This is a genomic window from Duganella sp. BJB1802 (genome assembly GCF_013369445.1).
Taxonomy (GTDB): domain Bacteria; phylum Pseudomonadota; class Gammaproteobacteria; order Burkholderiales; family Burkholderiaceae_D; genus Rugamonas; species Rugamonas vulcania_A.
In genome coordinates, this window is sequence record NZ_JABWEF010000024.1 from 1 (window position 1) to 56,285 (window position 56,285).

The window sequence follows — 56,285 nt, forward strand, 5'->3', positions numbered from 1 at the left end:
GAGGCCGGTCAGTATGGCGCCGGCGCGCGCGCGCCAGGCGTGGCCGTCGGCGCGCGCTTCCGGCCCGGTGATCCACTGGCTGACACCGTTGTGCAGCGCCGTCATGCCGTCCAGGCTGGCGGCGGTCTTCATACGCACCCATGGCAGGCCACGCGTCATGCGCGAGAAGAAGCCAATGTTCAGCTCGTATGCCTGTTCGGCCAGCAGGCCGACGCTGGTCTCGATGCCGGCTGCGGCCAGCTTGGCCATGCCCTGCCCGGCCACCAGCGGATTCGGGTCTTCCATCGCCGCCACCACGCGGCCCAGGCCGGCACGCACCAGCGCATCCGAGCATGGCGGCGTGCGGCCGTGGTGGTTGCACGGTTCCAGCGTGACGTAGGCGGTGGCGCCGCGCACGTCGTGGCCGCGTGCCTGCGCATCCTTGAGCGCCTGGATTTCCGCGTGGTCGCTGCCGGCCTGCTGGGTGACGCCGGCGCCGATCACCTGCCCGTCGCGCACGATCACGCAGCCGATGTGCGGGTTCGGCGAGGTGGTGTACAGCCCTTTCGCGGCCCATTCCAGCGCCAGCGTCATGCCTTCGAGATCGTTGTTGATGTCCACGTTGTCCTTAATCCTTGGCGCTGGCGCAGCTGGCGTCGCCCGCCGCCGGGTCGCACACGCGTGCCCGGCCCAGCATATTGATCTTGATGTTGCGCACGTCGTCGCCCCGCGCCAGCGACAGCGTGCCCCAGCGCGCGGCCAGGCTGTTGCTCGCGTTGCAGGCGCGCCCAGCAGCATTATAAGCAAGATATTGCGGCGTTGCGGCCGACGAGAATGCCGCTGTGATGGCGATGCCCTCGGCGACCGGCCCGTGCCGGGTCAGCAGCAGCTCGCCGGGGTCGTGGCGGCGGTTGCCATTCTCATCGACGAACACCACCCAGCCTTCGCGCCAGGATGTGCCGGCCGGGTCCAGCGGCGCCATCAGGACCTGCCCGCCGCGCGCGATGGCTTGCGAGCGCGTCAGGTTGATCGCGGCCAGCAGATCGTTGACGGCCACCCGCAATTGCTGTTGCTTCAGCCCGGTATGAAAGCTCGGCACGGCGACGCCGAGCAAGGTCGTGATCAGCGCCATGACGATCAGCAGTTCGATCAGCGTGTGTCCGCGCGGGGGATGTGGGCGCATCGCGCTGTCCTCATGGCCAGCAGCGGGTGGACGGGCCGGTCGCCAGGCGCAAGCCGCTGCTGGTGAGCTTGAGCTGCCGGCAATCGTCGTCGCGAAAAGCGCTGTCGACCATCGCGGTGCCGGGCGTGGCGATCAGCTGCACGCATTGCGAGATCGGCTCGCCATCGCAAGCCTTGCCTTCGATTTCGTACGCGCTGGTGGGCGCGCCGTTGCTGCTCCACCACTTGAACTGGCGGGCTTCCAAATCCGTGGTGCTTGATGAAAAAGCGATGTAAGTGCTGGCCTGCGTGTAAAACCGCTCCTCCTGCTGCATCAGCTGGAGCATCGCGGCCTGCGCCTCGGAGCGGCGGGCACGGATCACGTGCTGTGTAAAACTCGGCATCGCCTGCGCGGCCAGCACGGCAAGAATGACCAGCACCACCAGCAGCTCGATCATGCTGAAGGCGCGCTCGTGAAGGGGCCTCATTTGATGGCCTCATGCAGCTCGCGCCAGTTGGCGACTTCGCGCCAGCTGAGCCGGCCGGACCGCAAGCGCACCTTGACCGCGCCCGCCACCGCAACCTCCCCTGCCGACACGTTGGCCACCGCGTAGTTCTTCGTCACCACGACCTGCCCGGTGGGATCGGGCGCGCTGCGTGTGGACGATTGCGGCACCAGTGCCAGCAACGTTGGGTAGGCCGGTTGCAGCAGGCCGACTATCGGCGCGGCCGGGTCGATGCTGGCGGTGCTGCGGCCCTCCGGCAGGCCGCTGAGCGCATTCAGCACGTAGGTTCGGCTGCGTGAAGCATCGCATTTGTCCGCGCCGGGCAACAGCGTGTTGAACACCACCGCGCCGCCCGCCAGCACGCCGCTGCCGATGCTGCGCTCGCCCGTGCGCGACGATCGCAGGAAATCGACATACCAGCCCTTGCTGTCCGGTGCGATAGCCGCGCCGCTGAGGTTGAACAGGTCTGCGGACGAGGCATCCAGCACACGCTCGGTCAACTGCCGCCGTCCGGCCACGACATCCATCGGCACGGACAAGCTGTCATGGATGCCATAGAACGACTGGGTAACGAAGCCGCCGGCCGACAAGTCGTTCCGGTCGAACAACATGCCGGTACCGAATAGCACCATGTAACCGCCGCCGCCGGCGTAAGCCAGCACGGGCCGCTGTGCAATCGGCTGGCGGCGGCCATCGGCATCGCGGGCGGCAAACAGCGCTTGCACCACGACGCCCGGCCAGCCGGCGAAATCGAAGCGCCACAGATTGCCTTGCAGGTCGCCGGCGTAGGCGTAGCTCAGCGCGCCGTCGCGGTCGAAGGTCAATGCCGGGGCGCTCAGGACGTTCGCCATCGATGAATCGGAGATCGGCGTGGTCCATCGGTAGTAGTTCGCGTTGAGCTTCCATGGCGCATCGCGCGGCTTGTCGAGTGCCAGCAGGAATAAGGCGCTCTTGCCCGCTCGGCTGGAGTGGCCGTCGCTGGCGTAGTTGTTCAACCCGCTGGAGGCGACGGCGAAATAGCGATAGCTGGCCGCCTCATCGCCGTGGCTGGTGAGCACTTTGGCGATCTGCGGCAGCGTGGTGAGATTGCCCATCATGGGGTCGTCGCGGTCGGTGAATTCCCACAGCGCGGCCGCTTCGTTCAGCGTTTCGGGATCGGTGACGTCCAGCGCGAACAGGCCTTGCGCGCCGCCGCCCATCGCGGAAACCAGCACCGTGCGCCAGCTCCCGCCGATGAGAACATCGCCGCTGCTTGCGGGACCGTCGACATAGGCATGGTGCACATAGCCGGGGCTCGGCAAGCGGTTCAATATCGGCATCAATGCGTCGGGCAGATAAGCGTAGCGTTCGATGCCGCTGGCGGCGTCGAAGCCATGCAGCATGCCGTCGTTGGCGCCGAGGTAGATCATGGGGCGGCGGGCTTTGTTCCGTTCGCGAAAGGCCGTGTAGCCCGCGTCCAGCGCTGCGCCCGACGGCGGGCCGACCAACACAGGCGTGCTGTTGATCGAGTCGCCCAGCACGCTGCTGCGCCGGCGGAACAACGCGCCCTCTTCGCTGCGGTCGCCGCGCAGATAGGCGACGCGCCGTTCGCCCAGTCCGTCGCTGATCGAGTGCGGCGGCGGCGCCTGATCCAGCATCGCCTGCTGCGCGGCCGACAAGGCGGGCCAACTAAATGGAATCCCGCTCAACCTGCCGTCGGCCTGGACGATGGCCGTGTAAAGATTGCGCGCGTCGGATGCCGGCAAGGGAGGCCGTCCCGGCGCACCGGTCAAGATCGCGCCGGCATCCCACAGCACGGCTCCCGGCACGGCCACGCCTGCAGGCGGCAAGCTGCTGCGCTCGAAGTGACCGCCGCTGTCGCCCGCGTCCAGCGTCGCGCTGAATAAGTCGCCAACAAGCGCCGAGGCCGGCGGTGGGCCAGACGACGCAGCAACGCCGACGCTCGCGGTCACCAATAACGACGCGCCAGCCATCCGCGCGCCCGCAGCGGGCGTGGCCGCGCGGCAGGCCGCAGTCAAGGGCTCGCTGCCGATATTGATCAGCGGGGGCGCGGCGTGCACGCCAGCGGCCAGCATCGGCAGCAGCATCAACAGCAAGGCGACCAAGACCCACGACCACATGCGTCCACGCCCAGACATCGCTATTTGCATATCCCCTCCTCACTCCGGCTTGCTGTACACACTCTGCAAAACCACTTCCGTCCCCGGCCGCGCCCCGAAGCCGATCACCGTCACGCGGTAGCAATAGCTGACAGCCGACGCATCCTCCCCGGGTTGATGGCAAGCCATGCGTTCGACCAGATAGCGCGGCTTCCTGAACGGCAGCGCGCCTTCCGCCGTCAGCATCTCCGCCCCAGTGTGCTCGCCAAAGCCCGCTGTGCAGGCGCCGCCGTCCTCCACCCCGGAAAGATCCACCCGCTGCCACGCAGGCGCCGCATCGCAGGCGCTGACCGCCGCCGTGCCGGATTGAATATCGCGCTCCGCATCTGCCAAGGCATCCTCCGCCGCTTGCAACGCCACTTCCCGATCACGCTCGCCGCGCGCCGCCTTCTCGCCCTGCAAGCTCATTTGCGCCGCCGACACGCCCAGCAACATCACCAGGATCAGCATCATCAGGCACATCAACACCGCCACGCCACGCTGCCTTCGCCGCTCCATGACTAGCCGCTCCGGTTGCGCAACGCCACCGTCATGCCGACCACCCTGCGCGCCCGCGCACGCTGCGACGCCGGCAGGCTCCCCTCCACGATGCGCACACCCTCGTCGTCGCCATGCGCGTCGGAATACGCGGGCCCGAACAGGTCGTATTGCGCCGCCCCGGCATCGGCGCGCGTGTTGACCTCGCCATGCAGCAGCAAGGCCACCCGGACGCTGCACACGCGCTTCCAGAAAGTCTTGCGGCGGAAGTCGCGCAAGCGTTCGTCCGCCGTTGCGCCAGCCAGCGCCAACGCGGCGTCCATCGCATCGATGCCGCTGGCGTTGAGATAGGTATTGGGCACGCCGTCGGCCGGCACATCGGTGTCCAGCCCATACAGCACCTGGAAGGAATCGACGCCGCGCACGATGGCGTCCGCGCCCCAGCCGGAGGCGCCCCGGTACTTGCAGCGCAGCTCGGTCTCGCCGGTGCCATCGTCGGCGACGTAGAAGATGCTCCAGCCGCGCGCATCGGGCGCATCGGGCGCGGCCACGCCAAAGCCCGCGCAATTGAGACTGGAGCCGTCGCCATTGCCGCCCACGCCGGTACCGGAGAAGCGCAATGCCAGCACATCGCTGCCGTGCGCCACCGCCGGCAACAGTCCCGAGATGTCCGCGCTGCCCCGGCTGATACTGCGCGCATCCAGCCCGGCAACGGACGCCGGCGCGGCATCATCCAGTTCTATCGGCGCCGTCTTGCCCTCCCAGTTGACGTAGGCGCCCAACCGTATCGAGCGCGCCAGGATGTCGAGCGCATGGCGGCCGCCGTCGTTCAGCCCGACGTACTCGTCGTGATTGCGGTAACTGCTGCCGGCCGACAGCAGCAACCCGCTGGCCAGCAAGGTCACGATCAAACCCAGCGTCACCGCGATGGCGAACTCAACGACAGTCCAGCCGCGGACAAGATGCGTACTCATCGCGTCGCTCCAACAACCAAGGCCAGCGCCGGCGCGAAATCGCCGCTCGCATCCTTGTGCGGCGTGCCATCAGGATTTTTTTCGCGCCAGCCGATCTTGACCACCACCGGCGCGCCCGCCCCGCCGCCGCACGCCCAGACCGTCTTGCCGCCACTGTCGCGACACACGCGCAACCGCCCCGCCGGCAGATACTGGCTCACCTGCATTTTCGCCTCGTACAGATCGAACATCGCCAACTGCGCGCTGTCGCACGCGCCGCCATAGCACAACGCCGACGGCGCCGGCGGATGAGGTTCCGCCAGCGCATCGTAATCAAGCAGCAAATAGGGATTGGCGCCATCGGCCAGATGCATCTGCGCGGCATTGGCGCGCATGCGTTCGGCCAGGCCGGCCGCGACGTAGCCCGCCTGCGACAACAACGCCGCCTGATGCCGCGCACGCAGCGCCGACAACTGCATCGCCACGCCGCCGACAATACCAAACGCCAGCAACAGCACGGCGATGAGGATTTCCAGCAGCGTAAAGCCCGGCATATAAGCGCGTGTGCACATTGCACACCTCCGCAAGTCGACGAGGACAGTGCTAGAAGTTAGCAGTGACTGCTGCTGAGAGTATGAGGTGTATCAAAGGTGCGCCAGCCATGGACCGGCGCATAACGCGCGGGAAACTAAGCCTTGCGCGGCTTACGCTCCTGCCCGACTTCGGCAATGGCGTCCTGGAACTCGGCCAGGTCTTCGAAGTTTTTGTAGACCGATGCAAAACGGATGTACGCGATCTTGTCGAGACGCTTCAACTCCTGCATCACCAGCTCGCCGATGTAGCCGGTATCGACCTCGCGCTGTCCGCTGGTCAGCAGCTTTTCCTCGATCGACAATATCGCCGCATCGACGGCGGGGGCCGCCACGGGACGCTTGCGCAGGGCCAGCGTGAGGCTGCCGCGCAGCTTGGCCGACGAATACTCGGTACGGCTGCCGTTCTTCTTGACCACATAGGGCATCACCAGCTCGATGCGCTCATAGGTGGTAAATCGTTTATCACATTTTCCGCAGCGCCGGCGCCGGCGTATGGCGTCCCCTTCCTCGGATACACGCGTATCGAGAACCTGGGTGTCTTCATGCTGGCAAAACGGACATTTCATATTGGCGCTATTCGATGACGCGACACCGGCACAGGCCGGCGTCGCGGTGCTACAGATTACTTGGCGTACACAGGGAACTTGTCAGCCAGAACCTTCACGGCCGCTTTCACGCGGTCGATGGTCGCTGCGTCGTGCGGGTTGTCCAGCACGTCGGCGATCAGGTTGCCGACTTGTTCCGCTTCCGCTTCCTTGAAACCACGGGTGGTGAAGGCAGGCGAGCCCAGGCGAATACCCGAAGTCACGAATGGCTTCTGCGGATCGTTGGGGATGCCGTTCTTGTTGCAGGTCATGTGCGCCGCGCCCAGGATCGCTTCCGCTTCCTTGCCGGTCAGGTTCTTCGGACGCAGGTCCACCAACATCACGTGCGACTCGGTGCCGCCGGAGACGATGCGCAGGCCACGCTTGATCAGGGTCTTGGCCAGCACGTCGGCGTTGATGACGACTTGTTGCTGGTAAGCCTTGAACTCAGGCGTCAGCGCTTCCTTGAACGCCACGGCCTTGCCGGCGATCACGTGCATCAGCGGGCCGCCCTGGATGCCTGGGAAGATGGCCGAGTTGATGATCTTCTCGTGCTCGGCCTTCATCAGGATGATGCCGCCGCGCGGGCCGCGCAGCGATTTGTGCGTGGTCGAGGTGACGAAATCGGCGTGCGGCACAGGGTTCGGATACAGGCCGGCTGCGATCAGGCCGGCGTAGTGCGCCATGTCGACCATGAAGTAGGCGCCAACGGCCTTGGCGACGGCGGCGAAGCGCTCGAAGTCGATCTTTTTCGAGAACGCCGAGGCGCCGGCGATGATCAGCTTAGGCTTGTGTTCCTTGGCCAGCGCTTCCATGGCGACGTAGTCGATGTCCTCTTCCGGGGTCAGGCCGTAGGAAACGACGTTGAACCACTTGCCGGACATGTTCAGCGGCATGCCGTGGGTCAGGTGGCCGCCTTCGGCCAGCGACATGCCCATGATGGTGTCGCCTGGTTTCAGCACGGCGAAGAACACGCCCTGGTTGGCTTGCGAGCCCGAGTTCGGCTGCACGTTGGCCGCTTCCGCGCCGAACAGCTGCTTGACGCGGTCGATCGCCAGTTGCTCGACGACGTCGACGTATTCGCAACCGCCGTAGTAGCGCTTGCCTGGGTAGCCTTCGGCGTATTTATTGGTCAGCTGGGAACCCTGCGCTTCCATGACGGCTGGCGAGGTGTAGTTCTCCGAAGCGATCAGTTCGATGTGATCGTGCTGACGGGTGTTTTCTTTCTGGATGGCGCCGAACAATTCCGGGTCAACGTTGGCGAGGGTGTGATCTTTTGCGAACATGTAAAAACTCCAATCGAATTGAGTAACTTGTTACTGGCAGGTTGGATCGAATGAGGGAAGCCGATAGCGGATAGGCAGCCTCTTCGTGCAATTCCATCGATGGCTGCCCAGGCGAACGGCTGTTGAAATCTCACGTTTCCCGGTGGATGCCCACCTTTCGCCGACCGGCCGCCACGCACCAAAATGGTGATGACCGGAGCTTTTCGCCAGTTACGTGAGACGTAATGGAAGCCCGATTGTAATTTATGCGCCAGATTTGAGCAAGGAAATGATTGTTTAAAAGGCAATCTTATGCCGATTTTGATAGACGGGGCTAGTCATACTGCCATTTCGGCTACACTTGACCATCGTTTCCACTCTCGCATAAGGATAGAACATGATCGTCTTCATCACGGGCGCCACCGCCGGCTTCGGTGCCGCCATGGCCCGCACCTTCGTCCAGAACGGCCATAAAGTGCTGATCAGCGGCCGCCGCGCCGACCGCCTGCAGGCGCTGGCCGCCGAGCTGGGCGCCGCCGCCCGTCCCGTCGTGCTGGACGTCACCGACAAGGCCTCGATCAAGGGCGCGCTGGAGGGCCTGCCGGCCGAGTGGGCGCAGATCGACGTGTTGATCAACAACGCCGGCCTGGCGCTGGGCGTCACGCCGGCGCACGAATCGTCGCTGGAGGACTGGGATACGATGATCGCCACCAACTGCAGCGGCCTGGTCGCCATGACCCGCGCCATCCTGCCGGCGATGGTGGCGCGCGGCAGCGGCACGGTGATCAACCTGGGCTCGGTGGCCGGCGACACGCCCTACCCTGGCGGCAACGTGTACGGCGCCACCAAGGCCTTCGTCGAGCAGTTCACACTCAATCTGCGCGCCGACCTGGTGGGCACCGGCGTGCGCGCCACCAACCTGGCGCCCGGCCTGTGCGGCGGAACCGAGTTCTCCAACGTCCGCCTGAAGGGCAACGACGAAGCCGCGGCCAAGGTCTACGAAGGCACCGAGCCGCTGACGGCCGAGGACATCGCCAACACCGCCTATTGGATCGCCACCCTGCCGGCCCACATCAACATCAACCGCATCGAAATGATGCCGACCTGCCAGGGCTACGGCCCGCTGGCGATCAAGCGCAACCTGTAAACCGTTTGCACCGACGAATCGTTTCATCCCTGAAGCGATTCGTAAGCGGTTGTTACAAACCTTGGCAAGTTGCTGGGAAAACGCTTTACTATCGCAAATGCAATTTTTGGCGTCTTCTTGCAAAATCGGCAGAAATGACGCGGTAGCAGCTTCAACGACAACAATAAAATCGCGTAGAATGTTGCTCAATCTTACCAGTAGTCAAAATAACATGCCTGCAGAGTTTATCTGGAACGTACGGGTCTATTACGAAGACACCGACGCCGGCGGTATCGTCTATTACGCAAACTACCTCAAATTCTTCGAGCGCGCCCGCACCGAGTGGTTGCGCGCCATCCACGTCGAACAGCACGCCTTGCTCCACGAACATGATGTCTTGTTCGTCGTCAAAAGCGTCAGCGCGGAGTATCATGCGCCTGCCAGGTTGGACGATGAACTAAAATTAACACTTAGCATCGAAAAGCTAGGCCGCGCCTCGATTCTGTTCGTGCAGCAAGCCTGGTGCGGCGAACAATTGCTCAACACCGCCCGCGTCAAGGTCGGCTGCGTGGGTTCCGACCTGTCGCCGCGCGCCGTGCCGGCGGCGGTTGCCGAAAAAATGCGTAGTACCATCAAAACAGACTGAACCTATACATGAACGTCACCCAAGACCTCTCCTTCCTGTCCCTCATCACCAACGCGCACGTGATCGTGCAAGTGATCATGGCGCTGCTGTTCGGCATCTCGCTGACCAGCTGGACCTACATCTTCAGCAAGATGTTCGCGGTGCGCTCGGCGCGCCGCCTGACCATCGAATTCGAGAAGACCTTCTGGGCCGGCGGCAACCTGCACGCGCTGCACCAGAACGCCGGCAAGGACCGCGCCAACAGCGGCCCGCTGGCGCGCATCTTCGAAGCTGGCATGGGTGAGTTCATCAAGAGCAAGGCCGCCTACACCGCCGCCCGCGAAAGCATGGACGCCGGCGCGGTGTTGGACGGCGCCCGCCGCGCCATGCGCGCCGCCTTCCAGCGCGAGATGGACGTGCTCGAATCGCACCTGGCCTTCCTGGCCTCGGTCGGCTCGGTGTCGCCGTACATTGGCCTGCTCGGCACCGTGTGGGGCATCATGAACGCCTTCCGCGGCCTGGCCAACGTGCAGCAGGCCACGCTGGCGGCGGTCGCCCCCGGCATCGCCGAAGCGCTGATCGCCACCGCCATCGGCCTGTTCGCGGCGATCCCGGCCGTGGTCGCGTACAACCGTTTTTCGCACGACATCGACCGTTTGGCGATCCGCTTCGAGAGTTTTGTCGAAGAGTTCTCCAACATCCTGCAACGTCAGTCGCGTTAAGAAGGCAGGGCAATCATGGCTTCCTCTTTCTCCAGCAGCATGCGCGGCGGCCGCGGCCGCAAGTTCAAGTCCGAGATCAACGTCGTGCCCTACATCGACGTGATGCTGGTGTTGCTGATTATTTTCATGGTCATGCCGTCGGCCAATGACCCGAGCGTGGTCGACCTGCCGAGCGCCGAGCGCTCCACCAAGCCGCCCAGCGATTACGTGCAGGTGGTGATCAAGCCGAACGGCGCGCTGTCGATCGGTGTCAAAGGCAAGGGTGAAGAGGCGCCGGAAACCGCGCCCAACCGCGACGCGCTGGTCAAGAAGCTGCGCGCCATCCACAACGACCATCCCGACTATCCGGTGCTGATCGCCGGCGACAAGGAAAGCAAGTACGACGACGTGATCCAGCTGATCTCGGAAGCGAAGAAGATGGGCATCAACCGGGTCGGTTTGTCGACCAAGTAAATCACAGTGCATACGATGAAACCCGCAACGGCAGGCGGCCCCTACAAAGTGCCGCGACAAAACGAAGGCTGGCGCTCGATGGCGCTGGCCGCGGCCATGCACGCCGTGCTGCTGCTGTTCCTGTGGGTGGGCGTGAGCTGGCAGAACAACGAGCCGACCACCGTGCAGGCCGAGATCTGGGACATGAAGGTGCAGGAAGCGGCGCCGACGCCGCCCCAGGTCAAGCCCGAGCCTGAACCCGAACCGGAACCGACGCCGGTGGTCAAGGCCGCCCCGCCGAAACCGGTGGAGGCGCCGCCGACGCCGAAGGAACCTGATATCGCCCTGGAACGCCTGAAGCTGAAGAAGAAACTCGAACAGGAAAAACTCGAGGCGGCCAAGGAAGCCAAGCTGAAGAAGGAAGCCGAAGAGAAGCAGGCCAAGGCGGAAGCCAAGAAGCTGGCCGACAAGAAGGAAGCCGAGCAAAAGCTGAAGGACGAGAAGGAACAGGCCGAGAAGGACAAGAAGAAAGCCGCGCTGGCCGAGAAAGCCGCCAAGGAAAAAGCCGAGAAGGCCGACAAGGCCGCGCGCGACAAGGCCTTCGCCGCCGAGATGAGCCGCATCACCGGCAACGCCGCCAAGGGCAGCACCGGCACCGCCGCCACTTCGACCGGCGGGCGCGTCGACGGCGGCTATCGCGCGGCGGTCATCAGCAAGATCAAAGGCAACCTGGTGTACGGCGCGATCGACGATACATTGAGCGCCACCTATTCGATAACCCAATTGCCCACCGGTGAGATCATTGGCATTCGCAAGGTGAAGAGCAGCGGCTCAGCCGCCTACGACAATGCAATTGAAAATGCGATCGCCAAATCGTCACCACTACCCAAGAAAAAAGATGGTACGGTAGAGCGCGAAATTACCGCCGATTTCAATATGAAGGATATGCACTGATGCACACCATGAAAAAACTGAACCAAGCGATCCTTACCGCCGCGCTGGCACTGGCCGCCAGCGGCGTCCACGCACAGATGCGGATCGAAATTTCCGGCGTCGGCAGCAACCAGATTCCGGTCGCCGTGGCCGGCTTCGCGGACGAGAACATCGCCCCGCAACAGATTTCCGCCATCATCAAGGCCGACCTGGAGCGCAGCGGCGCCTTCAAGCTGATCGACGCCGGCGTGATCACCAGCATGAACAACATCGACTACGGCACCTGGAAGGCCAAGGGCGCCGACGCGCTGGTGGTCGGCACCGTCGCCAAGTCGGCGGCCGGCGACTATGAAGTGCGCTACAAGCTGTTCGACACCGTCAAGCAAAGCGAGCTGTCGCAGCTGAACGTGGCACGCGCGCCGCAGTTCACCCGCCTGACCGCGCACAACATCGCCGACGACGTCTACCTGAAGCTGACCGGCATCCGCGGCGCCTTCTCCACCCGCATCGCCTACGTCAAGGAGTACGACAAGCGCCACTACGAACTGCTGGTGGCCGACGCCGACGGCGAAGGCGAACAGATGGCGCTGCGCTCGAACGAACCCATCATCTCGCCGTCCTGGTCGCCGGACGGCACCAAGGTCGCCTACGTCTCGTTCGAACAGAAGAAGCCGGTGGTCTACGTGCAGAACCTGGTCAACCGCGCGCGCACCGTGGTCGCCAACGAAAAAGGCAGCAACTCGTCGCCGGTGTGGGCGCAGAGCGGCAACAAGCTGGCCGTATCGCTGTCCAAGGACGGCCACACGCAGATCTACACGGTCAACGCCGACGGCGGCAACCTCAAGCGCGTCTCCAACAGCGCCGGCATCGATTCCGAGGCCAACTTCGCGCCCGACGGCAGCATCTACTTCATGAGCGACCGCAGCGGCGGCCCGCAGATCTACCGCATGAACGCCGACGGCGGCGAGGCCAAGCGCATCACCTTCACCGGCAACTACAACATCAGCCCGCGCGTGTCGGCCGACGGCAAGACCCTGGCCTACATCTCCCGCCGCGACGGCAACTACCAGCTGTACGTGATGGACCTGGCCAGCGGCCAGGAACAGCGCCTGTCCGACAGCACCGACGACCAGTATCCAAGCTTTGCCCCCAACGGCAAATACATCATGTACGCCACTCAAGCCGGCGGCCGCAAATCGCTGGCTGTGGTCTCGGTGGATGGACGTGTAAAGCAACGCCTGACCACACAGGCGGGCAACATCAAGGAGCCCACCTGGGGTCCATTCATGCAGTAACTTTTACCTTTCATCTCTAGGAGAATCAAATGCGTAAACTCAGCAGCCTCGCTTTCATCGTCACCACCGCCGCCATCCTGTCCGCCTGCTCGTCGACCCCGGTCAAGATCGCCGAGCCGGCCAAGGTGGAAGAGCGTCAAGTCGACACCAAACCGCAGCCGCAGGCTGACACCCGCACCGTGGCCCCGGTCGAAACCAAATCGCTGGATCCGCTGGACGATCCAAAAGGCGTGCTGGCCAACCGCAGCGTGTACTTCGACTTCGACAGCTACGTCGTGCGCGACGACGGCAAGCCAGTGGTGGAAAACCACTCGGCCTACCTGGCCAAGAACAAGGCCCGCTCGATCCTGATCCAAGGCAACACCGACGAACGCGGCGGCGCCGAGTACAACCTGGCCCTGGGCCAGAAGCGCGCCGAAGCCGTGCGCAAGGCCATGACCACGCTGGGCGTGTCGGAATCGCAGGTCGAAGCCGTTTCGCTGGGCAAGGAAAAGCCTAAGGCCTCCGGCTCGAACGAAGAAGCATGGGCGCAAAACCGTCGTGCAGACATCGTCTACAAGTAATCGAAAGCACTACCCTTTTGCCGGGTGACAGGCATAATACGGGGCGGCACGCGGAAAACACCGCGTCCCGCCCCGTTTCCTATTAGATTTGTGTGAAAGCGTCCGACATGAAGAAACTCTCCAAATCCGGCCTGAGCGCCGTCCTGCTGGCCGCACTGACCTGGCTGCCGCTGCAAGCCCATGCCGGGCTGTTCGACGACGACGAAGCCCGCAAGGCCCTGCTCGACCTGCGCGCCAAGGTCGAAGCCATGCGCGCCGAGCTGAACGCCCGCATCGACACCAAGTCCGACAAGTCCAGCACGCTGGACCTGGTCTCGCAAAACGAAATGACGCTGCAGGAAGTGGCCAAGCTGCGCGGCCAGATCGAAGTGCTGAGCAACGAGCTGGCCAACGCGCAAAAGCGCCAGAAAGATTTCTATGTCGACCTCGACGCCCGCCTGCGCAAGCTGGAGCCGCGCGAAGTGACCATCGACGGCAAGACCGCGCAAGTGGACCCGAGCGAACAGCGCACCTACGAGGCGGCGTGGCAGACCTTCAAGTCGGGCGACTACAAGGCGGCGGGCACCGCGTTCACCGAATTCGTGCAGCGCTATCCGGGCTCCAGCTACGCGCCGGCCGCGCAGTACTACCTGGGCAGCTCCTACTTCGCGCAGCGCGACTGCAAGAGCGCCATCGCGGCCCAGCAGCAGGTGCTGAAGAACTACGCCGACAGCCCGAAGGCGCCGGAAGCCATGCTGATCATCGCCAGCTGCCAGACCGAGCTGAAAGACAAGGCTGCCAAGAAAACGCTGCAGGACCTGATCAAGACCTATCCTGACTCGTCGGCAGCGGCGACGGCCAAGGAACGCCTCGGCGGCAAATAATTACTTGGGGGTATTTGACAGCCGGACTCATTACCCCCTATAATCTCGCTTCTTCGGGGGTCGTTAGCTCAGCTGGTAGAGCAGCGGACTTTTAATCCGTTGGTCGCAGGTTCGAATCCCGCACGGCCTACCATTCGAAGAAAACCAAGGTATCGCACCTTTGGGTCGTTAGCTCAGCTGGTAGAGCAGCGGACTTTTAATCCGTTGGTCGCAGGTTCGAATCCCGCACGGCCTACCACGAATACAGTAGTAGTTAAATCAAGGAGTTACGAGTGATCGTAACTCCTTTTTTTACGTCCGCTTCGGCCCCGGCTTTCGGGGCTTGCGACAGATTTGTGCCGCGCAGGAGTTCGCCCACCACCGGTCCTTACCGGGTCCGCATCGCCATCAAATATGGCGTGCATCAAGGAATGCCGAGCCACTCCTTGAGCACGACGCCCATGCGCGTCTGCCAGCCATCGCCGGTGGCCTTCAACCAGTAACATCGCCACATCAAACCGGATCGTCCTGTTTTGCCCGGACCTCGTCCCTGGCACGCAGCCGAACGATTCCGGCACAATTCGCTTGTGTGAAACAGTCGTTACATGTAACATCCGTTTCATGAGCAGACGAGATGAACTTCGCGACAAAGCGCTTGATTATTTTCTGGACCATGGTCTGGCTGAATTATCGCTGCGGCCACTGGCCGAACAAATCGGAACCAGTGCCCGTTTATTGATCTATCACTTCGAGTCCAAGGAAAGACTGATTACGGTCGTGATGGATCAAGTGCGCTCCCGCATGCAGCAATCGTTGATGGAGATGATGCTGGCAGCCCGAGGCGAAGCGGGCATGGAGTCGTTTTGGTGCTGGGTGACCGCCAAGGACAATATTCGCTATGTCCGCTTGCTGTTTGAAGTCCAGGTACTGGCACTGCAAAACCCGGCAAGCTATGGCCAATTCCTATCCGATACCAGCTCCAGCTGGCTGGAAGTGCTGGAACACTGCATCCCTGAATCAGCTGATCGCCGCACCATCGCAACTTTATGCGGTGCCGTGATCGACGGACTGGTGCTGGACTATATGAGCACTGGCGACTTCGATCGCACTACCGCCGCATTGAAATTTTTCGTTTCGCTGTTAAGTCGATACAGCGAATAAATCAGTCACAAATCGTAAGAAAGTAGCCTGATATGAACAATCTCGATGACGCCTCAACAACTGTGATGAACAAAACAGAAAATCCAAAAAACTTATTGGCCTCGCCCAGACATACATTGACTCTATTTGGCATCCTGGCGATGTTGATGGCGGCCGGCGTGCTGAACTCTTCAAAAAAAATTTCTGCTAGCCATGTGCCGGATGCGACGCAAATGATCATGAACGACCTGATCATGATCGGCCTGCTGTGGTTATGGGTAGTTTTTATTTACAGAGGCATGAAGGAGCGTAGCCGTTCAATCTTGGAGTTTTTCGAATTAAAGTCATTCACGCCGACCAAACTCCTCAGTGACTTTGCCTATGCTGCACTTGCCTTCGCACTGATTTATGCGTGTTCAATCGGGCTGCATTATTTCTTGCCGGACCACACTTCGCAATCGAACAATCCGCTTCTTTCTTCCCAACCGGACGGGTTATTGGGAGTAGCTGTCTGGTTATGCATATCAATCAGTGCCGGCATCAGTGAAGAGATCGTGTTTCGAGGTTATCTTCAACGCCAACTCGCTTCGATGACTGGACGGGTCGGCATCGCTATCTTGGCTCAGGGTGTCGCATTCGGAATCGGACACGCATATGAAGGACTTAATTCAGTCTTGGCAATCATGCTGCATGGCCTGTTCCTGGGCATTCTCGCCCATTGGCGCGGCAATATTCGTGCGGGAATTATTGAGCATGCGGCGTGGGATATTCTCGCCGGATTCGGATTGCTTAGTGCGAATTGGTAAAATACGGTCACGGCATGAGCTGTGACGGATTTGTGACGAGCTTATTGAGCATCGGCGTTTGATGCCCTTGGCCACATTTGAGAACGACACGCGGCAAGCCTTGTAAGCGACTGATTTTTAGGGGCGGAAGCGTCGCGGCCGGTGCTCTCACGGGATTGGCGTGCAGACCTGGCACGCCGGTATGTGTGAGAATAGCTGCGTTTGTCGGAGGTGCTCTCGCGGCCTTCGGCGTTGGTTTTATATGGTAGAGCAATCTCGTGAGATTACTTTCGACATCGGAATTCGCGACAAGGCTGGCGACGCCTTACACGGATGCGGCGTTGGTAACTTCCGAGCTACTGCCGGACGCCAAGCCCACCGGGCCGATCGTGACGGGAGCCGTGCTGGACGCGGCTGTGGAATGGCGTGGCTATCGCATTGCCTTCCTCACCGACCGAAAACTCGAATTCTTCAGGCGCCTCCGAATTGAAGGCAAGCCACAGCCGGAAAGCGCGAGCGGGATTTCAGCGCAGTCCGAGACGACAGCGCGGACGCAGGCTTTAACCCCACTACCACGCCGGGACAGCTTCTCATGTATAACAACCTGACTTCCGTGACGAAGCGAGCTAGAACGCAAACATCTAACGAGGTGCCGCACACCGGTGCCTTGGCCATTCGATCCTGCCTGTGGCTCAGGCACCAAATCCTGAAAGCCACGGTGCTGTTTGCGCTGCCGCTGGCGCTGGCCAATGCCAGCACGTGCTACGGCACGCCGGCGAACGGCCGCCTGCAAGACGGAGTGCAGCTTCCCGCGCAGGGCAAGAACTTTGTTCCCTACAGCAGCGTCGGCGTCGCGCTGGGCCGGACCTATGTGCATCAGAGCATCCGCGATATCGTGGTCGCCGCTTACGACGCCGTGTACCAGGCCGCGCCAGACAAGCGCTTCATGTACGGCGAAACAGGGCTGGTCAACGGCGGGCAAATCAAGCCGCATCACACTCATCAGGCTGGGCTATCGGTCGATTTCATGGTCCCGGTCCTCGACAGCAACAACCAGCCGACGCTGCTGCCGTCGAATGCGCTGAACAAGTTTGGCTATGGTCTTGAATTTGACTCGAACGGCGTGCTGGGTGACCTGCATATCGACTTTGATGCCATCGCGGAGCATCTGCACCAGTTGGCCGACGCGGCAGAAAAACGCCATGTGAAAATCGAACGGGTGATCTTCCAAAAAGAACTCGCGGCGCGGCTGTTCCAGACATCGCGCGGACGCGATCTGCGCACCACCCTGCCCTTCATGAAAACCACGCCGTGGGTCAGGCACGATGAACACTATCATGTGGACTTCTCGCTGCCGTGCCGTCCACTTGGCGCCTACCGCGGGCCATAGGGCAAACTCGTGAGGTTACTTTCCCCCCTCGGGTTTGAGACATCACAATCCACTGCGCTCCGGTAGCTCCGACAATCAATTTTCCCCTTTGTCAGGAGCCTATAATGAACTTCATTTATCCCAAAGCCGCATCGCTGGAAGGCGCGACCAAGGTAGGAACAAAAGACTGCGTCGCCTTGGTTCAACACTACGCCCACGCTCCAAATCATCTGGCATGGCGACCGGGAGAAAAGGTCTTGGACAATAAGAGCATTCGACCTGGGACCGCTATAGCGACTTTTGAAAATGGCCGCTATCCTGGTCGCCCCAAAGGTAATCATGCTGCGCTCTACTTGCGCCCAGGCCCACCAGGAGATGGCTTTGGGGTGATCGATCAATGGAAAGACGACACAACAAAGAAAACAATTTCCGCTCGCTATATTCCTTCCCTTCATCAGCCTCAAAGCAAGAACGGCACCTGGTATAGAGCAAGCGACAATGCGGATGCTTTTTACGTTATCGAAACGAGGTAGACGAAGCAATGCGAATATCCAGCTACAAACTACTGCTCGCAACTATTCCCGTGCTTGCAGCGACGCCGGCCCTCGCGGCAGAGCACAACATTGAGTGTCCTGCTCAACTCCCCCAAGATGCGCTTCAAGTCGTCCATCCGTCAAGCGGCTGGACGGCGTTTGTGCCTACCGCATTGCGGCTATCCTCGGTGGCGATGATGAACGGCCCACCTTCCAAAATGGCGATACTCAAGCCAGACGAAATCAAACAGCAAAAGAATAAGAAACAGGTCAGCTGGCAAGACTTGAACGACGGACCGGCGCCAGGCGGAAAATGGATAGCCTGTAACTACGGCGCCGGAAATAACGACGTCATCCTGTCCAGAAAAATCGATGACAAGACCAGCCAATGCACCGTGACCTATACCGGCACTCAGCCAGGCGAGCGCGACATCGCCATCGTTTGCAGTTGGTGATTCGGCGAGCCGTATAGCGGTCCAGCCACCTGCTCACCGTTTGCAGAAACATACAAAATCTTGTATAACCATATTATGGCGAATGCGACGAAATTTGCTTCCAAGCCTGTGGAGTTTCGTGGCAGTTCCCTGGATGATTTACGCGCCTTCCCGACCTTAGCCCGGCGTGAAGCAGGCCACCAGATTGACCTCGTGCAGAACGGGAAGGAGCCGGATGACTGGAAGCCGATGGCAACCGCTATCGGACCGGGTGCCAAGGAAATACGCATTCGAGATGAAACTGGGGCATTCAGGGTGATTTATGTAGCAAAGTTCGACGATGCCATCTATGTGCTGCACTGTTTTCAGAAGAAAACCGAGCAAACCAGTAAGCCCGATATTGATCTGGCCGGGAAACGCTACCGTGATTTGAAGAGGGAGTTGGGAAAATGACCGCCAATCGTTTTACAAGCGTCTGGGACGCAATTGAAGATGCGCCCGAAGAAGCCGAGAACATGAAGGTCCGTTCTCAGCTGATGATGCAGCTGAAAAGCTACATCACCAAATCCGGATTGAGCCAAAGCGAGGCTGCCAGGATCTTTGGCATCACTCAGCCTCGCGTGTCCGATCTAATGCGCGGCAAGATCAATCTGTTCGGAATCGATGCGCTGGTGAATATGGCCGCTAAAGCAGGCCTGCACGTCGAAATCCGGCTACGGGAAACAGCGTAGCCGCCTGACCTGCTACCACCCGTTTGTCACATGCGGTGCCATGCGATCCAGCTCAGCCACCGCGTCATCAGGCAGCACAAACAAACCAGCCGCGATATTCTCGCGCAAATGCGCCAGCGACGACGTCCCCGGAATCAACAGGATATTCGGCGAGCGGCGCAGCAGCCACGCCAGCGCCACCTGATTGGGCTGCGCCTGCAAGCGCGCGGCGACGGCCGACAGCGTCGCCGACTGCAACGGCGAAAATCCACCCAGCGGAAAGAACGGCACGTAGGCGATGCCATCCTTCGCCAGCGCATCGATCATCGCGTCGTCCTGACGATGCACCAGGTTGTAGTGATTCTGCACGCAGACGATCTCGCACATCCCCCGCCCTTGCGCCACCTGCGCCGCCGTGACGTTGCTCAAGCCGATCTCGCGCACCAGGCCTTGGCGCCGCAGCTCGGCCAGCGCGCTCAGCGGCTCCTCGATCGAGCCCTCGGCCGGCTGCATCGGATCGATCATCACGCGCAGGTTCACCACGTCCAGCACATCCAGCCCCAGGTTGCGCAAGTTGTCGTGTACCGCCTGCCTCAATTCACCAGCCGAGCTGGCCGGCAGCCAGGAGGCATCCGCGCCGCGCCGCGCGCCGATCTTGGTGGTGATGACCAGGTCGTCGCGATAAGGATGGAGCGCTTCGCGTATCAACTGATTGGTGACGTGGGGGCCATAGAAGTCGCTGGTGTCGATATGATTTATACCGTTTTCGACAGCCGCCCGCAGCACGGCCAACGCGCCGGCGCGGTCGGCCGGCGGGCCGAAGACGTGCGGCCCGGCGAGCTGCATGGCGCCGTAGCCCACCCGCTTGACCGTGCGGCTGCCGAGTTTGAAAGTGGTGAAAGACTGGTGCATTTGAGTTCCTCCTGTTTGAACAGAGGCCAGTGTAGACGCGCAGCCGGCGTTCGATAAGTAGGTATAATCAGGACAACCCGTACGAAATTCCGCACAATGAAAATCGACCTCGCCGACCTCACCGCGTTTCTCGCCGTCGCCAATGCCAAAGGCTTCCGCGAAGGCGCCCGTGCCAGCGGGCTCAGCGCATCGGGACTGAGCGAGGCGGTGCGCCGGCTGGAAGCGCAAGTGGGCGTGCGGCTGCTCCACCGCACCACCCGCAGCGTCGCCACCACCGAGGCGGGCGAGCGCTTGCGGACCCGCCTCGGCGCCGCGCTGACGGAGGTGGAAGCCGCGCTCGATGCCGTCAACGATTACCGTGGCCGCCCTTCAGGCACGCTCAAGCTCAACGTCCCCATCAGCGGGGCGCGCCTGATCCTGCCGGCCATCGTCTCGCGCTTCCTGGCCGCCTATCCCGAGATCCGGCTCGACATCACCGCCGACGATAATTTCGTCAACGTGCTGGAGGCCGGCTGCGACGCCGGCATCCGCTATGACGAGCGCCTGGAACAGGACATGATCGCAGTGCCCATCGGCCCACGCATCCAGCGCTTTGCCGCGGCCGCCGCGCCCTCCTACCTCGACCGGCGCGGACGCCCCGGCCACCCGCGCGACCTGCTGCAGCACGACTGCCTGCGCCTGCGCTTCGCCGGACGGGCCATGCCGCCATGGGAATTCACCCGCGACGACGAGACCGTGCAGATCGACGCCGAAGGCCCTCTGCATGTGCAAGGCGGCGCGATCGCCGACCTGTTGGTGGAGGCGGCCATCGGCGGCAGCGGCATCGTGTATCTGTTCGAGGACTGGCTGCGCCCCCACCTCGACAGCGGTGCGCTGGTGCCGGTGCTGGAACCGTGGTGGCTGGCGTTCTCCGGGCCCTTCCTTTACTACCCGGGGCGCCGGCTGGTCCCGGAACCACTTCGCGCCTTCATCGACTTCATCCGGGAAGCGGATCAGGGGCGGCAATAAGCGCGCAAAAAAAAAACGCCAGCAGGAAGCTGGCGTTTGATTTGGCGCGCTGCGCTTATTTGGCGCGGCGGCGGCGTGCGATGAAGCCGATCAGGCCCAGGCCGGCCAGCAGCATGCCGTAGGTTTCCGGCTCGGGGACGGGAGTGGTGGCGTAGCTCCGTTGGCCGGTGTAGAAACCGACGTTCGAGAAGCCGGGAATGCTGTTCGAGTTCCCTGCGTTGTTGAGCCAGTTGATGGCCCAGCTGCCGGTCAGCTTCTGGCCGGCCAGGATGGCCTGGTCGTTAAACAGGAAGCTGCCGACATTATTGCCAGCGTGGAAGGACAAGGCCAGGTCCAGCGTGGTGTTCTTGGTCGCGCTGGTGTTGGTGATCGTCCAGGTACCGCTGGTGTGGCTGGCCGCCTCCGTGAAGGAGAAGGTCAGGCCGTCGGTCGGTGCAATGTCAGTGAATACCAGCTTGCCGGTCTTATCGTTGAATTCGACCGTCTCGGCCAGGCTCCAGCCCTTGGCAGAGGTACCGGAAGCGTTCACGAAGGCGCTGTCGAAACCCTGGGTCGACTGGATGGGGTTGATGTTGCGGCCCTGGACCAGGACATATTTATCCGCATTGTCCCCGGCCAGCTTGACGTCCTTCGCGCTGGACGTGCCAGGCCCCGGATTGCCAGCCTGCGCGACAGCGGCGACGAGGGTGGTGCTCAATAAGGCAATTTTAAAGATGGTTTTCATTGTATGTTCTGATAAGGTTGATAAGAAATTTCTATTTTGAAATTTAAATTTCCTAAATGCATGGCCGAAAGATATCATCCTCGCCAAATAAGTACAAGAAATATATTTGCAATTTCCACAAGGAAATAAATCAACCCGGGCGCCCTGCCAGGGAATTCCGCCGCCTGATGCGCTTTGACAACAGTCAATTGTTAAAGGGCAAAGCGCCGTGTATTGTGGAGCATCTGCTGTTGCTCGACTTTCAATATGAAACAGTTCCCCTCCCCGCGCGCTGCGCGCATGTGCATGGCAGACTTCCGGTCCGCCGGGCTGATCGCCTTGGCTTTGTCGTCCTGGCACCCCTGGTCGCTGGCTGCGGCCCAGCCGGAGGATGAGGACCTGGCCCTGTACGGCATGGACCGCTCCGCCATCAGCCTGGCGACCGGCTCGGTCCAGACGCTGCGCCGCGCGCCGGCGGTCGCCTCGGTGGTGACGGCCGAGGATATCGCCGCCATGGGGGCGACCGACCTGGACCATGTGCTGGAAGCGGTGGCAGGCATCCATGTCACGCGCGTGGCGACCATGTATGCGCCCAACTACATCATTCGCGGCATCGGCGCGGGCGGCGTCACCAATCCCCAGGTGCTGGTCCTGCTCAACGGCCTGCGCATGAACACCGACTACAACGGCGACAAGGGCAATATGTGGGCCAGCATGCCGCTGACGAATGTGGCGCGCATCGAGATCATCCGCGGCCCCGGCTCGGCGCTGTATGGCGCCGACGCCTTCGCCGGCGTCATCAACATCATCACCAAGACGGCGGAGCAAATGCCGGGCCTGCGCGTGGGCGCGCGGGCCGGCTCGTTCAACGCGCGCGACGCCTGGCTGGAATACGGCCGCAAGCAAGAGCAGCTGTCCATCGCGGCCTACCTGCAAGTGGGCCGCACCGACGGCGCCGACACGCTGATCGAGGCCGATGCGCAGACCCTCAACGACCGCCGCTTCGGCACCCACGTGAGCAAAGCGCCGGGCCCGATGAACACCGGCTACAACGCCTACGACGGCAGCCTCGACCTGTCCTGGCAGCGCTGGCGCTGGCGCACCAACCTGAAGTGGCGCGATCATGTCGGCACCGGCCTGGGCGTCAATTCCGCCCTCGATCCCGACCACCGCGCGCGCAGCGGCTACGCGGCCAGCGAGCTGTCGTGGACCGCGCCCGACTTCGCCAACGACTGGAGCGTGGGCGCATCGCTGAGCTATATGTTTTTCACCGAGCAGTCGCCGGACGGCCTGGGGCTGTTTCCGGCGGGCGCGCGCATCGGTCCCAACCTTTTCCCGAACGGCATGATCGGCGGCCCCGGCCGCTGGGAGCGCAATCTGCGCGGCTCGGCCTTCGCCACCTACAGCGGCGTGAGCGGGCACGCGCTGCGCCTGGGCGCGGGCCACGACGACCTCTACCTGTACGGGGTCGAGACCATGAAGAACTTCCTGATCAGCCCGGCCGGCATCCCGATCCCGACCGGCGCCGTGATCGACTACGGCCCGATCCAGCCGCACATCCGGCCCCAGCGCCGCAAGATCAACTATGTCTACGCGCAGGACGAGTGGCAGTTCGCGCGCGACTGGGCGCTGACGGCCGGCATGCGGCACGACGACTATTCCGACTTCGGCGGCACCACCAACCCGCGCCTGGCGCTGGTGTGGGACGCCGACCTCGACATCACGGTCAAGCTGCTGCACGGCCGCGCCTTCCGCTCGCCCAGCTTCAACGAACAGACCGGCATCAACCCGGTCAACATGGGCAACCCGCAAGTGCGGCCGGAGACCATCCGCACCACGGAGGCCGCGCTGGCCTGGCAGGCGCGCGCCGACCTGAACATCAATCTCAGCCTGTTCCGTTACACGCTCAAGGACCTGATCCGTTCGGTGCCGAACCCGGCACCCGCGCCGGGCGCCACCTACCAGAACAGCGGTGGCATGGATGGCAACGGCGGCGAAATCGAGCTGGCATGGGACCTGAGCCCGTCCCTGCGCTGGCAGGCCAACTACGCGCGCCAGAACGCGCACGACACGATCACCCACAGCGATCCGGGCTACGCGCCGCGCCATCAAGCCAACACCCGCCTGGACTGGACGCCCGGCCCCGGCTGGCAGTTCAGTCCGCAACTGAACTGGGTGGCGGGCCGGCGCCGCGCAACCGGCGACGCGCGCGCCCCGGTCGCCGACTACCGGACGGTGGACGCCGCCCTCACCCGGCAGTTGCCGCATGGCTGGACCGTGACGGCCACCGTGCGCAACCTGTTCGACGCCGACGCGCGCGAGCCGAGCCTGGCGCCAGGACTGGCGCTGCCGTTCGATATCCCGGTATCGCCGCGCACCCTGGCGCTGCAGTTCAGCGTCAAGCTCTGACCGGCGCCGGCGGCCTGCTTACGGCACCGCCGACCGGCAATGGTGTTTCGCACGACCAGCCGGCCGCGCCCACCCGGAAACGCGGGACGGCACCGTGGCGGTCACGACAGCACCGAGGGCGACGACAGGCCGGGGCGCGGGCGGCGCGGTGCGGCGGCGAGGCGGACAGCGCGTCCCAGCGGCGTCTCCACCCAGCGGAAAAATACGGCGCCGGCAAGCAGGCTGGCGCCCCACGCGAGCAGCATGCCCGCGCCCTGCCACAGCGGCCCTTCCGGCACAAAGCGGCTGAACGCCGCGTTGACCAGCAGGCAGACAGGGAAATGAATCAGGAACACCGAGTACGATATCCGCCCCAGGCCGTTGACGACGGCCCAGGCGCGTCCGGTCGACACCGTTCTCGCCCGGCCGAACAGGTACAACAGGCAGGCGACCACCAGCGCCAGCGCGACGCGGCTGCGGAAATCCAGAAACAGCGCCGCCGTCGCCGGCACCACGGCCATCGCCAGCAGCAAGGCCACGGCGCCGGGCGCACGGCGGCGGTCGCTGGCCCACCACGCCATCATGCCCAGGCCATAGCTGCCGAAGAAATACGGCGCCCAGTTGTCCCAGTCGGCATCGAGGTTGAAATGCAGCAGCGATACCGTGATGCCCAGCGCGGTGATGGCCGGCATCAGCCAGGGCATGGCGCGCCCGCCGGTCACGCGGCCCGCCAGCCACAGCGCCAGGGCCGCGACGGCATACAGCTGGAAATCGATGGCGACGTACCAAGCGCCGGCCGACAGCGATGGATAGCCCAGCACGCCATGCAGCAGCAGCGCGTGCGCGCTCAGCTGGCTCAGGGTGGCCGGCGCGGAGACCGAACTGTGGGTCATCCAGTCGCCGGCCCAGGAGGAGGCGACGGCGGCCAGCAACGTGGCAGCCATGAACGGCGGCGCCAGCTTGGCGTAACGCCGCCGGATCGCGCCCAGCGGATCGGCCAGCCCGGGCGCGCCGGCCGGCGACAGCGATTTGGCCACCAGGAAGCCGCTGACGACGAGGAATACCTGCACGGCAATGCGCGCAGGTCCCCCCAGCCAGGCTATCAGCGCCGGCAACAGCGGCCGCACCTGGTCGGACATGGGTCCGTAAAAGGCCAGGTGGTGCAGCACAATCAACTGCGCCGCGCCGGCCTTCAGCAGACTGATCAACCCAAATTGTGGCGGGGGCGGGGCGGGCCCTCCCACTTTGCTCATTCATTCCGTCCCTAAACATCCAGCTTGCATAACCGGCCGCCATGATAGCCGAGCTTGGCATCCGGTTGGCGCGCGTTTAGGGTAAATCAGGTGGTATCAATGCGTTTTCGACGCGAAGTCAAGCACGATGCGGCCTTCGATATCGCCTTGAAGCATCCGGTCGAACACATGGTTGATATTGTCCAGGCTGTCCGTGGAGACGGTCGCCTTGACCTTGCCCTCGGCGGCGAACATCAGCGACTCCTGCAAATCAAGCCGCGTGCCGACGATCGATCCGCGCACGGTGATGCCGTTCAACACCATGTCGAAGATCGGCAGCGGGAAGTCCCCGGGCGGCAGGCCATTCAACGACACCGTGCCGCCGCGCCGCACCATGCCCAGCGCTTGCGAGAAGGCGATCGGCGAGACGGCGGTCACCAGCACCCCGTGCGCGCCGCCGATCTCTTTTTTGATCACGGCCGCCGGGTCCGCCGTCTTCGCGTTGATCGCCAGCACCGCGCCCAGGCGGCGGGCCAGCGCCAGTTTGCTGTCGTCGATATCGACCGCCACCACCTTCAGTCCCATCGCGCAGGCGTATTGGACCGCCATGTGGCCGAGCCCGCCAATCCCCGAGATCACCACCCAGTCGCCGGGTTTGGTATCGGTCATCTTCAAGCCCTTGTAGACCGTGACGCCGGCGCACAGGATGGGGGCGATCTCGACGAAGCCTATCTCCTTCGGCAAGTGGCCGACATAGTCGGCGTCGGCCAGCGCGTATTCCGCGAATCCGCCATTCACCGAATAGCCGGTGTTCTTCTGCGATTCGCACAGGGTCTCCCAGCCGCCGAGGCAATGCGGGCAATGTCCGCAGGCCGAGTACAGCCATGGAATGCCGACCCGGTCGCCGCTCTTGACATGCTTGACGCCGGCCCCGACCTCGACCACGTAGCCCACACCCTCGTGACCGGGAATGAACGGCGGCGCGGGCTTGACCGGCCAGTCGCCGTGGGCGGCGTGCAAGTCGGTATGGCACACGCCGCAAGCCTCGATCTTGACCAGGATCTGCCCGGCTCCCGGCGTCGGCACCTCGACGTCCTCGATCACCAGCGGCTGGCCGAATGCCCGCACCACCGCAGCCTTCATCATTTTGCTCATGACAGGCTCCCGACGTTTCTGGCGACCAGGTTGCTCCACTTTCGACTATTTTTGTCCAGCATTGTCAGGCCTCTTCAAAAAGAAAAAACAATATGATCCGGTAAGGGACTTGCTGGCATTGATGCTAAGCAGCTGCGCCTGAAAATCCTTTGATCTCGATCAAAATCGCCTTTACCTTTTTGAATTAATCCTTTTCGAGCAACGCGACGCGCATGGGCTGCACGGCGCCGTACATCAGCGTGCGCCACAGCCACTCCAGCGGACCGTAGCGGTAATGCCGCAGCCACCAGGCGCTCGCCGCCATCTGCGCCGCGTACACGACCAGGCCCAGCAGGAACACCGGCGCGGCGCCGAGCCGGCCGAACTGTCCCAGCCCGTAGCCGAAGAAGATGTACCCGAAAATCAGCGATTGGGCGATGTAGTTGGTGAACGCCATCCGGCCCAGTGGGGCGAAGACGTGCAGCACGCGGCGCCGCGCCAGCAGCAGCACGGTCGCCGCGTAGCCGGCGGCCAGCAGGGTCTGGCCCGCGCCTGCGGCCGCATCCAGCATCGACAAGGCCGCACCGCCCGCCACGCCGGCCACGGCGATGGCGGCCAGCAGGCGCCGATGCTCGTCCGGCCGCCGCGCGACGCCGGTCCGCCACGCCAGCGCGCCCAACAGGAACAAGGCCAGCGTCCTCGGGAACACGTAGATGTGCAGGGGCAGCAGCACGGGCAGCTCGTCAAGGCTGAAGCGGCGTATTTCAGCGAAGCCGCCCGAGGCGAACACCTGGTTGGCCAGCGCGACATGCTGCTCGAACCATCCCGCTTCCGGCCACGGTATCCCGACCGGCACCACGCCGATGAACAGGTAGAGCACGAACATGCCCGCCGCCGCGACCGCCAGCGCCCACACCGGGGCCGCCAGCAACGGCAGCACCAGCAAGCCGCCCAGCGCGTATTCGGTCAGGATGTCGCCGTTCCAGATCAGCAGCAGGTGGATCAGCCCGAACACCAGCAGCACGGCCAGCCGCCGCATCAGCCAGTAGCGCGGACGCCCGGTCCTGCCCAGCCGCTCGAACTGCACCGCCAGCCCCAGGCCGAACAGCAAGGAAAACACCGCGAAGGCCTTCATCTCGAAGCCGGCGCGCACCAGGGTTTCGACCCAGCCGTCGAGCACGCCGGTGGCCGGATCGGGCGGCAGGAACTGCCGGAAGATCGAGACACGGAATTCCGACACCAGGTTCACCATCAGCACGCCGAACAGCGCCACGCCGCGCAGGATGTCGATCGCGTCGATGCGCTCGTTGGCGCCTTCGCCGCGCGCCATCAGCGGCGGAACTTCTTCGGCTGGCGCTTGCGCAGCGCGGAGTTCTGGTCCTGCAGCATCGCATCCACGCGCTCGGACGCCTGGCGCGACAGCTGCTGGGCGCGCTCGGTGTCCGGGAAGTATTCGGGCTGACGGTAGGCCAGCCACGCGTAGGCCGAATACATGCGGCAGGCGTCCTCCACCTCCTGCAGCGACATGTAGTGCAGCGGCACCTGCTCGGTCTTGATCGGCGTGATCTTCTTGGCGGCCAGCGCGGTCGCCCAATGCTCCCAAGCGCGCTGCAACGACGGCACCTTGGACGAGATCGGCACCAGCGACAGCGCGAACTTCTCGGCCACGGTCAGCTCCAGCGTGTCGAGCCAGGCCGCGCGCTCGAACTGGTCCTCGGTGATGCGCGGGTAGAAGAAGCCGTCCGGCACGTCGATGTTGTGGACGAAGCGTTTCAACAGCTTGGCCAGCGCGTGCTCGTTGGTCACCGACGAGATCCGGTGCAGATGCTCCAGCGTCGGCGCCACGGCGAAGCCGGTGGTCTTGAGCGGCACCGGCTTTTCCTTCAGCAGCGAGCGCACCACGTTGTGGGTCTCGTTGTCGTAGCCGGCCACCAGGCCCTCCTCGTGCACGCCGAAGCGCCCCGCCCGGCCGGCGATCTGGCGCGCCAGCGCGGCCGGGATCTCTTCCTCCTCGTAGCCGTTGTACTTGACCGAGGTGGTCATGACGATGCGCGCGATCGGCATGTTCAGGCCCATCGCGATCGCGTCGGTGCCCACCACCACGTCGGCCGCGCCGTCGCGGAAGCGCTGGGCCTGCGCGCGCCGCACCTCCGGCGACAGGTTGCCGTACACGGTGGCCACCGACAGGCCCAGCTCGGTCACCATGTCGCGCCACATCAGCACCTCGCGGCGCGAGAAGCAGATCACCGCGTCGCCCCGCCGCAAATTGCTCAGCTTGCGCACGGCGGTCGGCTCGACGGACAACGGGCCTTTGCGCTTGAGCACGTGGACCTCCAGCTCGCACTCCAGCCGCGCCGCCAGCACTTCGATGGCACGGCGCGCTTCCGGCGCGCCCACCAGGTACACCACCTGCGCCGGCGCACCGCAGACGGCGGCGGTCCAAGCGGCGCCACGGTCGCGGTCGGCCAGCATCTGGATCTCGTCGATCACCGCCACGTCGACCGGGGTGCGGGTGTCGAGCATCTCCACCGTGCTGGCCACGTGCGTGGCGCCGGGCACCAGGCGACGCTCCTCGCCCGTCACCAAACTGACGGCCAGCGGCTTGCCGTGCGCCTCCATGGCCTGCAAGCGTTCGTAGTTCTCCAGCGCCAGCAGGCGCAGCGGCGCAAGATAGACGCCGCTGGGCGCCTTGGCCAGCGCCTCGATGGCCTGGTGGGTCTTGCCGGAATTGGTCGGCCCCAGCAACGCGATGAAACGCCGCTTCATGCGCCGCGCCACGTCGAACGAGGCCGGGTATTCGGCCAGGTTGATGCTCTGGCGGGTGCGCTCGGCGTGCTGCTCCTCCATCTCGCGCTCGACGGCGTGCTCCAGGCGCTGCCGGATGCGGTCGAAGACGATGCCGGCCGGCTCGGATATCTGCATGTCCGCCAGCGCGCCGAGGAAAGGTTGCGCATCGAGGCCGCAATCGTCGCAGGCGTCGGCCATCTCCTGCACGAAGGCACCGACATAGCCGCGCAGCTCTTCGCCGACGGCGTCGCTGGCACGCTCCAGCAGCAGCTGGGAACGGGTATCGGCGTCCATCTTGCGCCATTTGGACGCCTTGGCCAGCACGCCCTGCGCCGGCACCAAGTCGTAGGCGACCTGCAAGCCGTTGTACGACACCACCCCGCTCAAGCGCAGGAACACGCGGCCCTCCTGCCGCGCCAGCACGACGCCCCGGGCGCTCAGGCCCAGCCGGTGCATCAGGTCGTCGTCCTCCCCCTGATCGCTGTCTGTGGCGGAGTGATGCGGTGCTGGGGAGGAATTGCTCATATGCGATACTCGGGTAGGTAGGCTGAAATTTTAGCAGATCGTTACAGTTGGTGAGAAAGCTAAGCCCGGCCCCCACCTATAATATTCCGCCTAGGCAATCAGCCTACAACAACAATCAGAAAACAAAAGGGAAAACATGGGCATGGTATTCTGCCGCGGTTGCGGTAAAGAAATTCACGAGACAGCACCAACTTGCCCGCATTGCGGCGCGCCGCAACATGCCAGCGCCGCCTCCGGTCCGCGTTCGGACAAGGATTACGTCGTCACCGTATTGCTGTGCTTCTTCCTGGGCGTATTGGGCGTGCACCGCTTCTACGTCGGCAAGATCGGCACCGGCCTGTTAATGTTGTTCACATTCGGCGGCTTCGGCATCTGGGCGCTGATCGATTTTATTATCGTCGTTCTCGGTAACTTCACCGACAGCGACGGCCTCAAAATCAGCAACCGCTAAGCGCGTTTTTGTCTTTCCTCCGGATTTCTGGCACCATAGCCCGGTTTACACCGCCGCCGTGCCAGAAATCCCGCCATGCCCTTCTCCATCGCCACAGCCGTTCACCACGAATTGCTGATTAAAAAAAGCCGCTTTATCGCCTGCGTTCAGCCCATGACGGACCGGAGCGCCGCGCAAAAAGTGGTGGCTGAATTATGGGCGCAACATCCGGGCGCCGCCCACGTATGCTGGGCGTTATTAGCCGGCGGCCAATCGGCTGCGGTCGACGACGGCGAACCGAGTGGCACCGCCGGCCGTCCCATGCTCGATGTATTACGCCACCAGGATCTGGAAGGCGTATTAGCCACCGTGGTCCGATATTTTGGCGGCGTTAAATTGGGCGCCGGCGGTTTGGTGCGCGCTTATACCGACAGCGTGGCCCAGGCATTATTAAAATCCGAGAAAATCGCGATTATCAAGCTGCATTATCTTATCTGCACCGCGCCTTATGCGATGGAAGGCATGATACGCCGCGAAATTGAACTGGCCGGCGCCAGTCTCGATAATGTCGCGCATTCCGACCACGTGCAATTCGAATTCAGCCTCCCCGACAGCGCAGCCGCGCCATTGGTCAGCCGATTGAATGAGGCCGGCCATGGCCGCATTCAATGGATCGCTCCCGACGACGAATAAAGCGATTGGCGGCCATCGCCGCCGTTCGCCCTTCACAAGCTGTTTTTTGGTATATTCGCGCCAATATTTGGCATGGCTTCGCTCTGGGCGCCGATCCAGGTGGCTTTGTGCCACAGCGTTTCAAGCGGCCCCTGCTTGTGCCGGCGCAGCCACCAGACGCTGAACTGCCGTTGCAGCACCGCCAGCGTCAGCCCGATCGCCAGCGCGAAACTGGCGCCGGTGTATTGATACATCCCCAGGCCGAAGCCATAATAAATCGACGTGCCGACGATGGATTGCACCACATAACTGGTCAAACTCATGCGGCCCAATGGAGAGAATATACCCAGCCAATTTCCCGCATAAGACAGCAACGTAAAGCTCGATACCAGCACCGCCATGAACGCCACGTTCGACCATGAGGTCACGATCACCAATAAAGGCCGGCGCACCGCCGCGCCGATATGCCACAGGTCGGGATTGCTTTTCAGCAGATACAATGGAATAAACGCCAGCATGGCAATCAGCAGGATTTTACGCCAGAATGTCTTGTTCGGAATCGATGGAATAAAAAGTCCTTTTCTGCCGGCCAACATACCCAGCATGAATAATGCCGGAATCTGGAATATGCGACCATTTTCCCAGCTCCAGCGTATTACCCCTATTTTCCCGTTGCTTAAATTCCCCATCCAGACGTCGAATGCGGAACCATGCGCCATGTATTTTTCGGCACGGCCAAAATATGCCCACGAGGCGGGATCGGCGAGTTTCTCGTCGGGATTAGGCAGCGCCTGAAAGAATTCCACCCAGGCGTGCGGCAATAGTAAAAACAATATGGCGATACATAACACCACGCCGGTGCGCAAGCGCGCCACCGGTATCAGCGCCAGCCCCAATACGGCATAAATACTGAGGATGTCGCCGTGATAAAACATGGAATTGAACAAGCCGAATCCCAGCAATAACACCATGCGCCAGGCAAAGCGGGCGCGGAAATCCTCGCCGCGCAGTTCACGGTTGTGATCCTGGATGTAGAACGTCAGGCCGAACAGCAGCGCGAAGATCGCGTACGACTTGCCGCCGAACAGGAAGAACAGGCTGTCCCAGATCATCTTGTCCACCGCCACCAGCCAGGCCGGCAATCCAGCGGGAAGAAAATAGAAATCGAAATGCTCGATGTTGTGCAGAAGCATGATCGAGACGATGGCGAAGCCGCGCAGGGCATCGATCACATCCAGACGGGAGGAGTTGGCGCGCATGATGTTCCATCAACCTTGGCAAAGTGAATAGGACGCCAAGTGTAGAATGGAACCGCTCCCAGCGGTGCGTTTTTTCAGGCCCGGCGGACCGCCGGCGCGCAATATTTGGCGACCGTGAGGACCATGTCCTCGAACTCGATCGGCTTGGCGATGAAGTCGTCGACGCCGGCGGCGCGGCATTCGTCGCGCTCGGCCTCCAGCACGTTGGCGGTCAGCGCCAGGATCGGCAGGCTGCGGTAGCCCTGCGCGCGCAGCAGGCGCGTGGCCTCGTTGCCGTCCATGACCGGCATTTGCATATCCATCAACACGGCGTCGTAGAACGGGCCGTTCATCACCTGGTCCACGCCTTCGCGGCCGTTGTTGGCCACGTCCACCTCCGCCCCCTCCAGTTGCAGCAAGGCGCAGGCGACTTGCTGGTTGAGCGGGTTGTCCTCCACCAGCAGCAGCCTCAGCCCAGCCAGGCGCAGCCCCGCCGACGCGGCGGCCTCCGGCACGACGGCAGGCGGTGCCGCGTCCACCGCGCCATCCTGCGGCGCGACCCGTTGCAGCGCCTCGTACAGCATGGCGGGCGTCAACGGCTTCATCAGCACCAGGTCCAGCACGCCGGCCTCCTGCTGCATGCGCTGATGCAGCGCATGCGTGGCCTCGGCCGCGGCCAGCGCGACGAACGGCGCCGCCGTCTGCCGGCGCAGGCGCAACACGCCGTCCCAGCTGTCCACGCCGTCGAACAGGAACAATTCATAGGCGGCCCCGGCGCGCAGGCAGCGCGCGCCGGCCAGGTCCGCGACCCAGTCGGCCTGGCCGCCGAAGCCGGCGATCATCGCCAGCAGCAGCTGCCGCGACTGTTCGCCGGCGCCGACCACCAGCACCTTCAACGGCAGCGCCGCGCGCGGCGCCCTGCGCCGCCCTGCCGTACGACAGCGTGAACGAGAACGTGCTGCCTTCGCCGGGCGCGCTCTCGACCCGCAGCTCGCCGCCCATCAGGCGCACCAGCCGCTGGCTGATGGCCAGGCCGAGGCCGGTGCCGCCGAAGCGCCGCGTGGTCGAGCTCTCGGCCTGCGTGAAGGAATCGAAGATGCTGCCCTGCTGCTCGGGCGCGATGCCGATGCCGGTGTCGCGCACGGAAAAGTGCAGCCGCACATGCTCGTCATCGCCGTCCAGCAGGCACACGCTCACCACCACCGAACCGCGCTCGGTGAACTTGACCGCGTTGCCGGCCAGGTTCACCAACACCTGGTTGAGCCGCAGCGCGTCGCCCAGCACGTCGGTCGGCAGCGCCGGGTCGAGGTCGAACAGCACTTCGACCGGCTTGTCCTGCACGCTGGCGCCCAGGATCAGCGCCAGGTTGCGCAGCATCTGCTCCAGGTTGAACGGCACCCGCTCCAGCACCAGGTTGCCGGTTTCGACCTTGGAGAAATCCAGGATGTCGTTGAGGATGCCCAACAGCGAATGGGCTGCCGCGTAGGTCTTGTCGACGTAGTCGCGCTGCTGCGGGCTCAGCTCCGTGAGCCGCAGCAGGTGCTGCATGCCGAGGATGCCATTCATCGGCGTGCGGATCTCGTGGCTCATGGTGGCCAGGAACTGGCTCTTGACGCGCGTGGCGGTCTCGGCCCGGTTGCGCTCGACCAGCACCGCGTCGCGCTCGCGCGAGAGCTCCTCGGTGCGCTCGCGCACGCGCGCCTCCAGCGTCTCGTGTCCCTGCCGGATCGCCTGCGACATGTGGTTGAAGGCGCGCGTGGCCTGGGCGATCTCATCGTCGCCCACCACCTCCAGCTGGCCGCCCAGCTGGCCGGCCGCGATCATCTGCGCGCCGTGCGTGAACTGCGCGATCTGGCGGATCAGGTAGCGCCCCAGCAGCAGCGAGAACAAGGCCACCATCGCCATCTCCAGCGCGGCCAGGCCCAGGCTCCAGCGCTGGGCCGCCGCCAGCGTCCGCTCCAGGCTGGCGACATCGAGCCCGATCCGCACGCTGCCATAGGTGACGCCGGCCACCGCCACCGGGCTGCTGACGGCGAACATGCCGTCGGCCGCCTCGGACAACGACGCGTGCGGCACGAAGGGCCTGGCCAGCGCCTCCGGCCGGCCCGCCTCCACCAGCACGCGCTGGTCGGCGTCGAGCACCTGCGCGTACAGCGTGCCCTCGGTGCCGCTGAGCTGGCGCGCGAACGATTGCAGGCCCTCCAGGTCGTGGCTGATCACCGCGTCGCGCGACATGGCGGCGAAGGTCTCGGCCGTCACGCGCGCGTGGCGCAGCACCTGCTGCTCGTTGGACTCGCGCAAAAAATGCAGCACGCTGAACACCAGCACGCCCAGCAACAGCAGCTCGATCAGCGCGATGCCGAGGATGGTCTTGGCGCGGAAGCTCAGGGCCAGCCGCATGGCCTATTCCTGGATCCTGGCGTCGGCCGGCGAGATCGCCAGCCGGCGCACGTCGTCCCAGTCCTGGTCCTGGGCCGGCTCGAAGCCGTCGAAGCCGATCCCGGCCAGCAGCTTGAGCTGCGCCGGGTCGCCGTTCATCCGCTTCATCGCCGCCAGCACGCGCTCGCGCACGGCCGGGTCCAGCTGCGGACGGGTGGCGATGGCGTGCGTGGTGAAAGGCGGACTGGTCCACAACACGCGCAGCTCGCGCGACAGGCGGCGGTCCAGCAGGTCCAGCGTACGCGGCACGCCGCCGCCGGCCGGATACAGGCCCTGCACCACGTCGCGGTACACCGAGTTGTGCGACTTGACGAAGGCGGCCTTGAACGGCACGCCCTGGCGCCGCAGCTCGGCCTGCACCAGCAGGCTCGCGCCGAACGCGGCCGGCGTGGGGAAGGCCAGCGTGGTCCCGGCCAGCTGCTTCAGCTCGCGCAGCGGGCTGTCCTTGCGCACCACCACCAGGCCGCGCAGACGCTCGCCCTTGGCGCGCGCCAGCGCGTGGTAGCCGGGCCGGGCGTTGTAGACCACGAAGTGATAGGGGTTCATGTAGGCGAAATCGTATTCGCCCGCCGCCAGGCGGCGCTCGAAGGTGGGAACGTCGGGCGCGGTGGCGAAGGTGATCCGGACGCCGGCCTGCTCGGACAAGGCCATCAGCACCGGGGTCCAGTTGGCGGCCATCTGCGAGGGCGACTCCTGCGGCACCACGCCGAAGGTGTAACTGGTCTGCTGCGCCGACACCGTACCGGTCAGCGCCAACATCAAGCAACCGGCACACAGCCAGCGGAGTAATCGATGGGCCATGGGTAGCGTATTTCGCAAGAAATCGGGATTTTCGATCATAGCATGACGCCCCCGGCCCCGATGCAATTAATTGCTCTGGAATAAATCTTAATGTATATTAACGGCCCACAACCTGACGCACGGCCGATCCGCCCCATCCCCGCGGACGCCAGCCTTCCCTGGCCATGCCCCCGCCAACGCGTCCAGCCCCGCCCAGCGGGGACGCACGTTTTCACGAGAAACGGAATAAACAATATGAACCTCAAGAATCTCAAAGTCGGCACCCGGCTGGGGCTGGGCTTCGGCGCCATCCTGCTGATGCTGACCATCGCCAGCGTGCAAAACATCGTCAGCCTCGGCACGCTCAACGACGGCACCGACGCCATCGTCACCGAAAGCTACACCAAGGTCGCGCAGGCGCAGACCCTGATGAACCACAGCAACCGGATCGCCCGCGCGCTACGCAACGCCCTGCTGATCCGCGACGACGCCAAGGCCGCCAAGGAACTGGCGGTGATCGCCGACAAGCGCAAGGATGTCGAGGCCGTCACGCAGAAGCTGGCCGGCCTGGTCAAGTCCGAGACCGGACGCCAGATGCTGGCCGCGCTGCAGGCCGCGCGCACGCCCTACGAGGCCGCGCTCGACGAGGTGATGCGCAAGCGCAGCGCCGGCGACATCGACGGCGCCGTCGACTACATGCTGGGGCCGATGCGCGAGCTGCAGACGACGTATATGAACAGCCTCGACGCGCTGATCGCGCACCAGAGCGCGGTGATGGAAACGAGCCGCGTCAAGGCCGACGCCACCTACGTCCAGGCGCGCAACCTGGCCATCGTGATGGGCCTGCTGTCGCTGGCGGCCGGCGTCGCGGGCGCCATGCTGATCTCGCGCCAGCTGCTGGGCCAGCTCGGCGGCGAGCCGGACTACGTGGCCGGCATCGCCAGCCAGATCGCGGCCGGCGACCTGGCCGTGCCCATCGCCACCCGCGACGGCGACCAGCGCAGCCTGCTGTTCGCGATCGCGGCCATGCGCGACAGCCTGGCCAAGATCGTCGGCCAGGTGCGCGGCGGCGCCGATTCCATCGTCACGGCCGCCACCGAGATCGCCGCCGGCAACCTCGACCTGTCCTCGCGCACCGAGCAGCAGGCCGGCTCGCTGGAGGAGACCGCCTCGTCGATGGAGGAGCTGACCGCCACCGTCAAGCAGAACACCGAAAGCGCGCGCCAGGCCAACACGCTGGCTGCGGCAGCCTCGCAGACCGCCCTGGCCGGCGGCGCGGTGGTGGCCGACGTGGTCCACACCATGGGCGAGATCAACGAGTCGGCCAGGAAGATCGTCGACATCATCAGCGTGATCGACGGCATCGCGTTCCAGACCAACATCCTGGCGCTGAACGCGGCCGTGGAGGCGGCGCGCGCCGGCGAACAGGGGCGCGGCTTCGCGGTCGTGGCCACCGAGGTGCGCACGCTGGCGCACCGCTCGGCGGCGGCGGCCAAGGGAAATCAAGGCGCTGATCGACGACTCGGTCGGCAAGGTCGCCACCGGCACCGAGCTGGTCGGCGAGGCCGGCGCGACGATGGAGAGGATCGTCGCCGCCGTCAAGTCCGTCACCGAGATCATGGGCGAGATCAGCATCGCCAGCCACGAGCAGGAAGCCGGCATCGAGCAGATCAACCAGGCCATCGCCGAGATGGACGCGGTGACGCAGCAGAACGCCGCGCTGGTCGAGCAGGCGGCCGCAGCGGCCGAGGCGCAGCAGGACCAGGCGCATCAGCTGGTGCAGCTGGTGGGCGTGTTCAAGCTGGCCGACGACCGCCGCGCGGCGCCGGTGTCCCGCCTGAATCCGCGCAAGCCGTCGCGGCTGGCGCTGGGCCACCGCGAGGCCGCCTGACCGGAGGCGCGCTGGCGCACCGCGCGTCCGCCAGCTACAATCGGCCGATGAGCCATTTGCCTATCGACCTGCTGGAGCCTGCGGACTTCGGCGATTTTCTCCGCTACCTCAACGACCACCTGTCCGACAACGGCCGGGGCGACACCGCCTACTTCCAGCCGCTGCCGCGCGACGAATCGCGCTTCCCCGCCGACAAGGCCGACGCCTTCCAAACCGGCATGAGCACACCGCTGGACGCCCCCGGCTGGCGCCGCGTCTGGGTAGCGCGCGCGGACGACGGCCGCATCGCCGGCCACGTCGACCTGCGCGCCCATCCCGAACGCCATGCCACCCACCGCTGCCTGCTGGGCATGGGCGTGGACCGCGCCTTCCGCCGCCTGGGCCTGGGCGGCCGCCTGATCGAACACGCCGCGCACTGGGCGCGCGCATCGGCGCGGCTGGACTGGATCGACCTGCAAGTGCTGTCCGTGAACGCGCCGGCGATCGCGCTGTACCGCCGCAACGGCTTCGAACAAACCGGCGAAATCGCCGACCTGTTCCGCATCGACGGCCGGAGCCTGGCCTACACCGGCATGAGCAAGCGCCTTGACACAATCAAATGAGAATGGTTATCATTCAAATATTTAACTGAGAAGCCTGCCGCCGCCAGCCACATTCTCGCCTTGATTGTGGGATAAGAATGAAAAAGCATAACTTGGACCGGCTGGCGGTCCTGATGGGCATGGCGGCGCCGTTGGCGGCACAGGCACAGATCGCGGCGGAGGCGGCCACGGCGGTCCTGCCGCGCATTGAAATCCACGGCGAGAGCCTGGGCGCCACCACCGAAGGCACCGGCTCCTACACCACCGGCAAGGCCAACACCGCCCTGCCCCTGGGCATGGCGCTGCGCGACACGCCGCAATCGGTCTCGGTGGTGACCCAGCAGCGCATCGAGGACCAGGGCTTGCTGACGGTGACGGACGTGGTCAACAACGTCACCGGCGTCTCGGTCAACCAATACGAAACCAACCGCGCCGGCTTCACCGCGCGCGGCTTCGACATCGACAACCTGCAGATCGACGGCATCCCCACCACCTGGGACCAGCCGTGGAGCTCGGGCGAAGTGCTGGGCAGCCTGGCCACCTACGACCGCGTCGAGGTGGTGCGCGGCGCCACCGGCCTGATGACGGGCGCCGGCAATCCGTCCGCCGCCATCAACCTGGTGCGCAAGCGCGCCGCCAGCAAGGAGTTGACCGGCACGGCCGAGATCGGCATCGGCAGCTGGAACGAACGGCGCGCGATGGCCGACGTCTCCACCGCGCTGAACCAGGCCGGCAGCGTGCGCGCCCGCGTGGTCGGCGAATACCAGGCCGGCGACAGCTGGATCCATCTGATGGAGAAGAACAGCCGCACCCTGTACGGCACGCTGGAGGCGGACCTGGGCCGCAAGACCGTGCTGTCGGCCGGCTACAGCTACCAGAAGACCGATCCCAAGGGTCCGATGTGGGGCGGCCTGCCCTACTGGTACAGCGACGGCGGCCGCACCGGCTGGGACCGCTCGAAGACCTCGGCCGCCGGCTGGACCCGCTGGGGCACGGAATACGGCAACTTCTTCACCAACCTCGACCACGAATTCGACAACGGCTGGAAGCTGCGCGCCAGCTACAGCCACGGCGACCGCAAGGCCGATTCCTACCTGCTCTACCTGTCGGGCATCCCCGACCGCGCGACCGGCGCCGGCATGGGCGCGTTCGCCGGCTCCTACCAGACCCACACCAAGCAGGACGACTTCGGCCTGCACGCCAGCGGCCCGTTCGCGCTGGGCGGGCGCAAGCACGAGGCGGCGTTCGGCTATATGCACTCGAAACAGCAGTTCAACGCCGACAGCCGCGCCGCCGACTTCGGCCCCGGCGGCGTGCCGGACGTGGGCGACTTCAACCGCTGGAACGGCAGCTATCCCGAACCGGCCTGGGGCGCCTCCACCTTCTACGAAAGCAGCGTCACCACGCAGCAGGCCGTGTACGGCGTGGCGCGCTTCTCGCTGGCCGATCCGCTCAAGCTGATCGCCGGCGCCCGCCTGAGCGACTACGACAAGACCGGCCACGGCCTGTACGCCGCGCCGTACCAGCTCAAGCACGACCGCCAGCTGACGCCGTACGCCGGCCTGGTCTACGACATCAACGACAGCTACTCGGCCTACGCCAGCTACACCAGCATCTTTCAGCCGCAGAACCTGAAGGACTTCAGCGGCAGGACGCTGGACCCGATCGAAGGCAAGAGCGCCGAGGCCGGCATCAAGGGCGAGTTCTTCGAAGGCCGGCTGAACGCCTCGCTGGCGCTGTTCCGCATCAAGCAGGACAAGCTGGGCCAGGAAGCCGGCCTGGTCGACCGCGACGGCGCCGGCCCACTGGCGCCGGAGGCCTGGTACCGCGCGGCCACCGGCGCCACCAGCCACGGCGTGGAGTTCGAGGTGGCCGGCCAGTTGGCCAAGGGCTGGAACGCCAGCCTGGGCTACACGCGCTTCCACGCCGAGGACGCGGCCGGCGCCGACATCAACAGCGTCTACCCGCGCAAGCTGCTGCGCCTGTTCACCACCTGGCAGTTGCCGGGCGACTGGAAGGCGCTGACGCTGGGCGGCGGCGTCAACTGGGAAGGCCGCGGCTACACGGCCGATCCGAACGCGCCGGCCGGCAGCGGAGGCCGGATCGAGCAGCCGGCCTACGCGCTGGTGAACCTGATGGCGCGCTACGACATCAACCGGCTATGGTCGGCGCAGCTCAACATCAACAATGCGTTCGACAAGCAGCACTTCGGCATGTTCGCCGCGTATGGCGCGATCACCTACGCGGCCCCGCGCAGCGCAGCGCTCAACCTCAGGTATCGCTTCTAGGGGGTGTCCGTTTCCGGACGGTGTTGAACGAAGGCGGGCAAGCGCGCCCGCCGCACGCGGCATGCCCGATCGCGCCGGGGCCTTGATTTTGCTGGCTCTGCGGGCATCGGCGCCATGTGGCACGGCTATTGCAATAGAGAGCACAACTCTAGCTCACTATCGCATCTCATGGACCAGGCGCTCAACCCCGATATCCTTTCCCGCCGCAGGCGCAAGACCGCGCTGGTGGTGGCCGCCGTGCTGGCCTCGCTGTGCGCGGCCGCGTGGGGCATCAACCGCGTGGTCAGCCCCAGCGTCGACGCCGCCAGCGTGGTGCTGGCCGAAGTCCGCGTCGGCAACATCGCCAACACCATCAACGCCTCCGGCATCGTCATCCCGGTGCACGAGGAGCTGGTCTCCAGCCCGATCCAGACCCACGTCGCCAAGGTCCACGCCAAGCTGGGCCAGCAGGTCAAGGCCGGCGAGCTGCTGCTGGAGCTGGACAACCGCACCATCGTGCTGGCGATGGACAGCATCAAGGAACAACTGGCCCAGCAGGAAAACCGCATCCTCGCGCTGACGCTGGAACTGGCGCAGAAACGCAAGCAGATCGTCAGCGCCATCGAGCTGCTGGAGCTGGACCTGCAGGCCACCCGCGTCAAGCTGGGCCGCTACCAGACGCTGCGCAAGGCCGGCGGCGTCTCTGCCGAGGACTTGCTGACGGCCGAACTGAACGTCAAGCGCACCGAGATCCAGCTGCGCCAGCAGCACGAACAGATCGACGACAGCCAGCGCGTCACCTCCTCCAGCATCGAAGGCGCGCGGCTGCAAAAGAACATCCTGCAAAAACAACTGCAGCAGCAACAGGAGCTGCTGGCGCAAACCCAGGTGCGCGCGCCGTTCGCCGGCATGCTGACCTGGCTGCTGGCCGACGAGGGCGCCAGCCTGGCCACCGGCCAGCTGGTGGCCAAGGTCTCCGAGCTGAGCAACTACAAGGTCGAGGCCTCGCTGTCGGACTTCCACGCCCGCGCGCTCAACGCCGGCCAGGCGGTGCGCGTCGAGCAGGGCAATGTGCGGCTGGACGGCGTGGTGCAGACCATCCTGCCGGAGATCCAGAACGGCACCGTCAAGCTGCTGGTCACGCTCAACCAACCCAGCCACCCTATGCTGCGCAACAAGCTGCGGGTGGAGGTCAACATCGTCACCGAACAAAAGCAGCGCACGCTGCTGGCCGACTACGGCCCGGCCTTCAACGGCCGCGGCCCGCAGGACATCTTCGTGGTGCGCGACGGCATGGCCCGCAAGACCACGCTCAACATCGGCGCCAGCGACGGCAAGGCCGTGGAGATCCTGTCCGGCGCGCGCGCCGGCGACCGCCTCATCATTTCAGACACCACCCGCTACAAGGACCGCGACAGCATCCGCGTCGCCCAATAACCCGCATCGAAAGGACTATCATGATCCGCCTGAGCAATGTCAGCAAAACCTACCAGACCGACAAGGTCGAAACCCTGGCCCTGAAGGACATCGACCTGCATGTCGAGAAATCGGAATTCGTCTGCATCATGGGCCCCAGCGGTTGCGGCAAGAGCACGCTGCTGAACCTGATCGGCCTGCTGGACCGTCCAGGCAGCGGCGCCATCCACGTGGGCGGCGCGCCGGTGGCCTCGTACAAGGACAAGCATGTGGCCAAGCTGCGCAACAACACCTTCGGCTTCATCTTCCAGAGCTTCCACTTGATCAACGACCTGCGCGTGATCGATAACGTCGAGCTGCCGTTGCTGTACCGCGACCTGTCGGCCAAGAAGCGCCAGCGGCTGGCGCGCGAGGCGCTGGAAAAGGTCGGCCTGGGCGCGCGCATGGACCACTACCCGAACCAGCTGTCGGGCGGCCAGCAGCAGCGCGTGGCGATCGCCCGCGCCATCCTGGGGCCAGCTGCAGGTGCTGCTGGCCGACGAGCCGACCGGCAACCTGGACAGCAAGATGGGCCAGGAGGTCATGGACATCCTGCTCAAGCTCAACAGCGAGGGCACGACCGTGGTGATGGTCACCCACGACGAGCAGGAAGCCAAGCGCGCCAGCCGCATCGTGCGCGTGTTCGACGGCCAGCTGGTCGCTTAAGGGGACGCCATGTTCAGGAATTATCTGTTGACCGCGTGGAAGGTCTTCATGCGCCGCAAGCTGTTCACCGCCATCAACCTGCTGTGCATCGTGCTGACGCTGGTGGTGCTGCTGGTGGTCACGGCGCTGCTGCAAAACGCCTTCTACCCCAGCGGCGTCGAGGGCAAGAGCGACCGCTTCGTGCAGGCCATCATGATCGAGGCCCGCCACACCGAGGGCAAGGGCGTGCGCCGCAGCCCGCTCGGCTTCAAGCTGATCGACAAATACATCAAGCCGCTGCCGGGCGTGGAGGCGGTATCGGCCACCACCATGCCGGAAACCGTGTCGGTGTACCAAGAGGGCCGCGTCAGCGAGCTGCTGATGCGCCGCACCGACGCCGAGTACTGGAAGATCCTCGACTTCAAGGTGCTGCAGGGCCGCGTGCCGGACCAGGCCGACGTCGACCAGGGCCGCTTCGTGGCCGTGGTCAACGCCAGCACCGCGCGCAAGCTGTTTCCCGGCCAGCCGGTGCTGGACCAGAAGATCAGCATCGGCGGCCAGTACTTCACCGTCATCGGCGTGGTCGAGGACGCGATGCACATCAACGCCTTCTCCGACATCTGGGCGCCCATCACCACCTTCCCGTCGACCGACTACCGCAACCAGATCTTCGGCAACTTCGCCTTCATGGTGCTGGCGCACACGGCGGCCGACCTGCCGCGCGTCCGGCGCGACATCGAGGCGGCCGCCAAGACCGTGGTGTTCGACGATCCCAAGGAATACAACATCGCCCGCATCTGGGGCGACAGCAAGCTCGACCTGTTCGCCCGCATGCTGCTGCAACAGGAAGGGGCCGATTCCGGCGCCGGCAAGCTGCTGCTGATCATCGGCGGCCTGATGCTGCTGTTCATGGCGCTGCCGGCGCTCAACCTGGTCAACCTGAACACCGGCCGCATCCTCGAGCGCAGCAGCGAGATCGGCGTACGCAAGGCCTTCGGCGCCACCAGCGCCCACCTGGTGCGCCAGCTGGTGCTGGAGAACGTGCTGCTGTGCCTGGCCGGCGGCCTGATCGGCCTGGCCTGCGCGCGGCTGGTGCTGTGGTGGCTGGAGGGCTCGGGCCTGATCCCCTACCTGCATGTGGAACTGAACCTGGCCGTGTTCGGCATGGGCCTGCTGCTGGCGACCGTGTTCGGCCTGCTGTCGGGCGTGCTGCCGGCCTGGAAGATGTCCCGTCTCGATCCCGTCCACGCCTTGAAAGGAGCCGCATGATGCTGCGCCACTTATTGAAACTGATCTGGAAGCGCAAGTCGCGCAATATGATGCTGTCGCTGGAAATCCTGCTGGCCTTCGTGGTGGTGTTCGCGATCGCAGCGTTCGCCCTGCGCAGCTACCAGCTGTACCGGATGCCGACCGGCTTCAGCTACCAGGACGTGTGGTCGGCCTCGCTCAACGCCCGCAACGAGGGCGGCATCGAGGCCGATCCGCTGATCTACGACAAATTGCGCCAGAGCCTGAAGGCGCTGCCGGAAGTGCAGGAAGTTGGCTTCAGCAGCTTCCCGGTCTACCAGTCGTCGAACTGGACCAGCGAATTCACGCTGCGCGAAGGCAAGCGCAAGTTCGTCTCCAACCTGTTCCAGATCAGCGATGAATTCCCCGCCGTGGTCAACATGACGCTGGCCGAGGGCCGCTGGTTCTCCCGGGCCGACGACGGCGCGGCCGAGCGGCCGGTGGTCATCAACCGCCGGCTGGCGCAGAAGCTGTTCGACGGCAAGCCGGCGCTCGGCCAGGTGTTCAGCGAAGACGAGGACAATCCGAACAAGGCGCTCAAGCAGTTCAAGGTGGTCGGCATCGTCGAGGAGTTCCGCAGCCAGGGCGAGTTCATGTCGCCGCCCAGCTTCATGCTGGTGCGCCACCAGACGGGCGCCGGCGAAGGCGGACTGGAGGCGATCCAGCTCAAGGTGCGCCCCGGCACGCCGCGCACCTTCGAGGCGGCGCTCAACCGCCAGCTCAAGCTGGTGCGCAACGACTGGAGCTACACCATTTCGCCGGTGGCCGACATGCGCACCTCGATGCTCAAGACCCAGACCATACCGCTGACCGTGCTGGCCGTGATCGCCGCCTTCCTGCTGGTGATGGTGGCGTTCGGCCTGTTCGGCGTGCTGTGGCAGAACACCACCCAGCGCATTCCGGAGATCGGCCTGCGGCGCGCGATCGGCGCCGATTCCGGCCACATCTACAGCCAGATCATCGTCGAGCAGATGCTGCTCAGTTCAGGCGCCATGGCCATCGCGCTGCTGTTGCTGGTGCAGCTGCCGCTGACCGGCGCGATGGGCGACAGCCTGAACTGGACGGTGTTCTTGATGGCGGCGACGCTATCGGCCGGTGTGATCTATCTGCTATCCTTGCTGTGTTCGCTCTATCCGGGCTGGCGCGCCGCGCGCCTGAGCCCGACCCAGGCGCTGCATTATGAATAGGCCAGTTTGAATTGATGGAATCATCCCGTAAACAACGCATCCTGATCGTCGACGACGACAGCGCGGTGCAGGTGTCGCTGGCGCTGCTGCTCAAGCAGTCCGGCTTCGACACCGTGTGCTGCGACGACCCGCGCCAGGCGCTGGAACAGCTGGCCCGCCAGCCGGCCGACCTGGTGCTGCAGGACATGAACTTCTCGCTGCGCACCAGCGGCGAGGAAGGCTTGCAGCTGCTGGCCGAGATCAAGCGGCTGCAGCCGGCGCTGCCGGTGCTCTTGATGACGGCCTGGGGTTCGATCGCGCTGGCGGTCAAGGGCGTGCAGGCCGGCGCCGCCAACTTCTTCACCAAGCCGTGGGACAACGCCCAGCTGATGGAGCTGATCCGCACCACGCTCGACACCGCCGCGCCCGCCCCGGCCGGCTGCCCGACGCGCGCCGCGCTCGACGCCCAGTTCGACTTCAGCGGCATCGTCGGCGAGCATCCTCGGCTGCTGAAGGTGCTGGCCACCGTCGGCCAAGTGGCGGCCACCAGGGCGCCGGTGCTGATCCTCGGCGAGAGCGGCTGCGGCAAGGAGCTGATCGCCGACGCCCTGCACCGCAACAGCCCGCGCGCGGCGCAGGCCATCGTCAAGATCAACATGGGGGCGATCACGCCGTCGCTGTTCGAGAGCGAGATGTTCGGCCACGTGCGCGGCGCCTTCACCGACGCCAGGACCGACCGCAAGGGCCACGTCGCCAGCGCGCACGAGGGCACGCTGTTCCTCGACGAGATCGGCGAGCTGAACCGCTCGGACCAGGTCAAGCTGCTGCGCGTGCTACAGGACCAGACCTACCAGGCGGTGGGCGCCAGCCGCACCGAGCGGGCCGACATCCGCGTGGTGTCGGCCACCAACCGCGAGCTGGCCGAGCTGGTGGCGGCCGGCGAGTTCCGCGAGGACCTGTTCTACCGGCTCAACCTGATCACCATCCGCCTGCCGCCGCTGCGCGAACGCCGCAGCGACATCCCGCTGCTGGCGCGCCACATCATCGGCCAGGTGTCGGCCAGCTACGGCCTGGGGCCGGCCACCATCGCGCCGGCCGCGCTGGAATGGCTGAGCGCGCAGCCGTGGCCGGGCAACATCCGCCAGCTCAAGCAGACGCTGGAGCGCACCCTGCTGTTGGTCGGCAAGAGCGAGCTGAAGCAGGCCGACTTCATCGCCACCGAGCAGCACGAGCACGGCGGCGCGCTGGGCGGCCAGCGGCTGGGCGTGGACGGCATGACGCTGGAGCAGGTCGAACGCCACATGATCGCCAAGGCGCTGGAGCAGCACCAGGGCAATATCTCGCGCGTGGCCAAGGCGCTTGGCCTGAGCCGCACCGCGCTATACCGGCGGCTGGAGCGGCACGGCCTGGGCGGCGGCGTCGCGCCCGAGGCCGGCCACGAAGCGCGCGCATGAGCCTGCGCCACCAGCTGTATGGCTACCTGGCCGCCGCCCACCTGCTGTTCCTGGGCCTGACCATCACCCTGTTCAAGCAGGCGCCGTTGCTGATGCTGGGGCTGGAGGCGGCGGTGCTGCTGAGCTTTGCGCTGGGCGTGCGGCTGATCCGGCGCGCGCTGGAGCCGCTCAGCTACACGCGCCACTTCCACGACCTGCTGCAGGACCAGCACTACGCGGCGCGCCTGCAACAAAGTGGCGATCCGCAACTGAATGAACTGGTCCAGCTGTTCAACACCATGCTGGGCGCGCTGTACCAGGAGCGTTTGCAGCTGGGCGAGCAACAGGGCTTCCTCGACCGGCTGCTGGAGGCCACGCCGAGCGCGGTCATCGTGTTCGACTTCGACGGACGCATCAGCCTGCTCAACGCCAGCGCGCAGGCGCTGCTCAAGCAGGACGACGCGCGAGGCCAGCCGCTATCGGCCTGCCTGCCGGCCGACAGCGGCGACTATCCCGGCCTGCTGGCCCAGCTCGACGCGCTGCCGCTGGGCGAGAGCCAGCTGCTGACCGACACCGACGGCCGCCGCTACCGAGGCCAGCGCGGGCGCTTCTACGACCGCGGCTTCGCCCGCCACTTCCTGCTGGTCGAGGAGCTGACGGCCGAGCTGGAGAGTTCGGAAAAAGCCGCGTACGACAAGCTGATCCGCGTGCTGGCGCACGAGGTCAACAACACGGTGGCGGCCACCGGCTCGGTGCTGGACTCGCTGCTGTACTACCGCAGCCAGCTGGCCGAGCGCGACGGCGAGGACTTCAGCACCGCCATCGTCGCCGTCAAGCGGCGCAACGTCAGCCTGGGCGAGTTCATCGAACGGTTCACGCGGGTGGTCAAGATGCCGGCGCCGGAGCTGCGGCCCAACGCCGTGCGCGACGTCATGGACGACATACTTTATTTGTATCGCGAGCCCTGCCGCAGCCGAGGCATCCACATCGGCTGGCAGCGCTGCGACGACGTACCGGCCATCGCGCTGGACCGGCACCTGATGGAGCAGGCCATGCTCAACGTGGTCAAGAACGCGATGGAAGCGGTGGAAGCCGGCGCGGGCGGCGACAAGCGCATCGACCTGGTGCTGGCGGCCGAGGACGGCGGCGTGCGGCTCTCGGTGATCGACACCGGCGACCTGCTGGGCGATGTACCGGCGCGGCAGCTGTTCACGCCGTTCTTCACCACCAAGAAAGGCGGCCAGGGCATCGGCCTGCTGTTCGTGCGAGAAGTACTGAACCGACACGGCTTCAGCTACCGCCTGGCCGCCACCGGCCAAGGCACCACCCGCTTCGACATCTGGCTAAACAGCGGGGGTCAAGTCTGACATTCGGACACGAGCTCAGCTGCGCCATGGGTCAGCTGACATTGGACACGCTCTGCGGTAGCGGCCGCTACCGCAGAGGCCGTGTCCGAATGTCAGACTTGACCCCAACATCGTTTGGCGCATATGGTTATCGCCAAATATTCGTCCGGGCGCGCCAATCGCATATAAAATGGCCGATTGTTTACCGGCCTCGGCCATCATCCTCTCGCAGCGAAGGGCAGCCCATGACGATCAACGTAATTCTTAACCTGCTGGCGGCACTGGTCCTGCTCGGCGTGCTGTACGCGCAGCAGCGCAGGCATGCGTCGTTCTCGGTGCGGGTGTTCACCGGCATGGGACTGGGCGTGCTGCTCGGCGCGGCGCTGCAGGCGCTGTACGGCGCCACCTCCCCCGCCCTGCAAACCACCGGCGACTATCTCGACATCGTCGGCTCCGGCTACGTCAAGCTGCTGCAGATGATCGTCATGCCGCTGATTATGGTGTCCATCATCTCCGCCATCCTCAAGCTCAAGGGCATCAACTCGCTCGGCAAGATCAGCGCGCTGACCATCGGCATGCTGATGCTGACCACCCTCATCGCCGCCGGCCTCGGCATCCTGATGGCCAAGGTGTTCCACCTGAGCGCGGTCGGCCTCACCGCCTCCGCCGCCGACGTCGCGCGCGGCGTCTACCTGCAAGGCAAGGTCGAGGCCGCCCAGGCCATCTCGCTGCCGAGCATGCTGCTGAGCTTCATCCCGGCCAATCCCTTCCTCGACATGACCGGCGGCCGCAAGACCTCGACCATCGCGGTGGTGATCTTCTCGGTGTTCGTCGGCATCGCCGCCACCGGCATCCACGACAAGAAGCCGGACGTGTTCGCGTCGTTCGAGCGCTTCATCCAGGTCGCCCACGCCATCGTCATGCGTATCGTCACGCTGGTGCTGCGCCTGACGCCGTACGGCGTGTTCGCGCTGATGGCGCAGGTGGTGTCGACCTCCAGCTACACCGACATCCTGCACCTGATCGACTTCGTGCTGGCCTCGTACAGCGCGCTGATCCTGATGTTCTGCGTGCACCTGGCGATCGTCTCCGGCGCCGGCCTCAACCCGGCGCGCTACGTGAAGAAGATCCTGCCGGTGCTGACCTTCGCCTTCACCTCGCGCAGCAGCGCCGGCGCCATCCCGATGAGCGTGCAGACCCAGACGCTGCGCCTGGGCACCTCGGAAGGCATCGCCAACTTCGCCGCCTCGTTCGGCGCCACCATCGGCCAGAACGGCTGCGCCGGCATCTACCCGGCCATGCTGGCGGTGATGATCGCGCCCACGGTCGGCATCGATCCGTTCACGCTGGGCTTCATCGCGCCGCTGCTGGCCATCATCACCATCGGTTCGGTGGGCGTGGCCGGGGTCGGCGGCGGCGCCACCTTCGCCGCGCTGATCGTGCTGTCGTCGATGAACCTGCCGGTGGCGCTGGCCGGCCTGCTGATCTCGATCGAACCGCTGATCGACATGGGCCGCACCGCGCTCAACGTCAGCGGCTCGATCGCGGCCGGCACCGTCACCAGCCGGGTGCTGGGCGAGACCGACCTGCGCGTGTTCGCCAGCGACGCCGAGCTGCCGGTCGACAGCGACCGCAAGGCCGCCTGAGCCTATTTGGCGTCGATGTCGATGGAAATGCCGCCGACGATTTCCGACATCTGCAGCCGGATCAGTTTCGGGACGCCGGCCGCGGTGATCGAGTAGGTCGTGCTCAAGGAGCCCTGCAGCTTGTTCGAGCCATCGTAGACGGTGCTCAGCATTTGGAAATTGAGGCTGTTGCCGTCGCTGCCGGCCGTCGTGACATAGGTGATTTTTTGCGTCGCGACCAGCGTGCGCTTGGTGCTGTCCGAGTAGCAGTTGTAGCTGGCCAGGTCGCCGCCCTGTCCGGCCGTGGCGCTGGCCGGATAGCCTGCCGTGCTGGTCGCCACGCAATAGTTGCCCGGCTCATTCGAGCCGATCGGCGCGTACTGGGCATTGACGTACAAAGGGCTGGAAATGGACAGCGGTTGCGTGACGCCGTTGCCGGTCAATGTGCCGCTGATCGTTTCCGTCGCCTGCATGGCCGCGGCGCCATTGAAGGTGGCGTTGACCGCGGCGCCCAGCGTGTAGGTCAGCGTGCCCGACAGCGGATAGGTCACGCTGCCGCTGCTGGTGCTGCCCGAGATCGCCAGGCTCGACTGCATGCCGTGCGTGAACGCGTAGGCCAGCCCCTGCTGGACCGGGAAACTGGTGACCACCGTGGCGGCGGTGCTGGTGCCCGGCGAAGCGCCGCCGCCACCGCCGCCGCAGGCAGCCAGCGTCATTGCAATCAAGCCAGCCAGGGCCACCGGCGCGGTCTTTTTCGACATCTGCACAATCATGTTTTCTCGCTCAAGTTGATGAAAATCGGAATAGTGACAGCCTAACACTGTTTCCCTACGACAATACTCTCCAATAGTCACCACGCTGGCGGTAAAAAATCGTGGGAACCGGCGGGCGGCCACGCGGTCTAATTTTTTCCCCTGAGTTGAAAGGAAAAAATGATGACTACGATCTCCCTGACTTGCCGACTGTTGCTGGGCGCGGCCACGGCGGCCGCCTTGCTGGGCGGCTGCAACAAGCACGCGGCGGACCAGCCGCCTACGCCCGCCGTCAGCACGCCGGAACCGGCCGCTCCGGCCACTCCGCCCAGCAACACCACCACGCCCACCCCGCCGCCGGCCCAAAGCAGCGCGCCGCCGACGACCAACCAGTAGGCGTAAAAAAAGGGCCCGAAGGCCCTTTTGCGCGCTGCGCGGTGACGGCTTAGAACTTGTAGTTGTAAGCGATACCGATCAGCGACAGATGGGTCTGGTACGTGCCGCGCGTGGTTTCGCCGTTGCCCGTGCAGGTGGTCATCACCGGGTTGCACTTGTTGGTGTAGTTCATCGACGCGTCCTTGAAGTCCAGGAAGCTGTAGGCCAGGTCGATCGACGAACGGGCATCCAGCTTCCAGTTGGCGCCGATGGAGTACTGCATGCGGTCGCTGTCCGGCAGCGCTGGGTGGGTCAGCTCGGCGTTCTTGACCGGCGACTCGTCGTAGGCGATACCGGCGCGCACGGTCAGGTTTTCGTTGTAGGCGTAGTTGCCGCCCAGCGAAACGCGCACGGTGTTCTTCCACTGCTGACGGATCACCTCGGCGCCTTCGGTCGTGCCCGGGAACTGGATGTCCAGGTCGCCCAGGCGGTTGTGGCGCACGAAGGTCACGTCGGCCATGCCGGCCCATTTGGCGTCGAACTGGTGGAACACGTTGGCCGACAGCGTCTCAGGCGTACGCAGCTCGACCAGCGCGGCCGAGTTGACCTTGTTCGACGACTTGGCCAGCACGCCGTTGACGACCGGGTCGGCGGTCACTTTCGAGAAGTCCCACACGGTGCTGCCGCGCAGCTTGTGCGAGATCGACGAGCGGTAGGTCAGGCCGAAGCGGGTGTCCTTGTCCAGCGTGAACATGTAGCCCAGGTTGAAGCCCCAGCCCCAGTCCTTGCCGTCGTTGGAGCCGTGGCCGTCCTTGGCGGTGGCCAGCAGTTGCGGGTTGCCGCCCAGCAGAGCGATCTGCTTGGCCAGCGCCGCCGATTGCGGCGTGCCGCGCAGCGCGGCGATCGTGCCCGGCACGTCCACGGCCTGGCCCAGGCTGGCCTTCATGAACTCGGCGTCGATGCCGAAGCCGAAGGCGTGACGCTCGTCCAGCTTGAACGAGGCCGACGGGTTCAGCGTGATCGATTCCAGCTTCACGTCGGACAGCGCGTAGCGGCCGGTCCATTCGCTGCCGTAGTTGATCTTGGTACCGTATGGCACGAACATGCCCATGCCGACGGTCCACTTGTCGTTCAGCTTTTTGCTCAGGTAGAAGGCCGGCGCGGTGACCGAGCTTGGCACATAGTCGTTGGCGCCGGTGCCGCCGGTCGGGGTGCCGGTGAAGCGGGTCGAACCGCTGTCGTTGAAGGTCGAGTGCGGCACGACCACGGTGGCGCTGCCGCTGATCTGCATGCCGTCCAGGCGCGACAGGCCGGCCGGATTGTAGAAGATGGTCGAGGCGTCGTTGGCTTCGGCGGCGTTGGCGTCGGCCGTGCCCTGGGCCGAGACGCTCTGCGAACCGAAACGGTAGCCGGACGCCTGGGCGCCCACGGACATGGCGCTCAGAGCGGCGGCGATGATCAGGGGGAGGTATTTGTGTTGCATTGTAGTCTCGCTTTATAAGTAGGCGGCTCTGCGCCAGGTTTTTCTGGATTTCTTGCGCCAAAACCGGTGCAGGAAGGCCAGCAGCATACTACATTTATAAAACTATTCAAAAGGCAAGTCGTTAGAGGTAAAACTCTAAATAAAACCTTGAAACCGAGCAGTTGCTCTGCATCGTGGCTATTAAAAAAGGACCCGCGGGTCCTTTTTTAGTGTCGCCAAAACAACGACTTAGTGCGGATCGAGCGCGCCGGACGGCACAGCGCGGCCGCCCTTGCCCGTCACCTTGTACACCCCCCACATCAGCATGCGGAACACGAAACGCGCGAAGATCAGCGTCAGCACGCCCTCGACCAGCGTCATGACCAGCGCCGGCGCCGCCGTCCAGCGCGCCGCGCGGCGGTGGAACTTGGCGATCGCGCGGTCCTTGGCGATCTCGATGCTGTCGTAGAAGGTCGGCACCACCAGCAGCGTCAGGATGGTCGAGGTGATGGTGCCGCCGATGATGGCGATCGCCAGCGGACGGTAGAACTCGCCGCCCTCGCCCAGCCCCAGCGCGACCGGGAACATGCCGGCGATCAGCGCGAAGGTGGTCATCAGGATGGGACGCAGGCGCATGCGGCCGGCGTACATCAGCGCGTCCTCGCGGCCGTAGCCCTCGGCCTCGCGCTTGCGCGCCGCGTCCAGCAGCAGGATGGCGTTCTTGGCCACCAGGCCCATCAGCATGATGACGCCGATGAAGCTCATCAGGTTGAGCGTGCCGCCGGTGATCAGCAGCGCCACCACCACGCCGATCAGCGACAGCGGCAGCGACAGCATCACCGCCACCGGCGCCGTGAACGAACCGAACTGCATCACCAGGATCAGGTACATCAGGCCGATGCCCATGACCAGCGCGATGCCCATCTCCGTGAACAGCTCGGTCTGGTTCTTGCCGTCGCCGCCCAGGTCCAGGCCGTAGCCGGGCGGGTAGTCGATGGCGTTGGCCAGCTTCATGGCGTCGGCCGTCACCTCGCCGGGCGAGCGGCCCTGCACGTTGGCCGACACGGTCACGGTGCGCTTGCCGTTCTTGTGCTCGATGGTGGACGGGCCCTTGCCCATCGTGATCGTGGCGATCTGGTCCAGCGGCACCATCTGGTTGGTGCCGGTCACCGAGATCGGCAGGCGCTCGATGTTCTCGGCGTTGACGCGGTCCTCCGGCGCCAGCCGCACCGCGACGTCGCGCGATTCGCCGGTCGGGTCGACCCAGTCGCCCACCTCGACGCCGGCGAACGCCACCCGCAGCGATTGCGCGGCGTCGTTGACGGAGATGCCCATCGAGTTGGCCAAGCCGCGGTTGAGCTCGATCTGCAGCTCATTCTTCGGATCCTGCTGCGACAGGCCGACGTCCACCGCGCCCGGCACCTGGCGCAGCTTGTCCATGTAGGCGTTGGTGATCTCCATCAGGCGGCGCGAATCCGGGCCGGTGAATTCGATCTGCACCGGCTTGCCCGAGTTGCCCAGGTCGTCGATCACCGAAATCTCGGCGCCGGCGATGTGGCTCATCTTCTCGCGCAGCTCGGCGCCGATCTGGAACGCGGTGCGCTTGCGGTACTGGCGCTTGCCGATGTCGATATAGATGCGACCGCCGCCGGCGTTGATGTTGGAGTTGGTGTCCTTGGTCTCGGCGATGGTGCGGGCGATCGCGGCCACGGTCTCCATCTTGCGGCGCGCGATCTCCACGCTGCCCGACGGCGGCATCCGCACGTCGATGGCGATGGTGCTGCGGTCGGCCGCCGGCAGGAAGCTCGAACCGCCGAACTTGGCGTGCAGCACGATGGCGCCGACGAAGGTGCCGAAGGCGATCACGGCCATCCAGCGGCGGTGGTGCAGCGCCCAGGCGATCACATGGCCGTAGCGGTCGGACTGGTGGTCGAACCAGTCGTTGAACTTCTGCAGGAACTTGCCCAGGCCCTTCTTCGGCGCCGTGTGGTGGTCGACCGGGTCGCCCCAGTAGGCCGACAGCATCGGATCGAGCGTGAACGAGATGCCCAGGCTGACCAGCACCGAGCAGGTCACCGTCAGCGCGAACGGACGGAACCATTCACCCGAGATGCCCGGCATGAAGGCCACCGGAATGAACACGGCGATGATGGAGAAGGTGGTCGCGGCCACGGCCAGGCCGATCTCGGCGGTGCCGTTGAGCGCGGCCGTGCGGCGGTCCGAGCCCATCTGCATGTGGCGCACGATGTTTTCCCGCACCACGATGGCGTCGTCGATCAGCACGCCGATCGCCAGCGACAGGCCCAGCAGCGTCATGAAGTTCAGCGTGAAGCCGCACAGCCAGACGGCGATGAAGGCCGCCACCACCGAGGTCGGCAGGCTCATGGCGGTGATCAGGGTCGAGCGCCACGAGTTCAGGAAGGCGTACACCACGAAGATGGTCAGCACCGCGCCCAGCACCAGCGATTCGATCACGTTGTTGAGGCTGCGCTGCGAATCGTCGCCGCCGTCGCGGGTGATCTCCAGCTTGGTGCCGGCCGGCAGCGTGGCGTTGACCGCCTTGATTTCCTCGCGCAGCTTGGCCGCCACCGACACCGTGCTGGCGTCGCGCGAGCGGGAGATGGCGATGCCGACGTTGGGCTTGCCGCTGCGGATGCTCAGGCCGTCGACTTCGGCGAAGCCGTCCTCGATGGTGGCCAGCTGCGCCAGCCGCACCACCTCGTCGCCGCGGCGCTTGACCACCACGCCCTCGAACTCGCGCGGGGTGATGATGCGGCCGACCAGGCGGATGCTCTTCTCGTCGAGCACGCCGCGCACCTTGCCCACCGGCGCGTTGGTGTTCTGGTTGCGCAGCGCGTTGACCACCTCGCTGACCGAGACATTGTATTCACGCAGCTTCTCCGCGTGCAGCAGCACCGACAGCTCGCGCTTGAGCGAACCGTTGACCTGCACCTGCGACACCCCGTCCACCGCGCGGAAGCGGTCGGACAGCGTGTCCTCGGCCAGGCGCGAGATCTCGGCGTGGCTCTGGCTGGTCGACGACAGCGAGATCTGCATCACCGGATCGGAGGCCGGGTCGATGCGCTGCAGGATGGGCTCGCGCATCTCGGTGGGCAGCTTGTAGCGCACCGAGGCGATCGCGTTGCGGATCTCGTCGGAGGCCTCGATCAGGTTCTTCTTGAAGCTGAACTCGATGAAGATCTGCGCCGAGCCCTCGTTGGCGGTGCTCTCGAGCTTGGTCGCGCCGGAGATCGCCAGCAGCGGCTTCTCCAGGCGGTTGACGATCTCGCGCTCGACCGTGTCGGGCGAGGCGCCCGGATACGGCACGCTGACGATGATGAACGGCACCTCGACGTCGGGGTTCTGGTTGACGCGCAGCTTCTTCAGCGCCAGCAAGCCCAGGCACATCATGGCGACGATCAGGACGATGGTCGCGATCGGCCGTTTGATACTGAAATCGGATAAGAACATGGATCAGTTCCCTTTCGGTGCGGTGCTTGGGGAGGTCGCGGCCGAGGCCTGGGCCGCGCCGTTGCCGGCCCCGGCCACCTTCGGCGCAGTCAGTTCGACGCCCTGGCCGTCCTTGTAGCCGGAGTTCGGCACGCGCAGCACGCGGTCGCCGGCGGCCAGGCCGCTGCGCACCTCCCACTGGCCGGTGCGCGGATCGCGCACGCCGATCGACAGCGGCGCCTTGCTCAGCGCCTTGCCGTTGACGCGCCAGGTGTAGCTGTGGTCGCCGCTGACGACCAGCGCCGAATCCGGGATCATCAGCGCGTTCGAGACGTCGGACTCGACCCGGCCCTCGGCGTACAGGCCGGCCACGCCGGGCATGTCCTGGCCGGCGAACTCGACGAGCACCTCGACCTGGCGCGTGACCGCGTTGGCCGACGGGTCGACCCGCTTGACGCGGCCGCTGAAGTCGCGGTTCTGGTAGCCGTTGATGCGGAAGCGCACCGGCTGGCCGACCTTGACCACGCCGATCTTGTCGGCCGACACCAGGCCCTCGAAGCGCATGCTGGCCGGGTCGATCACCTTGATCAGTTCCTTGCCGATGGCGGCCGTATCGCCGTTGGACACCTTGCGCTCGCTGACGATGCCGTCGAACGGCGCGCGCACCAGGGTGCGGGTGAGCTGCTGGTGGGCCGCGACCGAGCGCGACTTGGCGGCGGCCAGCTCGCTCTGGGCGTTGTTGCGGCGGATCTCGGCATCCTCCAGCGCCTGGGTCGACACCATGCCCGACGTGCGCAGCGTCTTCTGGCGCTCGAACATGCGGGTGGCCTGCTCCAGCGACTGCTGGGCGGCGCGGGTGGCCTCGTCGGCGGAATTGAGGGCGTCGCGGATCGAGGTCTCGTCCAGGCGCACCAGGATGTCGCCCTTCTTGACCGCCTCGCCGTTTTCCTTCATCACTTGCAGCACCACGGCGCTCACCTCGGCGCGCAGGTCGGCCTTGCGCTCGGGCTGGACCGAACCGGTGATGACCGGACCGGACGCCAGCGCGTTCGATTCGATGGTCAGCAGGTCCTCCGGCGCCAGCGCCAGGACGGCCGGGGCGGCGCCCTTGCCGTC

At 64.8% G+C, this 56,285-nt stretch carries 52 protein-coding genes, 2 tRNA genes, 3 pseudogenes and 1 riboswitch (1 of these 58 running past the window's edge); of the genes and pseudogenes, 33 read left to right on the forward strand and 24 right to left on the reverse strand.

Going from position 1 to position 56,285, the window contains the following annotated elements; translation table 11 throughout:
- The 9 genes from ribD to glyA all read right to left on the reverse strand — a co-directional run.
- Positions 1–600, reverse strand: a 600-nt coding sequence (gene ribD / locus HUX88_RS27955; RefSeq protein ID WP_373886854.1) for a bifunctional diaminohydroxyphosphoribosylaminopyrimidine deaminase/5-amino-6-(5-phosphoribosylamino)uracil reductase RibD, incomplete at its 3' end; no start/stop codon positions are given.
- Between the two features lie 7 nt (positions 601–607).
- Complete coding sequence (locus HUX88_RS27960) at positions 608–1,162, reverse strand: GspH/FimT family pseudopilin (protein ID WP_176363881.1); 555 nt, start codon at positions 1,160–1,162, stop codon at positions 608–610.
- A 10-nt stretch (positions 1,163–1,172) separates the two neighbouring features.
- On the reverse strand, positions 1,173–1,628 hold the full coding sequence (locus HUX88_RS27965; protein ID WP_229219589.1) for a type IV pilin protein: 456 nt from the start codon (positions 1,626–1,628) through the stop codon (positions 1,173–1,175).
- Positions 1,625–3,766: a pilus assembly protein gene (locus HUX88_RS27970; RefSeq protein WP_229219590.1), complete on the reverse strand. Its 2,142-nt coding sequence runs from the start codon at positions 3,764–3,766 to the stop codon at positions 1,625–1,627. Before HUX88_RS27970 ends, HUX88_RS27965 begins: the two co-directional genes overlap by 4 nt.
- A 39-nt stretch (positions 3,767–3,805) precedes the next feature.
- Positions 3,806–4,279, reverse strand: a complete 474-nt coding sequence (locus HUX88_RS27975; RefSeq protein ID WP_373886855.1) for a PilX N-terminal domain-containing pilus assembly protein — start codon at positions 4,277–4,279, stop codon at positions 3,806–3,808.
- A 26-nt stretch (positions 4,280–4,305) separates the two neighbouring features.
- Positions 4,306–5,256, reverse strand: coding sequence for a PilW family protein (locus tag HUX88_RS27980; protein ID WP_176363883.1), 951 nt, complete (start codon positions 5,254–5,256; stop codon positions 4,306–4,308).
- Positions 5,253–5,789, reverse strand: a complete 537-nt coding sequence (gene pilV, locus HUX88_RS27985) for a type IV pilus modification protein PilV (protein ID WP_176363884.1) — start codon at positions 5,787–5,789, stop codon at positions 5,253–5,255. Before pilV ends, HUX88_RS27980 begins: the two co-directional genes overlap by 4 nt.
- A 134-nt stretch (positions 5,790–5,923) precedes the next feature.
- Complete coding sequence (gene nrdR, locus HUX88_RS27990; protein ID WP_117015241.1) at positions 5,924–6,394, reverse strand: transcriptional regulator NrdR; 471 nt, start codon at positions 6,392–6,394, stop codon at positions 5,924–5,926.
- A 56-nt stretch (positions 6,395–6,450) separates the two neighbouring features.
- Positions 6,451–7,698 (reverse strand): serine hydroxymethyltransferase, encoded by a 1,248-nt coding sequence (gene glyA / locus HUX88_RS27995; protein WP_117015242.1) that lies wholly within the window; start codon positions 7,696–7,698, stop codon positions 6,451–6,453.
- Positions 7,699–7,796: 98 nt separating this feature from the next.
- Positions 7,797–7,922: riboswitch (ZMP/ZTP riboswitch) on the reverse strand.
- A 152-nt stretch (positions 7,923–8,074) separates the two neighbouring features.
- Between glyA and HUX88_RS28000 the strand changes: the two genes are divergently transcribed.
- From HUX88_RS28000 to HUX88_RS28045, 10 genes are all read left to right on the forward strand, one after another.
- Entirely contained in the window at positions 8,075–8,824 is a 750-nt protein-coding gene (locus tag HUX88_RS28000) for an SDR family NAD(P)-dependent oxidoreductase (RefSeq protein ID WP_117015243.1), read from the forward strand.
- A gap of 211 nt (positions 8,825–9,035) precedes the next feature.
- Positions 9,036–9,449 carry a tol-pal system-associated acyl-CoA thioesterase gene (ybgC, locus tag HUX88_RS28005; RefSeq protein ID WP_117015334.1) on the forward strand — a complete coding sequence of 138 codons (414 nt, stop codon included), beginning with the start codon at positions 9,036–9,038 and terminating at the stop codon, positions 9,447–9,449.
- A gap of 8 nt (positions 9,450–9,457) precedes the next feature.
- Positions 9,458–10,150, forward strand: a complete 693-nt coding sequence (gene tolQ, locus HUX88_RS28010) for a protein TolQ (RefSeq protein ID WP_117015244.1) — start codon at positions 9,458–9,460, stop codon at positions 10,148–10,150.
- Between the two features lie 15 nt (positions 10,151–10,165).
- Complete coding sequence (locus HUX88_RS28015) at positions 10,166–10,603, forward strand: ExbD/TolR family protein (protein ID WP_161083106.1); 438 nt, start codon at positions 10,166–10,168, stop codon at positions 10,601–10,603.
- Between the two features lie 15 nt (positions 10,604–10,618).
- The gene (tolA, locus tag HUX88_RS28020) at positions 10,619–11,536 is read left to right on the forward strand and encodes a cell envelope integrity protein TolA (protein WP_176363885.1); all 918 of its coding nucleotides are present in this window, start codon (positions 10,619–10,621) and stop codon (positions 11,534–11,536) included.
- Between the two features lie 8 nt (positions 11,537–11,544).
- Positions 11,545–12,810, forward strand: a complete 1,266-nt coding sequence (tolB, locus tag HUX88_RS28025) for a Tol-Pal system beta propeller repeat protein TolB (protein ID WP_229219591.1) — start codon at positions 11,545–11,547, stop codon at positions 12,808–12,810.
- A gap of 29 nt (positions 12,811–12,839) precedes the next feature.
- Complete coding sequence (gene pal, locus HUX88_RS28030; protein ID WP_176363887.1) at positions 12,840–13,373, forward strand: peptidoglycan-associated lipoprotein Pal; 534 nt, start codon at positions 12,840–12,842, stop codon at positions 13,371–13,373.
- Positions 13,374–13,480: 107 nt separating this feature from the next.
- On the forward strand, positions 13,481–14,236 hold the full coding sequence (ybgF, locus tag HUX88_RS28035; RefSeq protein ID WP_117015249.1) for a tol-pal system protein YbgF: 756 nt from the start codon (positions 13,481–13,483) through the stop codon (positions 14,234–14,236).
- Positions 14,237–14,293: 57 nt separating this feature from the next.
- Positions 14,294–14,369, forward strand: a tRNA-Lys gene (locus HUX88_RS28040).
- A 29-nt stretch (positions 14,370–14,398) separates the two neighbouring features.
- Positions 14,399–14,474, forward strand: a tRNA-Lys gene (locus tag HUX88_RS28045).
- Positions 14,475–14,639: 165 nt separating this feature from the next.
- Here HUX88_RS28045 and HUX88_RS33415 read toward each other — a convergent pair.
- Positions 14,640–14,729, reverse strand: coding sequence for a BrnA antitoxin family protein (locus HUX88_RS33415; RefSeq protein ID WP_117015250.1), 90 nt, complete (start codon positions 14,727–14,729; stop codon positions 14,640–14,642).
- Positions 14,730–14,836: 107 nt separating this feature from the next.
- On the opposite strand from HUX88_RS33415, the gene HUX88_RS28055 reads away from it, so the two are divergent.
- The 7 genes from HUX88_RS28055 to HUX88_RS28085 all read left to right on the forward strand — a co-directional run bounded on the left by HUX88_RS28055 (position 14,837) and on the right by HUX88_RS28085 (position 19,207).
- On the forward strand, positions 14,837–15,376 hold the full coding sequence (locus HUX88_RS28055; RefSeq protein WP_176363888.1) for a TetR/AcrR family transcriptional regulator: 540 nt from the start codon (positions 14,837–14,839) through the stop codon (positions 15,374–15,376).
- A 32-nt stretch (positions 15,377–15,408) separates the two neighbouring features.
- Positions 15,409–16,161, forward strand: a complete 753-nt coding sequence (locus HUX88_RS28060) for a CPBP family intramembrane glutamic endopeptidase (protein WP_176363889.1) — start codon at positions 15,409–15,411, stop codon at positions 16,159–16,161.
- Positions 16,162–16,807: 646 nt separating this feature from the next.
- Positions 16,808–17,530: a penicillin-insensitive murein endopeptidase gene (locus HUX88_RS28065; protein ID WP_229219592.1), complete on the forward strand. Its 723-nt coding sequence runs from the start codon at positions 16,808–16,810 to the stop codon at positions 17,528–17,530.
- Positions 17,531–17,634: 104 nt separating this feature from the next.
- A complete protein-coding gene (locus HUX88_RS28070) occupies positions 17,635–18,042 on the forward strand; it encodes a BPSL0067 family protein (protein ID WP_176363891.1) in 408 nt (135 codons plus the stop codon).
- Between the two features lie 8 nt (positions 18,043–18,050).
- Positions 18,051–18,497: an STY0301 family protein gene (locus tag HUX88_RS28075; protein ID WP_176363892.1), complete on the forward strand. Its 447-nt coding sequence runs from the start codon at positions 18,051–18,053 to the stop codon at positions 18,495–18,497.
- 75 nt (positions 18,498–18,572) lie between these two features.
- A complete protein-coding gene (locus tag HUX88_RS28080) occupies positions 18,573–18,929 on the forward strand; it encodes a type II toxin-antitoxin system RelE/ParE family toxin (protein WP_117015256.1) in 357 nt (118 codons plus the stop codon).
- Complete coding sequence (locus HUX88_RS28085) at positions 18,926–19,207, forward strand: helix-turn-helix domain-containing protein (RefSeq protein ID WP_117015257.1); 282 nt, start codon at positions 18,926–18,928, stop codon at positions 19,205–19,207. The genes HUX88_RS28080 and HUX88_RS28085 overlap by 4 nt, the downstream gene beginning before the upstream one ends.
- Before the next feature lie 12 nt (positions 19,208–19,219).
- On the opposite strand, the gene HUX88_RS28090 is transcribed toward HUX88_RS28085, so the two are convergent.
- Positions 19,220–20,098 carry an aldo/keto reductase family oxidoreductase gene (locus HUX88_RS28090; protein WP_176363893.1) on the reverse strand — a complete coding sequence of 293 codons (879 nt, stop codon included), beginning with the start codon at positions 20,096–20,098 and terminating at the stop codon, positions 19,220–19,222.
- A 96-nt stretch (positions 20,099–20,194) separates the two neighbouring features.
- Here HUX88_RS28090 and HUX88_RS28095 point away from each other — a divergent pair, with 96 nt between their 5' ends.
- Positions 20,195–21,106: a LysR family transcriptional regulator gene (locus tag HUX88_RS28095; protein WP_176363894.1), complete on the forward strand. Its 912-nt coding sequence runs from the start codon at positions 20,195–20,197 to the stop codon at positions 21,104–21,106.
- Between the two features lie 55 nt (positions 21,107–21,161).
- Here the strand turns inward: HUX88_RS28095 and HUX88_RS31950 are convergent, their stop codons facing one another.
- Complete coding sequence (locus HUX88_RS31950; protein WP_229213582.1) at positions 21,162–21,803, reverse strand: FxDxF family PEP-CTERM protein; 642 nt, start codon at positions 21,801–21,803, stop codon at positions 21,162–21,164.
- A gap of 312 nt (positions 21,804–22,115) precedes the next feature.
- Between HUX88_RS31950 and HUX88_RS28105 the strand changes: the two genes are divergently transcribed.
- Positions 22,116–24,218, forward strand: a complete 2,103-nt coding sequence (locus HUX88_RS28105; RefSeq protein ID WP_176363895.1) for a TonB-dependent siderophore receptor — start codon at positions 22,116–22,118, stop codon at positions 24,216–24,218.
- Positions 24,219–24,319: 101 nt separating this feature from the next.
- Here the strand turns inward: HUX88_RS28105 and HUX88_RS28110 are convergent, their stop codons facing one another.
- The 4 genes from HUX88_RS28110 to HUX88_RS28125 all read right to left on the reverse strand — a co-directional run bounded on the left by HUX88_RS28110 (position 24,320) and on the right by HUX88_RS28125 (position 29,875).
- Positions 24,320–25,450, reverse strand: a complete 1,131-nt coding sequence (locus HUX88_RS28110) for an acyltransferase (protein ID WP_176363896.1) — start codon at positions 25,448–25,450, stop codon at positions 24,320–24,322.
- A 96-nt stretch (positions 25,451–25,546) separates the two neighbouring features.
- Positions 25,547–26,584 (reverse strand): alcohol dehydrogenase AdhP, encoded by a 1,038-nt coding sequence (gene adhP, locus HUX88_RS28115; RefSeq protein ID WP_117015261.1) that lies wholly within the window; start codon positions 26,582–26,584, stop codon positions 25,547–25,549.
- A 184-nt stretch (positions 26,585–26,768) separates the two neighbouring features.
- Positions 26,769–27,893 carry a DUF418 domain-containing protein gene (locus HUX88_RS28120; protein WP_176363897.1) on the reverse strand — a complete coding sequence of 375 codons (1,125 nt, stop codon included), beginning with the start codon at positions 27,891–27,893 and terminating at the stop codon, positions 26,769–26,771.
- A complete protein-coding gene (locus HUX88_RS28125) occupies positions 27,893–29,875 on the reverse strand; it encodes a helicase-related protein (protein ID WP_176363898.1) in 1,983 nt (660 codons plus the stop codon). The genes HUX88_RS28120 and HUX88_RS28125 overlap by 1 nt, the downstream gene beginning before the upstream one ends.
- A gap of 136 nt (positions 29,876–30,011) precedes the next feature.
- Here HUX88_RS28125 and HUX88_RS28130 point away from each other — a divergent pair, with 136 nt between their 5' ends.
- Both HUX88_RS28130 and HUX88_RS28135 read left to right on the forward strand, forming a co-directional pair.
- The gene (locus HUX88_RS28130) at positions 30,012–30,326 is read left to right on the forward strand and encodes a TM2 domain-containing protein (protein ID WP_117015264.1); all 315 of its coding nucleotides are present in this window, start codon (positions 30,012–30,014) and stop codon (positions 30,324–30,326) included.
- 75 nt (positions 30,327–30,401) lie between these two features.
- On the forward strand, positions 30,402–30,998 hold the full coding sequence (locus tag HUX88_RS28135; protein WP_176363899.1) for a YigZ family protein: 597 nt from the start codon (positions 30,402–30,404) through the stop codon (positions 30,996–30,998).
- 32 nt (positions 30,999–31,030) lie between these two features.
- Here the strand turns inward: HUX88_RS28135 and HUX88_RS28140 are convergent, their stop codons facing one another.
- The 4 genes from HUX88_RS28140 to HUX88_RS28150 form a co-directional block, all read right to left on the reverse strand.
- Complete coding sequence (locus HUX88_RS28140) at positions 31,031–32,236, reverse strand: DUF418 domain-containing protein (RefSeq protein WP_176363900.1); 1,206 nt, start codon at positions 32,234–32,236, stop codon at positions 31,031–31,033.
- Positions 32,237–32,310: 74 nt separating this feature from the next.
- Positions 32,311–33,057 (reverse strand): response regulator, encoded by a 747-nt coding sequence (locus HUX88_RS32825; protein WP_308937157.1) that lies wholly within the window; start codon positions 33,055–33,057, stop codon positions 32,311–32,313.
- Complete coding sequence (locus tag HUX88_RS28145) at positions 32,975–34,615, reverse strand: ATP-binding protein (protein ID WP_229219593.1); 1,641 nt, start codon at positions 34,613–34,615, stop codon at positions 32,975–32,977. Before HUX88_RS28145 ends, HUX88_RS32825 begins: the two co-directional genes overlap by 83 nt.
- 3 nt (positions 34,616–34,618) lie before the next feature.
- Positions 34,619–35,413 carry a phosphate/phosphite/phosphonate ABC transporter substrate-binding protein gene (locus HUX88_RS28150; protein WP_117015268.1) on the reverse strand — a complete coding sequence of 265 codons (795 nt, stop codon included), beginning with the start codon at positions 35,411–35,413 and terminating at the stop codon, positions 34,619–34,621.
- Between the two features lie 339 nt (positions 35,414–35,752).
- Between HUX88_RS28150 and HUX88_RS33050 the strand changes: the two are divergent.
- The 11 genes and pseudogenes from HUX88_RS33050 to HUX88_RS28200 all read left to right on the forward strand — a co-directional run.
- A pseudogene (locus HUX88_RS33050) lies at positions 35,753–36,871 on the forward strand (methyl-accepting chemotaxis protein); the annotation flags it as partial.
- A 115-nt stretch (positions 36,872–36,986) separates the two neighbouring features.
- Complete coding sequence (locus tag HUX88_RS33055; protein ID WP_301549500.1) at positions 36,987–37,325, forward strand: methyl-accepting chemotaxis protein; 339 nt, start codon at positions 36,987–36,989, stop codon at positions 37,323–37,325.
- Positions 37,326–37,585: 260 nt separating this feature from the next.
- A pseudogene (locus tag HUX88_RS28160) lies at positions 37,586–37,927 on the forward strand (N-acetyltransferase family protein); the annotation flags it as partial.
- Positions 37,928–38,004: 77 nt separating this feature from the next.
- Positions 38,005–40,194: a TonB-dependent siderophore receptor gene (locus HUX88_RS28165; RefSeq protein WP_176363902.1), complete on the forward strand. Its 2,190-nt coding sequence runs from the start codon at positions 38,005–38,007 to the stop codon at positions 40,192–40,194.
- Positions 40,195–40,362: 168 nt separating this feature from the next.
- On the forward strand, positions 40,363–41,610 hold the full coding sequence (locus HUX88_RS28170; protein ID WP_176363903.1) for an efflux RND transporter periplasmic adaptor subunit: 1,248 nt from the start codon (positions 40,363–40,365) through the stop codon (positions 41,608–41,610).
- Between the two features lie 20 nt (positions 41,611–41,630).
- A pseudogene (locus tag HUX88_RS28175) lies at positions 41,631–42,294 on the forward strand (ABC transporter ATP-binding protein).
- A gap of 9 nt (positions 42,295–42,303) precedes the next feature.
- The gene (locus tag HUX88_RS28180; RefSeq protein ID WP_176363904.1) at positions 42,304–43,542 is read left to right on the forward strand and encodes an ABC transporter permease; all 1,239 of its coding nucleotides are present in this window, start codon (positions 42,304–42,306) and stop codon (positions 43,540–43,542) included.
- Positions 43,539–44,747 (forward strand): ABC transporter permease, encoded by a 1,209-nt coding sequence (locus tag HUX88_RS28185; RefSeq protein ID WP_229219594.1) that lies wholly within the window; start codon positions 43,539–43,541, stop codon positions 44,745–44,747. Before HUX88_RS28180 ends, HUX88_RS28185 begins: the two co-directional genes overlap by 4 nt.
- A 14-nt stretch (positions 44,748–44,761) precedes the next feature.
- Complete coding sequence (locus HUX88_RS28190) at positions 44,762–46,180, forward strand: sigma-54 dependent transcriptional regulator (protein ID WP_176363905.1); 1,419 nt, start codon at positions 44,762–44,764, stop codon at positions 46,178–46,180.
- Entirely contained in the window at positions 46,177–47,526 is a 1,350-nt protein-coding gene (locus HUX88_RS28195) for a PAS domain-containing sensor histidine kinase (protein ID WP_176363906.1), read from the forward strand. The genes HUX88_RS28190 and HUX88_RS28195 overlap by 4 nt, the downstream gene beginning before the upstream one ends.
- Positions 47,527–47,750: 224 nt before the next feature.
- Complete coding sequence (locus HUX88_RS28200) at positions 47,751–49,151, forward strand: L-cystine transporter (RefSeq protein WP_117015278.1); 1,401 nt, start codon at positions 47,751–47,753, stop codon at positions 49,149–49,151.
- 2 nt (positions 49,152–49,153) lie between these two features.
- Here HUX88_RS28200 and HUX88_RS28205 read toward each other — a convergent pair whose 3' ends face one another.
- Positions 49,154–49,891 carry a hypothetical protein gene (locus HUX88_RS28205; RefSeq protein WP_229219595.1) on the reverse strand — a complete coding sequence of 246 codons (738 nt, stop codon included), beginning with the start codon at positions 49,889–49,891 and terminating at the stop codon, positions 49,154–49,156.
- A 174-nt stretch (positions 49,892–50,065) separates the two neighbouring features.
- Between HUX88_RS28205 and HUX88_RS28210 the strand changes: the two genes are divergently transcribed.
- Positions 50,066–50,278, forward strand: coding sequence for a hypothetical protein (locus tag HUX88_RS28210; protein ID WP_176363908.1), 213 nt, complete (start codon positions 50,066–50,068; stop codon positions 50,276–50,278).
- A gap of 49 nt (positions 50,279–50,327) precedes the next feature.
- Here HUX88_RS28210 and HUX88_RS28215 read toward each other — a convergent pair whose 3' ends face one another.
- From HUX88_RS28215 to HUX88_RS28225, 3 genes are all read right to left on the reverse strand, one after another.
- Positions 50,328–51,740: an OmpP1/FadL family transporter gene (locus HUX88_RS28215; RefSeq protein ID WP_176363909.1), complete on the reverse strand. Its 1,413-nt coding sequence runs from the start codon at positions 51,738–51,740 to the stop codon at positions 50,328–50,330.
- Positions 51,741–51,968: 228 nt separating this feature from the next.
- Positions 51,969–55,190 (reverse strand): efflux RND transporter permease subunit, encoded by a 3,222-nt coding sequence (locus HUX88_RS28220; RefSeq protein ID WP_176363910.1) that lies wholly within the window; start codon positions 55,188–55,190, stop codon positions 51,969–51,971.
- A 3-nt stretch (positions 55,191–55,193) separates the two neighbouring features.
- Positions 55,194–56,285, reverse strand: partial view of an efflux RND transporter periplasmic adaptor subunit gene (locus HUX88_RS28225; RefSeq protein ID WP_117015282.1) — the 3' portion only. Its footprint extends 114 nt past the window's final position; the window shows 1,092 of its 1,206 coding nt (coding positions 115–1,206); its start codon lies beyond the right edge, outside the window — the gene reads right to left on this strand; it ends in the stop codon at positions 55,194–55,196.

What these genes read in the sequence shown, in the direction of transcription:
- HUX88_RS27960 (WP_176363881.1), bottom strand. Translation starts at nt 1,162, where the DNA reads ATGCGCCCACATCCCCCGCGCGGACACACGCTGATCGAACTGCTGATC.
- HUX88_RS27965 (WP_229219589.1), bottom strand. Translation starts at nt 1,628, where the DNA reads ATGAGGCCCCTTCACGAGCGCGCCTTCAGCATGATCGAGCTGCTGGTG.
- HUX88_RS27970 (WP_229219590.1), bottom strand. Translation starts at nt 3,766, where the DNA reads ATGTGGTCGTGGGTCTTGGTCGCCTTGCTGTTGATGCTGCTGCCGATG.
- HUX88_RS27980 (WP_176363883.1), bottom strand. Translation starts at nt 5,256, where the DNA reads ATGAGTACGCATCTTGTCCGCGGCTGGACTGTCGTTGAGTTCGCCATC.
- pilV (WP_176363884.1), bottom strand. Translation starts at nt 5,789, where the DNA reads ATGCCGGGCTTTACGCTGCTGGAAATCCTCATCGCCGTGCTGTTGCTG.
- nrdR (WP_117015241.1), bottom strand. Translation starts at nt 6,394, where the DNA reads ATGAAATGTCCGTTTTGCCAGCATGAAGACACCCAGGTTCTCGATACG.
- glyA (WP_117015242.1), bottom strand. Translation starts at nt 7,698, where the DNA reads ATGTTCGCAAAAGATCACACCCTCGCCAACGTTGACCCGGAATTGTTC.
- HUX88_RS28000 (WP_117015243.1), top strand. Translation starts at nt 8,075, where the DNA reads ATGATCGTCTTCATCACGGGCGCCACCGCCGGCTTCGGTGCCGCCATG.
- ybgC (WP_117015334.1), top strand. Translation starts at nt 9,036, where the DNA reads ATGCCTGCAGAGTTTATCTGGAACGTACGGGTCTATTACGAAGACACC.
- tolQ (WP_117015244.1), top strand. Translation starts at nt 9,458, where the DNA reads ATGAACGTCACCCAAGACCTCTCCTTCCTGTCCCTCATCACCAACGCG.
- HUX88_RS28015 (WP_161083106.1), top strand. Translation starts at nt 10,166, where the DNA reads ATGGCTTCCTCTTTCTCCAGCAGCATGCGCGGCGGCCGCGGCCGCAAG.
- tolA (WP_176363885.1), top strand. Translation starts at nt 10,619, where the DNA reads ATGAAACCCGCAACGGCAGGCGGCCCCTACAAAGTGCCGCGACAAAAC.
- tolB (WP_229219591.1), top strand. Translation starts at nt 11,545, where the DNA reads ATGAAAAAACTGAACCAAGCGATCCTTACCGCCGCGCTGGCACTGGCC.
- pal (WP_176363887.1), top strand. Translation starts at nt 12,840, where the DNA reads ATGCGTAAACTCAGCAGCCTCGCTTTCATCGTCACCACCGCCGCCATC.
- ybgF (WP_117015249.1), top strand. Translation starts at nt 13,481, where the DNA reads ATGAAGAAACTCTCCAAATCCGGCCTGAGCGCCGTCCTGCTGGCCGCA.
- HUX88_RS33415 (WP_117015250.1), bottom strand. Translation starts at nt 14,729, where the DNA reads ATGTGGCGATGTTACTGGTTGAAGGCCACCGGCGATGGCTGGCAGACG.
- HUX88_RS28055 (WP_176363888.1), top strand. Translation starts at nt 14,837, where the DNA reads ATGAGCAGACGAGATGAACTTCGCGACAAAGCGCTTGATTATTTTCTG.
- HUX88_RS28060 (WP_176363889.1), top strand. Translation starts at nt 15,409, where the DNA reads ATGAACAATCTCGATGACGCCTCAACAACTGTGATGAACAAAACAGAA.
- HUX88_RS28070 (WP_176363891.1), top strand. Translation starts at nt 17,635, where the DNA reads ATGAACTTCATTTATCCCAAAGCCGCATCGCTGGAAGGCGCGACCAAG.
- HUX88_RS28075 (WP_176363892.1), top strand. Translation starts at nt 18,051, where the DNA reads ATGCGAATATCCAGCTACAAACTACTGCTCGCAACTATTCCCGTGCTT.
- HUX88_RS28080 (WP_117015256.1), top strand. Translation starts at nt 18,573, where the DNA reads ATGGCGAATGCGACGAAATTTGCTTCCAAGCCTGTGGAGTTTCGTGGC.
- HUX88_RS28085 (WP_117015257.1), top strand. Translation starts at nt 18,926, where the DNA reads ATGACCGCCAATCGTTTTACAAGCGTCTGGGACGCAATTGAAGATGCG.
- HUX88_RS28090 (WP_176363893.1), bottom strand. Translation starts at nt 20,098, where the DNA reads ATGCACCAGTCTTTCACCACTTTCAAACTCGGCAGCCGCACGGTCAAG.
- HUX88_RS28095 (WP_176363894.1), top strand. Translation starts at nt 20,195, where the DNA reads ATGAAAATCGACCTCGCCGACCTCACCGCGTTTCTCGCCGTCGCCAAT.
- HUX88_RS28105 (WP_176363895.1), top strand. Translation starts at nt 22,116, where the DNA reads ATGGCAGACTTCCGGTCCGCCGGGCTGATCGCCTTGGCTTTGTCGTCC.
- HUX88_RS28110 (WP_176363896.1), bottom strand. Translation starts at nt 25,450, where the DNA reads ATGAGCAAAGTGGGAGGGCCCGCCCCGCCCCCGCCACAATTTGGGTTG.
- adhP (WP_117015261.1), bottom strand. Translation starts at nt 26,584, where the DNA reads ATGAGCAAAATGATGAAGGCTGCGGTGGTGCGGGCATTCGGCCAGCCG.
- HUX88_RS28120 (WP_176363897.1), bottom strand. Translation starts at nt 27,893, where the DNA reads ATGGCGCGCGGCGAAGGCGCCAACGAGCGCATCGACGCGATCGACATC.
- HUX88_RS28125 (WP_176363898.1), bottom strand. Translation starts at nt 29,875, where the DNA reads ATGAGCAATTCCTCCCCAGCACCGCATCACTCCGCCACAGACAGCGAT.
- HUX88_RS28130 (WP_117015264.1), top strand. Translation starts at nt 30,012, where the DNA reads ATGGGCATGGTATTCTGCCGCGGTTGCGGTAAAGAAATTCACGAGACA.
- HUX88_RS28135 (WP_176363899.1), top strand. Translation starts at nt 30,402, where the DNA reads ATGCCCTTCTCCATCGCCACAGCCGTTCACCACGAATTGCTGATTAAA.
- HUX88_RS28140 (WP_176363900.1), bottom strand. Translation starts at nt 32,236, where the DNA reads ATGCGCGCCAACTCCTCCCGTCTGGATGTGATCGATGCCCTGCGCGGC.
- HUX88_RS32825 (WP_308937157.1), bottom strand. Translation starts at nt 33,057, where the DNA reads ATGATCGCCGGCTTCGGCGGCCAGGCCGACTGGGTCGCGGACCTGGCC.
- HUX88_RS28145 (WP_229219593.1), bottom strand. Translation starts at nt 34,615, where the DNA reads ATGCGGCTGGCCCTGAGCTTCCGCGCCAAGACCATCCTCGGCATCGCG.
- HUX88_RS28150 (WP_117015268.1), bottom strand. Translation starts at nt 35,413, where the DNA reads ATGTTGGCGCTGACCGGTACGGTGTCGGCGCAGCAGACCAGTTACACC.
- HUX88_RS28165 (WP_176363902.1), top strand. Translation starts at nt 38,005, where the DNA reads ATGAAAAAGCATAACTTGGACCGGCTGGCGGTCCTGATGGGCATGGCG.
- HUX88_RS28170 (WP_176363903.1), top strand. Translation starts at nt 40,363, where the DNA reads ATGGACCAGGCGCTCAACCCCGATATCCTTTCCCGCCGCAGGCGCAAG.
- HUX88_RS28180 (WP_176363904.1), top strand. Translation starts at nt 42,304, where the DNA reads ATGTTCAGGAATTATCTGTTGACCGCGTGGAAGGTCTTCATGCGCCGC.
- HUX88_RS28185 (WP_229219594.1), top strand. Translation starts at nt 43,539, where the DNA reads ATGATGCTGCGCCACTTATTGAAACTGATCTGGAAGCGCAAGTCGCGC.
- HUX88_RS28190 (WP_176363905.1), top strand. Translation starts at nt 44,762, where the DNA reads ATGGAATCATCCCGTAAACAACGCATCCTGATCGTCGACGACGACAGC.
- HUX88_RS28195 (WP_176363906.1), top strand. Translation starts at nt 46,177, where the DNA reads ATGAGCCTGCGCCACCAGCTGTATGGCTACCTGGCCGCCGCCCACCTG.
- HUX88_RS28200 (WP_117015278.1), top strand. Translation starts at nt 47,751, where the DNA reads ATGACGATCAACGTAATTCTTAACCTGCTGGCGGCACTGGTCCTGCTC.
- HUX88_RS28205 (WP_229219595.1), bottom strand. Translation starts at nt 49,891, where the DNA reads ATGTCGAAAAAGACCGCGCCGGTGGCCCTGGCTGGCTTGATTGCAATG.
- HUX88_RS28210 (WP_176363908.1), top strand. Translation starts at nt 50,066, where the DNA reads ATGACTACGATCTCCCTGACTTGCCGACTGTTGCTGGGCGCGGCCACG.
- HUX88_RS28215 (WP_176363909.1), bottom strand. Translation starts at nt 51,740, where the DNA reads ATGCAACACAAATACCTCCCCCTGATCATCGCCGCCGCTCTGAGCGCC.
- HUX88_RS28220 (WP_176363910.1), bottom strand. Translation starts at nt 55,190, where the DNA reads ATGTTCTTATCCGATTTCAGTATCAAACGGCCGATCGCGACCATCGTC.